We start from the raw sequence: 57,671 nt of genomic DNA, 5'->3' as shown, positions 1-57,671 counted from the left end.
TATTCCAAAGTGTTTGCCGTTTTCGACTAAAAAACCACGTTTCATTTGTATCGATTGTCTTTTGCAAGGCATCCTGATTCATGTAGGCAAGTGTTAATACATCTCCAGTGTTTGCATCTTGTACAATAGCTGGAATTAATCCGTTTTCATCAAATGTAAGTTGATCAAGTTCCATTGTCATTATTAGTTCCTCCTGACAGTTATTTCATTTTCGTTTAAGTAGTTTTTTAAGCTAGGGATTTCAATTTCACTATAATGGAATACAGATGCAGCTAATGCGGCATCAGCATTTCCATCTTGTAAAATAGTGGAGAAGTGTTCGTTTATCCCGGCACCACCGCTAGCGACAATAGGTATATTAACGGCATCTGCTATTGATTTGGTTAATTCTACATTATAACCACTTTTTTCTCCATCTGTATCAATTGCATTAACGACAATTTCTCCTGCGCCTAATGATTCTCCACGCTTTGCCCATTCAATGGCATCAATTCCTGTATTCTTTCTCCCGCCATTAATATAAACGTCCCAAGTGCCGTTCTCTGATTTTTTTGCATCAATTGATAAGACAATACATTGGCTACCAAATTTTCTTGCAGAATCCTGAATCAATTGTGGATTTTTAACGGCAGCACTGTTAATCGATACCTTATCAGCGCCTGCACGTAATACGCGATGAATATCCTCAACTGTTCGAATACCACCACCTACTGTAAATGGAATTGCAATTTCTGCAGCAACATTTTCTACAATATCTAGAAAAATATCACGACCTTCATTAGAGGCTGTTATGTCATAAAAGACCAACTCATCAGCACCAGCTTTATTATACTTCTTAGCAAGTTCAACTGGATCTGCGACATCTTGTATGTTTTGAAATTTTTTCCCCTTTACAACACGCCCTTGATCCACATCTAAACAAGGAATAATTCGTTTAGCCAACATTTGTATCACCATCCAATAACGCCTCAAGCGATAATGTACCATCATAAAGAGCTTTTCCAATAATAGCACCATAAAGGTTTAACGATTGTAGTTTCTTCACATCGTCTTCGGTTGTTACACCACCAGAAGCTATTACTTGAATGGTTGTTGCTTCATTAATCGTTTGCAATTCTGTAAAATTAGGTCCTTTTAACATGCCATCTTTAAAGATATCTGTATAAACAATTGTTTTGACACCTATTTCTTCTAGCTCTTTGATTAGGTCTGTTGCCTTAACCGAACTAGTATGGAGCCATCCATCTGTAGCGACATAGCCATTACGTGCATCAATCGAGACTGCGACCTGATCACCAAATTGGCTGACGGCTTCTTGTAAAAAGGTTTTATCTCGTATTGCAGCTGTTCCAATAATGACACGGCTTACCCCAGCAGCAAGATAATCTTTAATAATGTTTAAGGAACGAATCCCACCACCAACTTGAATAGGAATAGAGGTATTTTGTGCGATAGCTTTGATGGTTGGTTGATTGACAGACTCACCAGTTTTAGCACCATCTAAATCAACGATATGAAGGTACTCAGCTCCTTTATTTGCCCATTGTTGTGCGATTTCTTCAGGGTTGTCCCCATATACTTTTTCTTGGTTATAATCACCTTGAACTAGTCGAACACATTTGCCATTTCGGATATCAATCGCTGGAAATAAAATCATGAAATCATCTCCCCGAAGTTTTTTAAAAGCTGTAAACCTGTCTCTCCGCTTTTTTCTGGGTGGAATTGCATACCTATAATGTTATCTTTTTTGACAATCGCAGGAACAAGTCCACCATATTGTGTACTGCCAAGTAATGTATCCTCTTCAAATGTTGCTACTTGATAGGAATGAACAAAATACACGTAAGATTCATCATCTATGTTTGTGAAAAGTTGATCTTGCTTTAGTTTGGATAATGTATTCCATCCCATATGTGGTACTTTTACAGAATCGTTAATACGCTTTACTTCCCCTTTTAATAATCCTAGACCATTCCAATTTCCATTTTCATAACTTTTCTCATAAAATAACTGCATCCCTAGGCAAATACCGAGAATAGGTTTCCCAGCAGCTGCTGCTTGTTGTAATGTATCCGCTAAATCTAATTCTGTGATGGCGTCCATGGCATCTTTAAAGGCACCAACACCAGGAACGATGATAGCTCTACTACTTTGAATGGTTTCTTTATCTGTCGTTAAGCAAGAATCAAGATTGAGCTTTGTTAAAGCAAATTGTAAGCTTTTGATATTTCCAGCACCATAGTCTATTATTGCGATCATTGCTTCTTCTCCTTTTGATGATAGATTTATTTGACACTTTTCGTATAATTTGTTGCTATTAAAAGTATCAGTTATAATTACCGCTACGAAAATACACTTCGCTTTCCGCGGACTCCCCACGAGCCTCCTCGTGAAACCCACACTGTGGGGTCTCTTAGGCTCGTTTTTCCGCAGGAGTCTCTGTGTATTTCCTCCGCTGATTTGTGCTATTCCAATTCACATTATTTATGCTGCTAATAGGAAAGTTGATTGGGCTTTTGAACACAGTTGTTTTCCATAGGAAAAGGGAGAATTTTAGCAGTATTACATCGTAAAAAGAAAACTGGTCTATATTCTCGAAAAGTACCTATTCTGTCTCCACTGGTGAAGGTTTTCTAATTAATAATTAGGTAATTATAACTCCTTACAATTCGTGGATTTCTGTCTCACACTAACAGAAAACTATTCGAAGCTGTGGAAAATGTGAGACTCCTACGGGAAAAGGAACAGTCTGAAGACCCCGCAGCGAGTGCTTTTTGCTCGCGTCGAGGCTGAAGCGTTCCCCGTGGCAAAGAAGACACTGTGAAAACGAACAGAGAGAGTTTGAACAGATGTCGCACTTGTACCCATGGTAAAAGCGAGTGTTTTCCACAGCGTTGGTTTAGCACTCACCTTATAAAGAATGGGAGGAAGCCATTCTAAACATTTACAACGCATAATTTATCTGCTGTTCATTAAGCAAGCATACTTATAAAAGCAACAATTGAGAACAAGCTTTTAATTTAAAGTGTTCCTTTTGTAGATGGGACACCATCAATACGTGGGTTTTTTCGGCTTGCTTCATCTAACACACGGCCGAACCCTTTAAAAATTGCTTCAATGATATGATGGGTATTAGATCCATATTGTAGGTTTATGTGCAAGGTGACATTTGCATTTTTAGCAAATGCAAGGAAAAATTCTTCTACCAATTCAGTATCAAAATCTCCAACCTTATCCTTTAGTCCATCGACATGATAAACGAGATAACTTCTTCCACTAATGTCTAATGAAAGGGTAGCTAACGCTTCATCCATTGGCGTTGTGATAGTAGCGTATCGTGTAATTCCTTTTTTCTCACCAAGTGCATCTCTAAATGCTTGTCCTAAAGTTATTCCAATATCTTCAACTGTATGGTGTTGATCCACTTCCAAATCGCCATTACACGTAAGGCTTAAATCAAATAATCCGTGTTTCGTCATAAGGGTTAACATATGATCCAAAAAACCGACACCTGTTTGGATGGATAGTTGACCTGTGCCATCAATTGCAAAGTCTAGTGCAATATCTGTTTCATTCGTTTTTCTACTAATAGATGATTTACGCATTTTTATCATCTTCCTTCCGCACTTGAATGGAATTGGCGTGTGCCGTTAATCCTTCTGTGTTTGCTAATGTCTGAATTGCCTCTGCAGCATCCAATAATGCAGCCTTAGAATATTGAATAATACTAGACTTTTTCATGAAATCATAAACACCTAATGGTGATGAAAATTGTGCGGTTCCACTAGTTGGTAGAGTATGGTTTGGACCAGCAAAATAGTCACCTAATGGTTCTGGTGAATAGTTTCCTAGAAAAATAGCACCTGCATGTCTAACATAGCTAATATGTTCAAATGGGTTTTCGATCATTAACTGTAAATGTTCAGGTGCAACCTCATTTACGATATCAAATGCTTCTAATAGGTTGTTCACCACAATAATAACACCATGATTCTGAACAGACTTTTCAATGATTGCCTTTCTTTCAAGAGTAATAGTTTGTTCGGCTATTTCCTTTTGAATGGATTCTGCCAGTTCCTCACTTGTTGTAATACATATTGGTTTTGCAAGTTCATCATGTTCTGCTTGTGAGAGTAAGTCAGCAGCAACATAAGCAGGTGGTGCACTACCATCAGCTACAACACATATCTCACTTGGACCTGCTATCATATCAATGTCGATATCCCCATAAACCCACTTTTTAGCACGAGCGACAAAGATATTTCCAGGGCCAGTTATTTTAGCAACTGGGCTAATGGTTTCTGTTCCATAGGTAAGTGCTGCGATGGCTTGAGCACCTCCTAGTTTGTATACGACATCAACACCAGCTTCAGCTGCAGCAACTAATACATGTGGATTAATTGTTCCATCTGGCTGAGGAGGTGTTGTCATTGCAACTTGTTCAACACCTGCAATCTTAGCTGGTAAAACATTCATTAAAACAGTGGAGGGATAAGCTGCTTTTCCACCTGGTACATAAATCCCAACATGGTCCAGCGGTGTTATTTTTTGGCCAAGTGTAATACCAGCTGCCTCAGAGGTGAACCATGACTTTTCTTTTTGTGCTTTGTGATAATTGGTAATGTTCTCTTTTGCTTTTGTTAATGCTTGTAGGAAATCAGTGCTAACTTTTTTCTTTGCATCGTAAAATTCTTCATCGGTAACCTTTAGTGCATTTAATTTCACTTGATCAAATTTCTCCGTGAGTTGGAATAATGCTTGATCTCCTTCTTCTCTCACTTGTGAGATGATCTGAAGGACAGCTTGATCAACATCCTTCTGTTCTAGAGAAGCAGCAGTTAATTTGCGTTTTTCTTGTGTAAATTGTTTCCCTGTGATTATTTTCATTTTTCATCACTCCAAGGCAGACTTTAATGTATTCATCACTTGATGAATTTGGTCAGATTTCGTCGTGAAACTTGCCTTATTAACGATTAATCTTGTACTGATGTCTTCTATTTCCTCTAAAATGGTTAGTCCGTTTTCTTTCAATGTATTGCCTGTTTCAACAATGTCTACAATCACATCGGATAAGCCAATCAGTGGCGCTAGCTCAACAGATCCATTTAGTTTAATGGTATCCACCGATTGGCCCTTTTTTTGAAAGTAATTTCTAGCGATGGTTGGAAACTTGGATGCAATAGTTAGTTTCTTAGCAAGGTCGATTGTTTCTCCTTTTTTGCCAGCTACGACCATCTGGCATTTCCCTTGCTTTAAATCAAGCATTTCATATACATCCGCTTCTGCCTCGAGAATATTATCTTTTCCGACAATCCCAATATCTGCAGCACCTTTTTCCACGTAAGTTGGGACATCTAATGCCTTTACAAAGATTAGCTTAATAGACTCATCATCACTATAAAAGACTAGTTTTCTAGACTTATCATGAAATGCACTAAACGTGATACCAGATTGCTCCAGTAATTCAATTGTACTGTTAGCTGTACGTCCTTTTGCTAGTGCTAATGTAATGGAAGTCACTTACACTTCCTCCTCTTCATTTTGGATAAGTTTTATTAGTTCATCAGGATTAGAAAAGGTATATGTTTTATTACTTACCATGTAAATATTTTCCTCTTTGTTAAAATAAATGCCTGATGTGTTCTGTTGCGAGTCCTCTGACTCTATACAACTAGTTATAATAGTAAACCCGTTATTACGTAATTGGTTAGCCGCTTTGAGTGCATCTTGTTGTTTTGTTTGATCATAATAGATCATTGTTTCTGAGTTCTCAGTGGATGACTTGCATAGGCCTTGTTGTTTCAATGTATCAACGAGTGTATCAATATGAAAAGCAAACCCAATAGCTGGAATGTCTGTTCCAAATTCTGCTGCTAATTGATTATATCTACCACCCATTAATACAGGCTTTCCGACGTCTTCTATAAAACCTTGGAATACAATCCCTGTGTAATAATCCATATGGTTAATTAAACCAAGGTCAAACACACAATAATCTTCAACACCATATGCCTGTAAAACACGATAGACATCGATTAAATTTTGTAATTCTTGCTGCATTTTTTTATTTTGCACAATTTCCTTCGCTTTTTCGATAACAAATTGTGGTTTACCATATAAAAATGGGATTGCTAATATTGCTTTTTTCAAATTGTTGTCTAACGAAAGCTTATCTAAAAATGGTTCTAATTCAGCAATGTTTTTCGTTTTAATAAGCGTTTGTACCTTACCAAGATCATGAACTGAGAGATGTTGTGCAATCAATTCTTTGAAAAAACCAGCATGGCCAATTTCAAGTTTAAAATTGGAAAAGCCAAAATCATCTAATGTATGGGAGGCTAATTTGAGAATTTCTGCATCAATTTCTGGTGTCCCTTTACCAAAATATTCAACCCCGGCTTGGGTATTTTCCTTATCTGCCGCATGTTCTGTAGATTGACGGAATACATCTAACACATAAAAGAAACGCCTTTCCGTATTCGAATTATGGTTATGTAACGCATTCATACGTGTGATTGGAATGGTAACATCTGGTCTTAGTACTAGCACCTTTCCAGTAGGATCCATTACTTTTATCATTTCATCAGGATGAACTGTCCCCATCATGGATGAGTACAGGTCATAATATTCAAATGTAGAAGTCCGTACTTGTTTATAGCCATAAGTAGAAAATCGTTCTTTTACGGTTGTAATCATGTAATCTCTAATTTGAAAATCTTCTACGTTCGTGTCCTTGGCATTGTTAAAAATATATGATTGCAATGTCAAATCCCCTTCCGATAACGAACATCTCACTTTATTGCTTTATTGCTTTATTTAATTAAAGTTATATAGTATTCTAGTAATTAATCGGAAAAAAGTCAATAGATAAGGAGTGTTTTTCATGTTTGACTATCATATACACAGTGATTTTTCTGCGGATTGTAATACCCCTATGGAGGAGACGGTAAAATCTGCAGTGGAAAAAGGGGTAACAGAAATCTGCTTTACAGAACATATTGATTATGATTATCCGGACTCTTCTATTGTATTTGAGTTTAATCTAGAAGATTATGACCAAAAATTAAATGAGATTAAACAAAATTACCAACATCAAATTACTCTAAAAAAAGGAATCGAAATTGGTGTCCAACCACATTTGTTAAAACGATATAATGATCTGTTACAAAATGAAAGCTTTGACTTTATCATTTGCTCCATGCATACAACAGATAGAAAAGATCTTCACTCTGGTTCTTTCTTCAATAATAAAACGGTGGATGAAGCTTTCTTGATGTATTATGAAGAGCTATTGTCTTGTATTAAACAATTTAAAAACTATAATGTGTTAGGGCATGTCGACCTTGTAAAACGATATGCTACAGAGAAGCCATCCAATGATTTTCATGACGTGTTGACACAAATCTTTAAACAGGTTATTGCAGATGGAAAAGGAATTGAATTAAATACATCTGGCTTTCGTTATGGATTAGAGAATGGAATGCCAAGTGTTGACATTTTAAAACTATATAAAGAATGTGGTGGGGAGATTCTAACGCTTGGATCTGATTCACATGTTTCTTCAACAGTTGCATATCAATTTAATGAGTCAATCGAGTTGTTAGAATCTATCGGGTTTAAGTACATTACAACATTTGAGCAACAAAAGCCTCAATTTCATCCAATTGATAAAGTGCGAAAACAAAATGTCAAATAATGTTCAAATTAGTTTACAAATAGAAGCAAAGAACAAGTGGTATAATAGAAGAGATCGACCTAAAAAATCGTAGGTGTTACATGATGAATTATGTTAAAAAGCTATTGTTAATTATTGCAGGGACGATCTCATTGGTGTTAGGAATCATCGGAATTATTTTGCCATTAATTCCAACCACACCACTACTTTTATTAGCAGCAGCCTGTTATGTACGAAGCTCAGAACATTTATATACATGGTTAATTACGAATAAATACTTTGGTTCTTATATCCAGAATTATCGCTTAGGGAAGGGGATTCCACTTAAAGCGAAAGTTACAGGAGTATCTGTATTATGGATAACAATGGGATATACCATTTTGTTTGTTGTACCTCTTATGATGGTAAAAGTTTTATTATTTGGTATTGCATCTTATTTTTCTTGGTTCATTCTAAAACAAAAAACATTGCAAAAGGCAGAGGAATAGAATAAATAACATAGTATGGCAGATCATGCCCACTTTCTAGTGACAAGAACATCACCTATCCCTTACAATATAGTAAGGGCAAATTGAATCAGTAAAGGAATGATTTAGGTGGTAAATCATCGGATGTACGACATATTGACGAAAATCACATCAAAGAACAATGTGATGGTGGATGAACCGTTAAAAAATCATACGTATACACGTTTAGGAGGAAATGCTGACTATCTCGTCACGCCTGAAACGTATGAAGAAGTACAACAAATTGTTAAACTAGCAAATCAAGAAAATATAAAATTCACATTACTAGGGAATGGCTCCAATTTAATTGTGAAAGACGGTGGAATTCGTGGGATTGTCATGAATTTGAAACGGCTTAACCGTATTCAAACAGATGGTACAATAATTGTTGCACAAAGTGGTGCTAGAATTATTGATGTTTCAAGAGAAGCATTACGTCAAACCCTAACAGGATTAGAGTTTGCCTGTGGTATCCCAGGTTCTGTTGGAGGGGCACTATTTATGAATGCAGGTGCCTATGGTGGTGAAATTAAAGATGTATTAACAAGTACAATTGTAGTTGATCGGGCAGGTGATCTTCTTCATCTTTCTGCTGATGAATTGGATTTAACGTACCGAAGTAGTAATATACCAGAGAAAGGTTATATCGTGTTAGAAGCGACCTTTTCACTTAAAGAAGGTAATCACCATGAGATTAAAGCAGTAATGGATGACTTAACTTATAAACGGGAATCGAAACAACCATTGGAATATCCATCTTGTGGGAGTGTATTCAAACGACCGCCAGGATATTTTGCTGGGAAATTAATACAAGATAGTGATCTGCAAGGAAAGCAAATCGGTGGAGCACAAGTATCATTAAAGCATGCTGGGTTTATTATTAATAAGGAAAACGCTACAGCAAAGGATTATATTAATCTAATTCAATTTGTTCAAAAAACCGTAAAAGAAAAATTTGATGTAAGTTTAGAACGAGAAGTAAAAGTTATTGGTGATGATAAGGAATCATAATAGCAGGATCTTTTCGTATACTTTGTTGTTTTCCACAGCGTGGGATTAGCACTTACTTTATAAAGAATTTATTGCACATAATATATCAACTATCACTAAGTTTCAAACTAGAAAATTAACCAATTTTTTTGGAAAACAGCCTAATAGAAAAAGCATTGAGGTATCCTCAATGCTTTTTTGAATTGCAATATTAGCTTCTGAAACGGTGCAAGAAGGTTTGCAGTCGCTCATTTGTTGGATTTTCGATTACCTGACTTGGTGGTCCCTCTTCTGCAATAACCCCTTCATCTAGGAATAATACACGATCAGCAATATCGATTGCGAATTCCATTTCGTGTGTAACTAATACCATTGCCATTTCACCTTCTTTGGCAATATCACGAATAACCTCCAATACCTCTCCAACGAGTTCGGGATCAAGTGCTGAGGTTACTTCATCAAATAACATTACTTTCGGTCGCATAACAAGTGCACGAGCCATTGCAACACGTTGCTTTTGACCACCAGAAAGCTGACTAGGATAGTTATCAAGCTTATCCCCTAATCCAACTTTTTCAAGCATCTCAATTGACCGTTTTTTAGCAGATTCCTTATCTTCTTTTTGCACATGAATTGGTGCGGTCATGCAATTTTCTAAAATAGTCATATGTGGGAATAGATTAAAGTGTTGAAAAACCATTCCAATATCCCCACGAACTTCACGTAAATGTTTTTCATTTGCAGGAACTAGTTTACCATCTTGTTCCATATGCCATAGATATTGGCCATCAACAATAATATGTCCAGATGTAGGTTGTTCTAATGTCATTAACATACGAATAATAGTTGTTTTCCCTGAACCACTAGGTCCGATCACCGCAACTTTTTCACCTGGCATAATATCTAAGTTAATACCTTTAAGTACTTGTACATCACCAAATGACTTATGAACATCTTCATACTTCACAATTGGTTCTTGTTTACTTTTTGATTGATCTGTCTTATCTTCATTTTGCAAAGTTTGTTCTGACATTACATCACAGCTCCTTTACCTTCCTCTTTTAATGGTTTACTACCAGTTGGCGCCTTTTTGTCAAAACGTCGGTTCATTTTCTTCTCTAACTTACTAACAAGTATTGCTGATGGATAACTTAAAACTAAGAATAATATGGCAACAATGGTTAATGGTTCTAAATAACGCCAATGTTGTGCACCATAATCATTAGCCATCTGCAATATACCTACTACACCAATAGTAGATGCTAATGGAACTTCCTTAAACATGATAATCAAATAGTTTCCTAGCATTGGAATGGTAGGAGGTATTGCTTGTGGTAAAATTATTTTAGTCCATTTTTTGGTCGTTGAGAAATTTAAAGCCTTTGAAGCTTCCCATTGCCCTTTTTCAACTCCTTCAATACCAGAACGATAGACTTCCCCAATATACGTACTGAAATGGACTCCTAGCCCTAATACAGCACTTGTAAATGGATCCAGTGCTACACCAACTACAGGAACCATTGGTAAAGCATAAAAAATAAAGAATAATTGTACAAGTGGTGGGGTAGAGCGAATAAATTCCATCACCCAGGTTACAATCCAATTGATTGGTTTATATGGAATACGACGTAAGAATGTCCATACAAAACCGAAAACTAACGCAAATATATAACAAGCAAATGTTAATCCTATTGTAATTCCCAATCCTTGTATAACGATAGGGAAGGCGTCAAAGAATATATCCCAATTCCAGTTATTCATTAACTAGCCACCCCTTTCTTGGAAATGTCCTCCATTTTACGAGTTAAGAATATTAGTGGTAACGCTATGATAAAGTAGAAGACAAGTACTAAGAAATAAACAGTCGGTGCTGCTGATAAATCAGAGCTTCTTAAGATGTTTCCATGATATAAAATATCCGTCATACCAATGAGGGAAACAAGGGAAGTTGCTTTAAGCATTTGGATGAGATAATTTCCAAATTCTGGTAGCATCATTCGTACAGCTTGTGGAAAAATAACGAATCTCATCCGTTGAAAACGAGACATGTTCAATGCTGTGGCAGCTTCGGTTTGCCCCTTTGCAACCGATAGAATAGATCCACGTACAATCTCAGACATATATGCACCATAGTTTAATGCAATTGCTAATACCCCTGCCAGCAGATTACTTCCTAGATCAAATCCAAATAACATTGGAATAGCATAGTATAACCAGAATAACTGTACAATTAAAGATGTTCCACGGAAAACCTCTACATAGAAGCCAGTAAATTTGCGGAGGATTAGATTATTGGAAAGACGGCAAAGTCCAGCAATAAAAGCAAATAAATATCCGAAAATAGCGGATAATACGAGAACAACAATGGTAATTTCAATTCCCTTTAACAGGACGGGAAATACTTCACCTATTGTACTAAAAATTATGATCACTCCTTTATAAAATGATTGATCAAGCATAAGAAAAAGGGTCAGACCCCCTGGGTGAGGGAGCCGGACCCTTGGAGTCATTACAAGTTTGATTGTTTAACAATTTAATATCTTTTTAGCTTATGAAATTTCTCCGCTACAGATTTTTTCTGTTGTAACATCATCTGGAACAGAGTTCATTTGAGCACTGAAACCGTTTGCTTCTAATAATTCATCAACAGTTCCATCTGCTTTTAGTTCAGCAAGAACTTCATTATATGCTTCACGCAAGCTGTCGTTGTCTTGATGGAAAGCAGCTGCACCATAACTTGGAATACCTTCAATATCTTCAGGTTGTTCAAATTCTTCAACGAACTCTAATTGATCAGTGTCCGCTGATTCTAATGCCATTTTAATCGTCATTTCAGTACCAGTAGTTGCATCAGCACGACCTGATTCAACAGCTGAGAAAGTTGCTGGAATATCTGGAGCACTTTGGATTTGATCTTCAGATACACCTTCTTGTTTCAAGAACTCATTTTCTGTAGCACCAGACATAACAGAAACAGTTACATCAGGGTTGTCTGCAATATCTTTATAGCTAGTTAAACCTAGTGGGTTTCCTTTTTGTACGATTAATCCTTCCCCATACATCATTTCTGGTTCACCAAAGTCTGCGTTCTCACAACGATCGGGGTTAATTGCCATACCAGCTGTAATAACATCAAATTGTTGTGCGTTAAGACCTGGAATTAATTGGCCAAATTCAGCTAGTTGAGAATCCATGTTATCAACACCTAATTCAGCGAATACAGCAGCAGCAATATCAACTGCAGCACCTTTTAATTCTCCATCTTCTTCATATGCATAAGGTTTTTCATTTGCAAACCCAATAGTTACAGTTCCTTCTTCTTGTAGTTCGGCAAGTCGACCTTCACTTTCACTACTACTTTCTCCACTTTCTTCACTTTCTCCGTTGTCTTCGTTATCTCCACTATCCCCACTGCTTGTATCATCAGAACCACATGCAGCTAATAGAATTAGAGATAAGAATAAAACTGACATAAATAGTAACTTCTTCATGCTTAAAAAAGACCTCCCTTTGAATTTAGAAAGAATATTATGTAGAAGTACCCCTGCTTCATACATAAAATGCACTTCTCTCTATGACTCTTTTACTAGGTACAAATCACCCCACTAATTCAAAAAATTTTTCATATATACGGTAGGTGTTTTGACCAAGCAGTCATACTATTATGTTATAGTTAAATAGTTTTGTTCTCAAATGGGATAAATTTAGATAATTTGGAATTAAACTTCGTTTGAAGGTCTCTGCACAAATAAGCTAGGGTATACAGAAACTTTCTTAGATATAGTTACGTATTCTTTGATATACCCGATTTTTAGAAAAATTAGGGAGATCATGATGATTGTGGAACTTTATATAGACAAAAGTTAAGAAACCGATGTAAGATAGCAACATAAAAACAGCCTTTAATGTGGAGTTTATACAAGTATTTTTCTAGAGTGAGAGCTAGGAAACCAATTTTAGATCTATAATACAAGGTACTTTTGTAGAATTGGTAAAAAGTAGTACAGATTCAAGGACAAGGGTCTATATAAATAATTCAAAATAGGTATATTAAAAACAAATGATTAGCAAAACGTTTAATAGTATGGATAAACCAAAGGGATCATTTGAAGACTAAATGGAAGGGAGTCGTGTATTGGATGATAGGATATATTATATTAGCAGTTGTTATTATGTTAGCAGTATTATTATTATCCTTAATGACTATTTCAAAAGGATATGCGTATAAACATACAGTAGATCCTTTACCAGAAGATCAAGAGCAAGATGGGTTAGACGAACATTTAGATCGAAAGGGGTAATACATCATGAAATTTTCTACGATAGGTACTAGTTGGATAACAGAAGCATTTTTAGCCGCCGCATCCAACCTATCTGATGTTCAGTTATATTCCGTATATTCCCGTTCAGAAGAGACAGCTAAACAGTTTGCACAAAAAAATGGAGCAGATGAATGGTATACAAATATTGATGATATGTTGGAAGGCGAATCTGATTTCATTTATATTGCATCACCCAATAGCATGCATTACAAACATATCATTAAATGTATGGAAAAGAAGAAACATGTATTTTGTGAAAAGCCTCTTGTTTATAATGAGAAGCAATGGAGGCTGATAAAAGAAAAAGCTTCTGAGCACGGTGTTTTTGTATTTGAAGGGTATCGTCATTTATTTTCTCCGAATTACATGCACCTGAAGAATACACTCCCAAAAATCGGAGAAATTCGCAGTGTGTTATTCCAATTCGTTCAATACTCGTCACGATATGATGCTTTTAAAGAAGGAAAAGAGCCAAATGTGTTTTCTAAACAATTCGCTGGAGGCGCACTGATGGACTTAGGTGTGTATCCACTTAGTATGGCGATCGACTTATTTGGTGAACCAATGGATGTAGATTATTTTCCTGTCTTATTAGAAAATGGTATCGATGGAAGCGGAACACTTGTTTTAATATATCAAGGTTTTACAGTCACAATAATGTGCTCTAAAATTGCTCAGGCAACGATACCATCTGAAGTTCAAGCAGAAGAGGGGACGTTAACCGTTGATCATATAGCGCCAATTCAACATTTAGAGTGGTTTGATCGTAAAACAAAAGAAACGCATGAAATAGCTGAAAAACAACATCAAGAAGATATGGTATATGAATTGGAAGCATTTATCCGAATGATAAAAGAACAAGATCACTCTAGTCATGAACAATGGCTGGAAAGAAGTCGTCAAGTTGTAAAATGGGCTGAAATTGCCAGAAGAAAGCAAGGGATTATATTTCCAGAAGAAGATTAAGGTAAGAATAAAAAGATCGCATCTCCATTGGACGAGATGCGATCTTTTGGTCTCTTTATATAATGTTAAACTTCTCCATTACATAGCATTTCAGCGGTAATATTAGGTTCTACTGTATGCATGTCTGTGCTAAATCCATTTTTCTCTAATAACTTTGCGACTGTACCGTCTTCCTTTAATTCAGCTAGTTTTTCATTATAAGCATCACGTAAAGCTGTATCATCTAAATGGAATGCAGGTGCACCATATGTCGGCACGCCTTCAACATCAGGCTGCTCAAAATCAGTAACAAACTCCAATTCATCCGTATCGGCATTTTCTAAAGCTAATTTAATGGTAATATCAGTTCCTGTTGTTGCATCCGCTCTGCCAGATTCAACAAATGAGAACATCTCAGGGATGGCTGCTGCATTGGTAATTTGACCTTCAGGAACCCCCTCTGATTTTAAGAAGCCATTTTCCATTGCACCAGACATAGCAACGACAGTAGCATCTGGATTATCTGCAATATCTTCAAAGCTATTTAACCCTAATGGATTTCCTTTTGGAACAATTAAACCATACCCATATTTTAATTCAGGTTCAGCAAAGGCTGCATTTTCACAGCGATCAGGATTAATTCCCATACCTGCTGTAATGACATCAAATTTCTTAGCGTTAAGACCTGGAATCAATTGACTATAATCGGCAAGATGAGATTCCATATTTTCGATGCCTAGCTCTTTAAATACAGCAGCAGCAATATCAACGGCGGCACCTTTCAGTTCACCATCTTCCTCATATGCATAAGGCTTTTCATTCGAAAAACCAATGGTAACCGTACCTTCTGCCTGTAAGGATGATAATTTACTTTCTTGTTTACTCTCACTACTAGTTTCATCTGTGCCACAACCTGTTAGTATTGCAAACGAAATGCATATTAACGTTGTCAGGATAAATTTTTTCACGTTGTAAAAGACCCTCCGTTTATTATAGTGTATGAATGAAAGCTAACGATAAGGTATTATGTATGACCCTTACGTTAACACATAGTTATTAGCTTAGTGGAATTTAAAATTTATCTCAAACTCAGTATTTTTCAATAAATTACTATATCGTTTTAATATATTCCATGAGAGTCTAATTAATTCAATATCTTAAAACATGCTATCCCTTAATCTAAAATGCTGAAAATTAAATGTGAAAACGGTTAGTTGGTTTAGATTAATGTGGTGGTTAGGCTAAGGAAGCTCGGAAAGGGAACAAGGCAGCTTGTCGATGCAAAAATCAGTTATGAGGGTTGCCAAAAGTGGATCGAGAGTGCATGTCGATGCAAATTACAGAAGTGATGATCGTCAAAAGTTACTCGAGAATGCTTAATCGAAGCACAAACCAGCAGTAAATTTACCAATAGTGAATCGAGAATACGTCAGTACCTAAACTAGCATTTATTTGATTGATTTTAATTTATATTTTGGACAATGAGTTCACTTTTTGATGTATATTTAACGGAATGAGGATCCGCGACCATGCTTCAAATGGGGTTTTTCAGGAAATAACGGAAAGAGGATTCATCAATTGAAACTAGGTGGTCCCTGGTTCCGTTATTGCATAAAGATATCACACTTTTAAGGTCGAGAGGAATCCTCATTCCGCTAATAGTCAATACTTCAAGTATAAATCTTCATGAGTACGGCATCAATAAATAAAAAACACACGCTATTAAAATAACGTGTGTACGTAGATTTATTCACTAACCTAGCTCACTACACTTTATTAATGTAACTTTTTGGTATCTAGTGGTTTTAATTTAGCTTCTATCTCTTCTCGTCGATCCTCAAAAAATGGTGGTAATGCTAGTGATTCCCCTAAATATTCTATATCTTCATCTGTTGCAAATCCAGGTCCATCTGTTGCTAGCTCGAATAAAATCCCATTTGGTTCACGAAAATATAGTGATTTAAAATAGAAACGATCGACTAACCCGGAATTTGGCACCCTAATTTCCTGTAGGCGATCTCGCCATTCAGCTAATTCTTCTTCATTTTCTACACGGAATGCTACATGATGAACACTTCCCCGTCCTGGCCGTTCTCTTGGTAAATCATTTCGGACTTCAAGGTGAACTTCAGCACCTGTACCTCCTTCTCCTGTTGAAAAAATTTGAATGGGTGGTTGATTTTCCACTGGTGATGAATATGTTCCTACCTGTTTAAATGTCATAAGCTTTGTCAGGATGGCAATGGTTGGCTCTGGGTCTTTTACTGTTAACTTAGAAGGTCCAAGTCCGATTATTCCTTTCTCAACAGGTACACTACTCCGATCCCAAGGTATACCACCGACTACACCTTCATTTGTTTCATCTGATACTAAAGCTAATCGTTGTCTTTCAGGGTCACGAAAATGGATTACTTTCCGCCCAGCTTCTTCTGAAATCCCTTGATGTTCCACTTCATATTCGGTGAGTCTATTTACCCAATAATTCAGAGCATCATCATTTGGTACACGTAAGGATGTATTCGATATACTGCTGATTCCTTCGTAGGTGTTTCCTGCTTGTGGAATTTCAAAAAAGGTCAAATCGGTTCCAGGATTTCCGACTTCATCAGCATAAAATAGATGATAAACCGATGTATCATCTTGGTTTACTGTTTTTTTAACAAGACGCATTCCTAAGACTTCCGTATAGAAATGGTAATTTGCTTCTGCATTGGCTGTAATTGCAGAAACATGATGAATTCCTTTTAGTTCCATTAATAAACGCCACCTTTAAAATTTATCACGAATTCGAGATAACTTTATTATAGATGAGAAATCAAGCATATGTCTACTGTTCTGTTTCATTGTAGTCCAAGTCTTCACGAGGCCTTAAGCCATTTTGTAATTGACGAATACTAAGTCCGAAGTCCATCTGTAGGTGGGGGTAATCCTTAAATTGTTTCCAATCTCCACCCCATTCAAAGCCTAATTCTTTTGCAACACCAGCTACTTCTTCCCAATCTGATTTTCCATTATCGTTTCCGTCATAATTGGTATCCCATGTAATATTTCCATTGGTATCTATAATGGCAAAATCAATTGCTAGTCCATAATTATGATAGGACTCGCCACCTTTTGCATATGTAACAATATTGCCGTCTTTTGACCTTCCTTGTTCATACAACTGGTTTTGTTCCTCGATCGATCGGATTGTTTCAGTGATGACCATATCGATGTCTAAGGTAGAAACTTTCTCTAGTAATATTTCTTTTTTTATTTCTACAATAGGGTGGAGTTCTGTTGGAATAGGTGCATCTTGCCCTAGATCAATATAGCGACGATCTATTTGATTGTAAACGTATAATAGCGTCATGAAAAATAAAATAATCACAATCCATAGTAAAAGACCTTTCCGAATTGTTTTCATTACAATACTCCTTAAAAGATCGATATAATGTGGTTAGTATAACAACTTGTAATGGGGGAATAAAGAATAAGGGGTATAATAGGTACTAGGAAAAGAAATAGTTCACATAAAATCATATATAATAGGAAGGAATGGAGGAAATTATGGGTGAAATTATTATTTGGATTATCATTATTGCATTATTTATAGCTAGCTTTATAGGAATATTATTTCCGATTATCCCATCTGTTCTCGTTTTATGGATTGGTTTTTTTCTCTATCATTTTGTGATTGATGCTGACGAATTAGCTGTCTATTTTTGGATTGCGATGACTGTCTTTACCCTGATTTTAATTGTCGCTGATATTATAGCGAACAGTTACTTTGTCAAAAAATTTGGAGGTAGTAAATGGGGAGAAAGAGGTGCTGCAATCGCAGTTATTGTTGGATCGTTCGTGACTCCTCCGTTTGGTATCATTATCGTCCCCTTTATTGCGGTTGTTATAATCGAATTGTTGCAGCAACGAACAGTAAAAGAAGCAGTAAGAGCATCTATTGGTTCGCTAATTGGGTTTCTTAGTGGAACAGCAGCCAAAATTGTTATCCAGCTTATTATGATTATTTGGTTCTTCTTTGTTGTTATATTTTAATTTAGAAAGGTGATGTATCATGAAAAAGCCAGCTCGTGTATTAACTATCGCTGGCTCAGCGGCTGGAGGTAGTGCAGGAATACAAGCAGATTTAAAAACCTTTCAAGAGCTAGATGTATATGGAATGAGTGTGATTACTGCGATTGTAGCCAAGCATCCAGTTACAAGAAAAAATATCCACCTACAAACAGTAGAAGCAATAGAGGCACAATTTGCTACAGCACGAAAACAAGTTGGAGTCGATGCAGTAAAGACTGGCATGTTATTTTCAAAGGATATTATACAACGAACGGCACATTTAATTAGGGAGACATCGCTTCAACATGTTATTGTTGATCCTGTTATGGTTGGAAAAATGGGATCCATCCTTTTAGATGACGATGCGATAGAGGTTTTGAAACAGGAATTGATTCCACAGGCAACCATTATTACACCAAATTTACATGAAGCTTCCATATTATTGGATAACCGACCATTAACTACAATAGAAGATTTAAAACAAGCAACTATTGATCTATATAGCCTTGGGTCACAGTATGTTTTAATAAAAGGTGGAAGAAACCTAAATGGTCCCGCAGTTGATGTATTATTTAATGGAAAAACGGTAACCCTGTTGGAAGCACCTAAGATCGATACTAGAAATACAAGTGGTGCAGGTTGTACATATTCAGCTGCAATTGCTGCATATGTAGCAAAAGGAAAAACATTAATACAGGCTGTAGAATTAGCAAAAGATTTTGTGACGACTGCTATTTCATATGGTTTTTCTTATACAGATATCGTAGGTCCAACCTATCATGCAGCAAGACGGAAATTTGGTAGTGAGCATGCTATTAAGATAGATAATGAGGAATAGGAATAACATAGTAAGTTTGTTATACTAAACGTAGACGCACTACAACTAGGAGGTATATAATGGAACATGAACACGAACATGATCATCGTCATGAGACTGTAACAACAAGAGAAAAGGAAGACCTTTTAGGATTAATTCAGATGCGTTTTGGCGGGGTCCCTGAAGATATAAAAGGGAAAATTATGGCACTTGAGGATTTAGATGTATTAGATCGTCTATTTCTAATTGCCGTAAATGCTGCAAATTGGGATGTATTTGTTTCTGAATTAAATGAAGGAAAAGATTCCTTTAAAATCGTTGGAGATGGATTTGATCCTTTGGCAGAGGTAGATAAGAAAAAAGAATAGATTCATTAGTTGAAATGGGGGAGTAAAAGTGGGGAAACATGCGTTAATTAATGTTGATTATACCAATGATTTTGTAGCAACGGATGGGAAGCTAACTTGTGGGGAGCCTGGACAGGCAATTGAGGACAATGTTGTTTCGATTACAAAAGAGTTTTTGGATAATGACGATTATGTTGTATTTGCCATTGATGCGCATCAAGCAGAAGACCCTTATCACCCAGAATCTACACTATTTCCACCTCACAATATAATCGGAACTCCAGGTCGTGATTTATATGGGAAATTATCTGGCCTATACGAAGAGCACAAACAAAAGAAAAATGTATATTATATTGATAAAACAAGATATAGTGCTTTTGCAGGAACAGATCTCGAAATAAAACTTCGTGAACGAGGGATAGAAGAAGTTCATCTCGTTGGCGTTTGCACGGATATTTGTGTATTACATACAGCAGTAGATGCTTACAACAAAGGCTTTAAAGTAGTTGTCTATAAAGATGCCGTAGCAAGTTTTAATGAAGCAGGACATGATTGGGCACTAAGTCACTTTACGAATACGTTGGGCGGAACTGTAAAATAAGTGACGAGTAAGAATAATGAACTATCCTACTTCTTGACTTTGATGCAATAGATAGCTATATTAAACATTACAATATATAGGAAAAGCGTTGATAAGGATCAGTATAACCAGGTGTCTTTTCAGAGAGGAAATGGTTGGTGCAAATTTCTAAAGACACAGGTTAGAACCTACCTTTTGAGTTCGCCATCATAACGAGCATATGCTCTGGAAGATGTGCGCGGTATAAAGCCGTTATCTAATGAAGTGTGTAAGTTATTCTGATGAATGCTTGCAAACAAGGGTGGTACCACCAATCCTCGGTCCCTTTACGGATGGAGGATTTTTTGTATGTTTGGAAAGTATAAAATTTTAGCCAAAAAGTGGTTTCAACGTTGTCAACATTTTAATGTACCAAGTATTAGAAAAACGAACAAATTCGCTAAGAACGAGCAAATACGAGTTTTACTAATGTTTTTAATTAAATTTATATAAGGAAGGTGTTTAGTGTGGGGAAGAAAAATAAGCAGTTTGTGGAGAAAGTAACAGCAATGGAAGACGATTTTGCGCAATGGTATACAGATGTCGTCAAGCAGGCTAATTTGGTTGACTATGGATCTGTCCGTGGAACCATGATTATTAAACCTTATGGATACGCGATTTGGGAAAACATTCGAGATGAACTAGACCGACAAATTAAAGCAACTGGCCATTCTAACGTATCGTTTCCTTTATTTATTCCAGAAGGGTTACTACAGAAAGAAAAAGATCATGTGGAAGGATTCGCACCAGAAGTAGCATGGGTTACACATGGTGGAGAAGAAGAACTAGCAGAACGTTTAGCTGTCCGTCCAACTTCTGAAGTGCTTTTCTGTGAATACTATGCAAAAAATGTTCATTCTTATCGTGATCTGCCAATGTTATATAATCAATGGAGTAATGTGGTGCGCTGGGAAAAAACAACACGTCCATTTTTACGTTCATTAGAATTCCATTGGCAAGAAGGTCATACAGCACATGCTACAAGTGATGATGCAGCGGAAGAAACGAATCAAATGTTAGAGGTATATGCAGATGTTGTAGAAAACTATCTTGCAATTCCAGTTGTTCGTGGCAGAAAAACAGAAAAAGAAAAATTCGCAGGTGCTAATTATACATTAACAATTGAAACATTAATGCATGATGGGAAAGCCTTGCAAGCTGGTACGTCTCACCACTTTGGCTCTGGATTTGCTGAAGCGTTTGATATTACGTATTTAGACGAAAACGGTGATAGTCAATATGTGCATCAAACGTCTTGGGGAATTACAACACGACTAATTGGAGCATTAATTATGGTACATGGAGATAATCGAGGATTAGTGATCCCACCTCGCATTGCACCAACACAGGCCATTGTTGTTCCAATCGCCCAGCATAAAGAAGGCGTATTAGATAAAGCATATGATTTACACGATCGCCTTAAAGATCTTGTCCGTGTGGATATTGATCCTAGTGATAAAACACCAGGCTGGAAATTTAATGAGACAGAAATGAAAGGTGTTCCAGTTCGAATTGAAATGGGACCAAAAGATATTGAAAAAGATCAAGTGGTATTGGTTCGCCGTGATACAGGAGAAAAAGAGTTTGTAGCACTTGCAGAACTTGAACAACGTCTACCAGTTCTTCTAGAAGAAATTCAACAAAACTTATATCAGAAAGCATTGGACCATCTTAACGAAAAAACATCAGTTGTAGTAAATATGGATGAGTTTAGCCAGACGCTTGAGCAAGAGGGTGGTTTCCTAAAAGCGATGTGGTGTGGAGATGAGGCTTGTGAAGAAAAAATTAAAGAAGAAACACAAGCAACATCACGTTGTATTCCATTTGAACAGGAAAAAGTAGCAGATACATGTGTATGCTGTGGAAAAGAAGCAAAAGAGTTAGTATATTGGGCAAAAGCATATTAAGTCAAAACCGAGTGCTAGGCGTTAGCACTCGGTTTTTTATGTTTAAATATTTTTAAGGTTGTATTCTGAAAGGTTGTTGCTTTATTAAGTGTATAAATTATAATGCACAGTTGATATAAATTGCGACGTAAATTGCGTCGTTGATTTCCGCTTCGGACAGTCACTTATGCCCCTGGTGAAAGCGAAGTGTATTTCCGGAACGGATAAACACTCTATACATAGCCTTAACTCACGTCGCAATCTATAGAAAATGCGACGTTAAAAAACAAGAAAAAATGCGAAAAGAGCCTTTTATAAAGAAAATAGTAAAAAACCTATTGCATTAGTATACATAACTGTGGTATAAATATACATACAGATTAATAAATATACATTACGCGAGGAGATAATATGAAAAAACAATTACAAACAGAAATAAATAAAATAAAAAATACATTATGGAATATGAGTGATCATTTATATGAAAATCCTGAAATTGGGGATCAGGAGTTTAAATCGATGCAACTATTAGTTGATTACTTAAAAGAGCATCAATTTGAAGTAGAAACAGGGCTTGTTAATCGTCCGACTGCATTTAAAGCAACTTTTAAAAGTAAAAAGGCAGGTCCTACGATTGCCTATTTAGCAGAATATGATGCATTACCTGGTGTTGGTCATGGATGTGGCCATAACCTTATCGGAACAATGAGTGTTGGTGCAGCGATTACGCTTAGTAAACTAGTAGGGGAAACTGGTGGAAATGTGGTTGTACTTGGAACACCAGCAGAAGAAACAAATGGCGCGAAGGTACCAATGAGTGAGGAAAGTATTTTTGATGATATTGATGTAGCGATGATTCTTCATCCGAGTGATCAATCTTATAAAAGTGGTGAATCTTTAGCAATGGATGCGATTCAGTATAGTTATACAGGTAAATCCTCACATGCAGCTGCATCACCAGAAAAAGGAATCAATGCACTCGATAGTGTAATTCAATTATTCAATGGGATCAATGCATTACGTGAGCATGTTCCATCTGACGTTCGTATCCATGGCATTATCTCAGAAGGTGGCCAAGCAGCGAATGTAGTGCCTGATAAAGCAACCGCACAATTTTATATTCGTGCAAGTGATCGTCAAACATTAAACGAGGTAGTTGAAAAGGTAAAGTATATTGCAGAAGGTGCAGCACTTATGACAGGTGCCAAGTTAGCTATTTCCAACTATGAATTAAGCTATGACAACATGATTACAAACGAGAAACTATCTGATGTATTTACATCTAATTTGCAATCAGTAGATAAACAAAAGATCTATGACGCTAAACAGGGAACAGGATCAATTGATATGGGGAATGTTAGCCAAGTGGTTCCAGCAATCCATCCTTATATCGGGTTAAATCAACCAGGCTTAATTGCTCATACAACAGAATTTGCTGATAAAACAATTACAGAAGATGGGCACCAAACACTAGTTAATGGTGCATTAGCTTTAGCCAAAACTGGTCTTGATATTTTAGTAGATACTGATCTATTTAATTCGATCCAAAAGGAATTTAAGCAATCATGATTTATCTTTATTCATAAAAATGTATAAAAATTCAAATGTGTTATTAAATATAAGGAGCGAGGGAAAATGAAAAAAGGGATTTTATTTATAAGTATTATTTTATTAGTAGGCATACTAGCTGCATGTGGAGATAGTGAAGCAGAAAGTTCTGATGAAGGAGATGCAAATGGAGATAAAGTGTTAAAAATGGCAACATCAGCTGATTTTCCACCTTTTGAGTCTCGTGATCCTGAAGGGAACTTTGAAGGCTTTGATATTGAATTAGCAACGATTATTGCAGAAGAACTAGGCTATGACTTAGAAATCGAGGACATGAGTTTTGATGGATTAATTGGTGCATTGCAAGCTGATCGTGTTGATATGGTTATGGCTGGGATGAGTACAACAGATAAACGCCGCAAAAATGTGGACTTCTCAAATGAGTATAATCATTCAGGAGAAACATTTATATTTAACCCTGATGCAACGATTGAGAGTCTAGAGGATTTAGAGGGGAAAACAGTTGGGGTACAATTAGGTACGATTCAAGAAGAAGGTGCAGACAAATTAAGTGAGGAATATGGATTTGAAGTGAAGAAAGTAGATGATGCTGGAATCCTAGTTCAAGAATTAAATTCAAACCGTATTGATGTAGGTTATATGGATAAAACCGTAGCGAAAGGGTATATGGATGAACAAGGATTTGCTGGTTTTGACGATCCAACCACTGCTTCACCAGGTATGGGGATTGCATTTCCAAAGGGAAGTGATTTAGTGGAGCAAGTCAATGATGTGTTAGCACAACTTGAGGAAAGCGGAGAACTAGATGAATTAAAAGATAAATGGTTATCAGACTATCAATAAGCAGCAACAAAGAAGGCGAGGTGTTAAGGCATGAATTTGGACTTTAGCCAAATCGTGCCTTATATTCCTTTTATATTAGAAGGGATATGGGCAACATTAAAGTTTGTTAGTGTTTCAATTGTGGTTGGATTTGTATTAGGTACATTACTAGCATTATGTAAGATAACAAAAATACCGGGCTTAAAAGCATTAGCAGATGCGTATACATCTATATTCCGTGGGACTCCATTAATCTTACAACTAATGTTAATTTACTTCGCAATTCCGCAATTGACAGGTTATGATATTTCCCCATTTTTATCCGCGATTATGGCATTTGGGTTAAACTCTGCAGCCTATGTATCGGAAATAATTCGTGCGGGTATATTAGCGGTAGATCGCGGCCAAACGGAAGCTGCTGAAGCTTTAGGTATTCCTTATAAGCCTATGATGATAAATATTATATTACCTCAGGCATTGAAAAATATTTTACCAGCATTAATGAATGAATTTATAACATTAACAAAAGAATCAGCACTTGTTTCCACTATAGGGTACTTAGACTTAATGCGTCGTGCACAAATCGTAGGAGCAGATTTGTATCGGAATTTCGAACCGTTATTATTTGCAGGTTTAATTTATTGGATAATGGTCTTTATTTTAACGAAGCTAGGAAGTTTAGTAGAACGGAGGATGCGATACAGTGATTAAGGTAAAGGAGTTATCAAAACAATTTGGTGAGAACCTTGTACTCAATAATATTTCAACAACAATAAACCAAGGTGAGGTAGTCGCTGTCATTGGTCCGTCTGGTTCAGGTAAATCTACCTTTTTACGGTGTTTAAATTTATTAGAGGAGCCAACTGCAGGTGACATTTTTATTCATGATCAAGAAATAACACTTCCTAAAACCAATAAGTTGGAAGTAAGAAAGAATATAGGAATGGTTTTCCAACATTTTCATCTATTTCCACATATGACTGTTTTGGACAATATTACGTATGCGCCACAGAAAGTAAAGCAAATACCTAAATCAGAAGCAGTAGAAATTGGAAAGGATTTGTTATCAAAAGTAGGGTTAACCGAGAAGGAAGATGCGTATCCAAATCAATTGTCAGGTGGTCAAAAACAACGGGTTGCAATTGCACGTGCATTAGCAATGGATCCTGGTATTATGTTGTTTGATGAACCCACTTCAGCACTAGACCCTGAGATGGTTAAAGAAGTATTAGATGTCATGAAAGATTTAGCACAAACGGGAATGACAATGGTTGTAGTTACACATGAAATGAATTTTGCAAAAGAAGTAGCAGATCGAATTATGTTTTTAGATGAAGGAAAATTAATGGAAGAAGGCGACCCAGCTACTTTCTTCCAACAGCCAAAAACAACACGTGCACAAGACTTCCTAGGGAAAATACTATAGGGAAATTAAAGTACCTGCTTAACTTGTAGAGAAACATAGTTTTCTGCAAGGCTACTTTTTGCTTTCTTTGTTGTTTTCTTAATGTCTCAGTTTCTATAAACTATTCATTAAGACTCATGCTTGAAAAACAATATTCTTTTAGTAAACAGCTATTTTAATAAAGAGTATTACGTAAGGTGATACTTTCTATGGCTTTAATGGCTATAGGGATAGGGCCCTTTTACAAAGAGGTCCTGATAAAAAAGATCTTGTTCCTTCATCCTTCTGTGATTATCCGACTAGACTAATCCATGTTTTTCCATTTATATTATCATGTACAGCTTCCTGGAGAGGTGTTAGTGGGTAATCTTCATAAGGATTTCGTTATGTCTAGGAAACTGTTCAAAATCCGTATTGGCAACATCATTTACTAATGCAGGGCAGGGTTGTCCGTCTCTTGTTTCACATTCTACATTTGTTGTTCGAAAAATTTTTCTTTTTCATCCCGACCTTCATTTATCATGTCTTCTACTTATTTAGAGTAATAAGAAATTCCCATAGACCTAAGGTTGTTTTACTATTAGCGGAGTGAGTATTCATCTTACCTCAAAAGTAGCACTTTTCTTATCAATAGCGGAACGAGTGATCCACCCTACTTTTATGGATGAATCGTCATTCCGTTATTTGCTGAAAAACCCCTGTTTGGATTATGGTCGCGGATCGTTCCGTTATATATATGTCAACATTGATAGCAAATTAATTCCCGTCGAAAGTGAACTACTTGTCCTAAGTGGAAAATCAACTGCGCTAAGTTACGTCGCAATTCACATCAACTATTCATTAGATTCATATTGGAAAAAACAACAATTTTTTAGAAAACAGCTTTAGCAATTATTTTTCCAGATGTAAAAGTCCATTTTCGCACAGGACGAACCTGTAGTTTGCAAAAGGACTTAACAAAAAACCAGCATGGAGATGTTTACTCCGATGCTGGTTTTATCACGTCTTAACTGGCAGTAAAACCCCCACTTCAAGACTTAGCGTTTCAAGGAAGTGTAAGTGGGGGATAACTGCCAGTAAAGACCTGATTTGTTCAACTAACATTCAGTAGGGGATGAAGGCCGACTAAAAACGCCACGTCAATCGCCAACGTCGGCACTAGCACGTCCTGTCTCATCGCAAAACCCCTACTGAATGAGTTTCCCTTTATCGTATTATGCGTTTTGTTTTTGTTCTTCTTCCTCAATGATAGCTAGGCGACGATCTATTTCTTCTTGTGATAAGTTGTGTTCTTGTACATAGAGATTACGTGGACTTACACGACATTCATGTGAACAACCACGTAAATATTTATGTTCATTTTCCTCTGAGCAAAGAATTTGTTTATTACATTCTGGGTTTGCACAGTTAATATAGCGTTCACATGGTTTACCGTCAAAATAATCTTCACCGACTACTACATGTTCTTTTTGATTAACAGGAACAGAAATGCGTTCATCAAAGACATAGCATTTACCATCCCATAGCTCACCTTGAACTTCTGGATCTTTTCCATATGTGACAATTCCACCATGTAATTGTGCAACATCTTCAAATCCTTCTTTGACTAGCCATCCAGAGAATTTTTCACAGCGAATTCCACCAGTACAATAGGTTAAAATACGTTTGCCTTCAATAAGGTGCTTATTTTCTTTTACCCATTGTGGGAGCTCTCGAAATGTTTCAATATCTGGACGAATAGCACCACGGAAATGACCTAAGTCATATTCATAATCATTACGAGCATCAAGGACTACCGTATTTTCATCTTGCATGGCTTCGTAAAATTCCTTTGGTTCTAAATATTGTCCAGTTGTTTCATTTGGATCAATGTCATCCTCTAAGCGAAGCGTTACTAGCTCATTACGAGGACGAACATGCATTTTCTTAAAGGCGTGTCCATCATGTGGATCTACTTTAAACTCCATATCATGGAAACGTAGGTCATTATTCATTGTTTCCATATACTTTTTTGTGTTTTCCATTGTCCCAGAAACGGTACCGTTAATACCTTCTTTTGCCACTAATATGCGACCTTTAAGGTCTAAATCTTTACAGAACTGAAGATGCTCTGCTGCAAATGTTTCTGGATCTTCAATTTCGGCATACTTATAATACAGTAATACTTGATAATCGTTACTGTTTTCCATGTTATTACCACCTATCATTCATATTTGCAAGATATAAATGTTTGGTAGTCATATTTGTTTATACTCTTGCAAGAGATAATTGTATCAATTAATAATTTATTTTTCAACTGTGTTTATAGTGATAATGTATAAAAAATAAGCTGATCCAACGTATGGACCAGCTTATTATAGTGTCAAAAACCTATTTTTTACATAGAATACTACTGAGGCAATTAGATATTTGGTTTGTCAAATGATTGGGTAAGGCCATTAAAGAATATCTAATTGCCCAACTAATGCTACTAAGATCTGCAGTAGTACTTGAATAGAGATTGCTACATCGGTATCGGTTGTTGTTACATTTACGCTTTCACTACCTTCAACAACAATTAATTGTCCGTTTTCTTGCCCAACCTGTGCATAGCTTAATAATTCATTTGTTACTTTTTCAGCGCGTGCATCATCTGCGATGGAAAGATTAATGACAATAGCAATAGCTACCTGCAATGCCCCTTGTAAAGATGCCGCAACCTGAGTATCAGTTGTATCTACCGTAACATCAGTAGAATCTGAAATAAAAATTGCTTCACGAGAATTTTGTTCCATATTGGAGATTTGAGTCGCAAATTGATTTACTCGTTTAGAATAATTACCGTTATTAGCCATTAGAAAGTCCCTCCTTAAAGTTTTTTAGTTATAACGGCTTAATCTTTCTTCCTTTTTCCTTGTATCTGTTGTAGTTGATTCATTAAAGATTCTGGTGATGGCTCAACGACAACATTCCCATCTTTGTTCCGTGTATCTTCTAAAAACGTTTCTGTTTGTTGTTGTAAGTTGTTCACTGTTTCTCGAAGCTGATTTTTTTCTACATTACTAAGTTCACGTAATCTGTTGTTTTCTCTGGAAATGTTGTATTTGTTTAGCAAGTTAGAAACATGCATGTTAATTAAACTTTTCGATATTTCATTTAAGTTATTATTCATATTGTCACTAGCCAAAGTCACCTCTCCTTTCTTTCTGTTTACAATTACTATATAGATAAACATGCTATTTTGAGAGGGCTAATATAGCTAGTCAAAGAAGAATGATGAAATTATCCTACTATAATAGCGGAGTTGGATTGGTATTGTTATTGAAAGATTAGCGTAATGAGGAATCGCCTATTTTTATAAGATAAGAAACAACCATGGATCGCCGTAAGAAAAAGTATAAAAATTTGCTCCTATTTCTTCGTATTTGCAGGAACAGCCATGTCTAGCTCCAGCGCCCAGAGACTAGCGAGACTTCCCTCACCTTCGTACGATAAGTCAACATCGGCTTCCTTCGGTCGCCGTGTTTCCTTTATCTCCTACGGCTCAGTCCAGTCTGTACGTCTTTATACGGGTACTTGCGCTTTTGTTCTTGATGTATCATCATTCCGTTATTTCATGCAAATCCTGGTTTGAATCCCCTTCTGTTATTTTATGGAAACATTTATAGCAAATTAATTTCCGTCGAAAGTGAATTATTTTTCAGAAGCAAAATTCAAAGCCTATAATTTAAGATGCAACATCTATCTACTATGTAGTGAAAGGTTAATACTTTAAAAATAAAAAAAATAACTATATGACTTGCTTTTTAGCTCAATAAGGTTTAAAGTTAGTAATAGCAAAAGGAAATTGAAGTTTGAATAATACTTTACGATCTCTTTATCAAAGCGGTGTAAAAGTATTTATGATTCAATTATACTTTGCACTATATTTGTTAAGGAGGTCATTCTAAATGATCAATGGTACAGTAAAATGGTTCAACGCTGAAAAAGGTTTTGGTTTCATCCAACGTGAAGATGGAGATGACGTATTTGTACACTTCTCAGCTATCCAAGCTGATGGTTTCAAAACACTTGAAGAAGGTCAAAATGTTGAATTTGAAATCGTTGAAGGTAATCGCGGACCACAAGCATCTAACGTAGTTCGCCTATAATTATATATAGAAGAAAAGACTTATTTCTTTCGAGAGATAAGTCTTTTTTTATTTTTATTCTTGCTTTATGATAAGGGTATACTTTTTTTACACGTTAGGAAAATTTAAACCAGAAATGGACTCGACGTAGCTAAAATTTTTACGTCCCAAGTATAACACCTTTGCTAAAAGACGAGCGTATGTGAGTTTTGAACAAAAGCTAGAAGCGCCTAGATCACCCCCGATTAGAAAACTTAGCTTGTCGCCAAGTGGCGAAAGCCTTAGTTGCACTTATGCAGTAAGAAAATTTTTCTTATCTGTCAAGTATAAGCCAAGCCTCGTCGTGGCACTTTTTGCGCGTAATGTGGATTGACTTATGACCTCGAGGGGGTAGGCACTGGCCGATGAAAACTCATGCTTCCTTATGTCTTTCGGGCACTAGGACGTCAATCGCTCTCACTGGCTAAAATCGTCACGTCCTGTGACAACGCCAGCACTAGGACGTCAATCGCTCGAAGCTGGACGTGGCCTTTCCTATCCAAAGCAGTAATGACACCAACTTTTTATACTTTCTTACCTTTCAAAAAAGGTGCAAAGGAGAGCTTCTATGGGATCTTTTAACTGGCACAAAAAGGCAGAATATCAATGGGATAAACGTGCTTCTTTTTGGAATGAACGTAGTAAAGATATGTGGGAGAACGGGAGTAGAAAAGACATAATTCCATTCATCAAGAGGCATATTCCAAAAAAAGATTTTATTCTGGATATAGGATGTGGAGACGGCTTCGGTTCCTATCAATTATATAAAGCAGGATACCGTGTGACAGGTGTTGATCTATCAAGTGAAATGATTGGCCGTGCTAAGCGATATGTACAACAAGGTAATGATATGAGCTTTATACAAGGCGATATTACAAAGTTACCTTTTTCAGATAATCAGTTTGATGGGATTATGGCTATCAATGTACTGGAATGGACTGCAAATCCGTTAGAAGCTATTTTAGAATTAAAGCGTGTTATGAAAAGAAAAGCATTTTTATGTGTTGGGATATTAGGTCCCACAGCTGGTCCAAGACAAAATAGCTATGACCGCCTTTATGGAGATGAGGCAATATGTAATACGATGATGCCATGGGAGTTTGAACAGCTTGCTAGTGAAAATGGCTTTACGATAAAAGACGGATTTGGTGTTTATAAAAAAGGGGTAAATAAAAACGAGGTAAAAAATTTATCCATCCCATTACAGCAGGCATTAACGTTCATGTGGGTGTTTATGTTACGAAAGGAAAGTGAGTAAAATTGGAATCAAAAGGTATGGAACAAAAAATTATTGAGAGCTACCAACATGACGAAAAAATGATGATTTTAATTTATGCACAATGGTGTATCAATCACGATTTGGATCCTAAGGAATTGTATCAACAAGCATACCCGCATCAGGTGAAAAATCCTGAGTTAAAAGCAGCATTGGAATTAACCGTTCCCAAGAAGGAGTCCGAGCCTATAGCTGATCAAACCGTGCTAAACGTATTACACCTTTTTGGGAACGATGATCTAGCATTTGTGGTACAGCATGAAATGAACAGCCAATCTAACTCGAAAAAAGCTTGATTAGTGCTTGGGTACCACTATCAGCTTCCCCTTTTGCTGCAAGTTCTTGATATAGCTTAAGTGATAGGGCTAATCCAGGTGTTTCTAAACCCATTTCTTGAGCAGATTCTAATGCAATTTTCATGTCTTTAATAAAATGTTTGACATAAAATCCTGGATCAAAGTCGTTTTGAATCATTCGAGGTGCTAGGTTGGATAAAGACCAACTGCCGGCAGCCCCAGTTGAAATACTATCTAATACACGAGACGGATCTAATCCTGCTTTTTTAGCGTATATAATTGCTTCACATACACCGATCATATTAGAGGCGATGGTTATTTGATTGCTTAATTTCGTATGTTGGCCAGCACCAGCTGGTCCTTGTAGTATGATATTTTCACCAAGGATTTCGAAAATAGGAGACAGCTTCGTAAATACTTGGTTTTCACCACCTACCATAATTGCTAAAGTCCCATTCTTAGCGCCAACATCACCACCTGAAACAGGTGCATCAAGAGTATACATATTCTTAGAAGTTGCTTGATGATCAATTTCTTTTGCTAAGGAAGGCTTTGATGTTGTCATATCAATGAGATAGGACCCTTCCTTTGCATGGTTTAAAATACCATCGTCACCAAGATAGACTTCTTCCACATCAGAGGGATAACCGACCATGGTTATAATAATCGTTGAACTGTTAGAAAGTTCTGCGATAGATGGTTCCCATACTGCGCCAGATTCCAGTAATGGCAAGGCTTTTTCCTTTGTACGTGTATAAACATTTAAAGAATAGCCAGCTTCTAATAAATTTTTTGCCATGCTTTTTCCCATTACACCAGTACCAATAAAACCAATTGTTACATCCTTATTTTCCATTTAAGTTCCCCCTTTTAGGTAATATTCTTTATTTCGATATGGGGGTAGGGAAATCCTTTGTAGAGTAGACGAAAAATAGTTGAAAAATTTAAAATAGTGGAGGGGTTATAGATGAACTGGTATCGTAAATCATTTCAAGAATTAACCAATAAAGAGTTATATCAACTAATGAAGGCTCGTGTTGATGTATTTGTTGTTGAACAAGAATGTCCTTATCCGGAATTAGACAATTATGATCAAGAAGCGTTACATTTTTTTGCGAAAATGGATGATGAGATAGTCGCAATTGTCCGATTGTTACCTGCAGATTTAAAATTTAAAGAAGCATCTATTGGTCGAGTCATGGTAGTTGAGAAATATCGAGGCAATGGATATGCGACACAAATAATGGAAAAAGCCATCAAATTTATAACAGAAGAATGGGAAGAAACGGCTATTAAGATTCAAGCACAGGAATACTTGAAGAATTTTTATGGTTCATTAGGGTTTGAGCAAATTTCTGAGTCCTATTTAGAAGATGATATTCCGCATATTGACATGATTTGGGAACGAAAATAAAGTATCATTCAAACAAACTTACACATAGTATGGTTAGCAATCCTTTTTATACTTATACACCTATTGGAGGCTGATCATATTGATCACTAAGGAGCAACTATCACAGTGTAAGAATGCTTTATTAGAACGACAAAATGAATTAATTGAAAATGTAAAAGATCATTTTGGAATGAATGAAGAATTAATAAAGGAATCAATGAGTGAGTTATCTAATTATGATAATCACCCTGGAGATCATGGAACCGAATTATATGAGAGAGAGAAAGATGTTGCCCTAAACGAACATGCCGAAGAAGAGTTGAAGGAAATTAATGAAGCACTTCATGCAATCGAAGAAGGGACATATGGTATATGCAGTAAATGTGGTGCTGATATTCCTTATGAACGTTTGGCAGCAATACCAACTACAGACCGTTGTGTGGAGCATGCAAGTGATAATACGTTTGAACACCGCCGTACCATGGAAGAAGAAGTATTCAGTCCGAATATTAACCCAGATGAAATAACAGAAGAAGAACAAACCGCATATGACGCAGAAGATGCATGGCAAGAAGTGAGCAATTATGGGACATCTGAATCGCCATCTGATTTTTATGGTGATCGTGACCATTACAATGAAATGTATCCAAATTATGATGAGAATATTGGAAGTGTGGAAGAACCAGAAGGCTTTTTAGCTGCTGACCGACATGGGAATTTTAAAGGTGTTACCCCAAATCATAGGGATTATGAAGATCGTGAACCAGATGAAACTTAAAAGAGGCGCTTTCCGTATATAGTTGTATAAGGAGGCGTTTTAGATGAATAAAAGTGATGGCTGTATAAAGTGTGGAAGTACAGATGCGGATACTAAAGAAGTAGCAATGACAGGAACAGGGTTATCAAAAATGTTAGATATGCAAAATAATCAATTCATTGTCGTTTATTGTAAAAACTGTGGTTACTCTGAGTTCTATAACAAGAAAAGTTCAAGAGGTAGTAATATTCTTGATTTGTTTTTTGGAGGATAGAAAGAACAAAAGCACAAGCGCCTTGATCACCCCCGATTAGAAAATTGGCTTGTCGCCAAGTGGCGAAAGCCTTAGTTGCACTTATGCAGTAAGTAGTTTCTTATCTGCCAAGCATAAGCCAAGCCTCGAGGTGGCGCTTTTTGCGCGTAATGTGGATTGACTTATGACCTCGAGGGGTAGGCGCTGGCTGATGAGAACGCCACGTCCTTATGTCTATCGGCACTAGGTCGTCAATCGCTCGAAGCTGGACGTGACTGTTCCTGTATATGAACAAAATAAAGTCAACATTTCTTATCTTATAAAAAAGCTTGCCACTAGGCAAGCCTTTTTTTAGAAAAAGTTACTAAATAGATCACCAAAGCCACTTTCTAAAAATGGTGTAAATAAAGATTTTATGACATACCAGAACACAACAATATTAATGATTGACCCAATAATTACTAAATATAGCTTGTCAATAGATTCGGATGACTCATGGTTAATTACAAGTGTAGGGACAATCATTAAGATACCTACTAAACTCACTAAGATTGCTACGACGCCAATAGAGCTAAGATTAACAAGTGTTAGTATAAACCCAATAACAAGTAAAAGTGTAAATGGAATTAAGTATGCACCATATTTTGCGATGGTATCTTGAATGGAATAATTGCTTTTTGCCACTTTAAGACAGGCATAAGATAATCCAATAATAATTGCAAATAAAATAATAAACTTAAGAAAAGGCCATAAAAAACCATCTGTAAATGGTACACTTTGTGTTTCCTCGCCAGATCCTAATAGTCCGCCTAATGTACTTAATTCACCCATTGCTTCCATGAAGTTCTTTAGTAATATGTAATAGCCAATTCCAAGTAATAATGCAAAAATAACAACAGATATAATACCAGATACAACATCATTACCATTAGCTTTTACAGCAGCACTTGGTTTTTTGACGAGTGTCATAAAAAAATGGCCAAAGTTGCTACCTGCTGCTTTGACTTGTTCGACAATATCACTTGTTTGTTGTTCTGTTTGAGGTGCTTGAGTTGCTGTATCAACTGTAGCAGCATCTTGTGTTGTAGTTTCATTTGATAATGAAGCACCACAATTTGTGCAGAACTTCCCTTCCTCCGTTTGTTGATTACAATTAGGACATTGCATCATTACCACATTCCTTTCCTTTAAAAAACATCGTGTAGAGATATAAAATATATTATAACACAAATTGATTCGACAATTTCCCAGGAAATCCTTGTTTTTTCGAAAAAATTTTTCATTGGTAGTTTATTAGTTTTTACTCCTCCTATGCTATGCACTAGGAAAAAGAGTAATGCGTTTTCTTACTATTTGGCTCTTTTCTCATTCTTAGTTATTTTCTACGTCGCATCTTCTATATTATGCCCTTGGTGAAAGCGTAGTGTATTTTCGTAGCGGTAATGAACAGATATAAAACTTATTGCGCATAATACATCAACTATGCATTAAGATTAATGCTTGAAAAAGCAACAATCTTTTTATAAAACAGCCTTCAGATCAAAAAAATCACCCCAAGGATTTTTAAATTAAAGGTTCACAGTTAGATCGTTTAATGGTTAGTGACGATTAAGAAAGTTAGCAAAGTTACTTGAAAGCAAAAAAAGCTTGTAGAAAAAACTATCGTTTATCTACAAGCTAAAGTTTAAATGTTAATTTTCCCTTTCGACTAAATCAAGTGTTACCGTTTCTTTTGTGCCATTACGGTATATTTCAATCTCTACACTATCTCCAACAGTTGTTTCAGAGTATAGATATTTTCGTAAGTCTAGCAATGAAGCTATAGGTTCTCCATTAATCTTAGTAATCACATCAAATTGTTGAAGACCTGCTGCATCTGCAGGTGAATTCATTTCCACATCAGCTACTATCATTCCACCTTCCACATCTTCAGGTAGTTGAATCTGATTTCGGTATTGCATGGGTACTTGACTTAATTCCGCAGTACTAATGCCAATATATGGTCTGATAATTTCCCCTTCTGTTTCGAGTTGTTCGATAATCGGTAATGCTGCATCAATTGGAATTGCAAATCCTATTCCTTCTACTTCTTGTCTTGCAATTTTCATGGAGTTTATCCCAATTACTTCTCCTTCTGTGTTAACTAATGCACCACCACTATTACCAGGATTAATAGCTGCATCAGTCTGTAATACTTCTGTTACCCAATCTGGTTGTCTGTCACCATTTGTATCAACACTAATGGAACGCTCTAAACCACTAATAATCCCCTTTGTAACAGAACCAGAAAACTCCATACCTAATGGATTCCCAATTGCGATAACAGTGTCACCAACCTCGACATCTCCAGATACACCAAGATCTGCAACTACATCAATACTGCTGCCATCTACCTGTAACACAGCTAAGTCATTTAGCTCATCGGCACCTAGTAAAGTTGCTTCAAGGTGCTCTTCATTGCTTAATACAACTTCAATTTCTTCAGCACCTTCAACTACATGGTTATTGGTGACAATATAAGCTTTTCCATCTTCTTTTTTGTAAATAATACCTGATCCTGTTCCTGATTCTTGACTTGGTGTCCAAATGTTTTGTTGCTGCATGTTTAGAATTCCTACGACAGCTTCTGATGTTTCATTTATATTAGAGGCTGTATCAGCATCTTCTGAAACTATGTCATTTGAAATGACTGGTGTATTTTCTGGTTCATTATTTTCTGCTGAAGCAATTTGATTAGTTGAATTATCTTCATTTATTGATATCGGAATTAAATTATTTGTAAATAGGAATGTGACAATAATAGCGGAGATAACACCTCCTAGCAAACCGCTTAGGATGTATTTGGTTTGGCGTTTTTTAGGTTTCTGGTTCACCTTAGTTGATGCTACCAATCCTTTTGATTCATCATCTAGATGTTCTTGTTTTTCATTATCACTAAAACGATCCATTACTTATCACCCCTTTATTTTTCTTTACAATATTAGTATAAACAATAATTTTGGTAGGTATTTGGAAAAAATATGGAAAAAGTGTGTAATTTGCATTTTATTGTTCAGAACGCTGTAATGTGTAAAAATAGAGATAAAACAGTAACGGAGTGGGGGATTTTGATGCATTATCATATTGGTGTTGTAGAAGATGACCAAAACATTCAAAACATAGTTTCAGCCTATTTGAAAAAAGAAGGATATAAAGTGAGCGTTTTAAGCTCTGCAGAAGAGGCGTGGGAATTATGGGAAAGGCAGCCACCTGATATGTGGATATTAGATATCATGTTACCTGGTATGGATGGGTATGAGTTCTGTAAAAAAATACGAAAAGAAAGTGATGTGCCAATTATTATTATTTCTGCAAAAGATGAAGAAATCGATAAAATATTAGGATTGGAGCTGGGTGGAGACGATTATTTAACAAAACCTTTCAGTCCAAGAGAATTGGTAGCACGAATCAAACGTTTGTTTAAACGGACGCAAAACATCATCAATCAAAATACCACATCCGATAAACTAAAGTTTGGTGATCTATTAATTTATAAAAATGAGCGAAGAGTATTTTGGAAAGGGATAGAACATGAAGTGACAACAAAAGAGTTTGATATGCTGCAGTTATTTACACAAGAGCCAAATCATGCCTTTTCACGAGATGATTTATTACGGAAGGTATGGGGAGAGGATTATGTAGGTAGTGATCGCGCTGTAGATGATTTAGTGAAACGCCTACGAAAAAAGTTCGAAAATATTCCTATTGAAACGGTTTGGGGATATGGCTATCGAATACGTAATGAAGAGGAATCAGGATGAAACTACATTACCAATTAAATATAGCATTTACAACGTTACTTGTAGTCATAATGTCGGTAACTGGTTATGTGATTTACTCCTTGATTTTGGATTTATTAATTCAAGATGAACAAAGACAATTAGAGCAAAAGGGAGAAATCCTTGTTAGTGTTTTAAATGAGGGGTATAGCGATCAACAAGATTTTAGAAACTTTTTACAGGAACAAGATTTACAATTATTTTTGTATGATAGTGGGCGAGAACGTGTATTATATTCTACTTTACCAAGTCATATGGTGACTGGTTTTATCCTAAATAATGATTTTACAGATGACACAAAGGCATTATGGGAGTACCAAGATGATAAGTTTGTAACTTCTCGTATTCTTTTTTATCCAGAAAGTGTCGGTTATGAACTTATTTTACTTACACCATTGAATGACTTGGAAGCGGTGCGACATAATTTTATTGCTCGCTTATTCATTGTCTTTTTAATTGGTGCTGGTGTTGCAATCCTTCTCAGTTACTTACTTACCAATAAATTAGTAACCCCGTTGACAAAATTAAAACGACAACTTAAAAAAATAGAGAAACGCCAATTTGATCAGGTGGAATCCGTTAAGGCCTCTGGTGAAATAAAAGAATTAGAACAAAGTGTGTTTGACATGGCCACTGAGCTAGAACGTTATATGAAGTCACAACAAACATTCTTTCAAAATGCCAGTCATGAGTTAAAAACGCCGTTAATGACGATACAAGGTTATGCAGAAGGAATTCGTGATCGTGTATTTGACGAAAAAGATGAGCAAAAAGGGTTAGAAATGTTGGTAACGGAGGTTAACAGGCTGAAAAAAATTATAAATGAAATGATATTACTAACTAAATTAGACAGTGAACAGGCTGTTTATAAGCCAGATCAAGTTGAGGTTTCTTTATTATTGGAACAAATCGCTGATCGGACCTTGCCATTAAAAGGAGATAAAGAAGTTACCGTTGATACAAATGTGGAAAAAGACGCTACCTTATATGTTGATCAAGAGAAAATGTTACAAGCATTATTAAATATTACCGTAAATGCGATTCGCCACGCAAATTCGAAAGTTCATGTCAGCGTTCGGCTAAATGATAAAGCAAGCATTATAATGGTTGAAGATGATGGTCCAGGAATCCAAAATGAATTATTACCACATATTTTTCATCGTTTTGTGAAAGGTAAAAATGGAGAAACTGGTCTAGGATTAGCAATTGCACGAGCAATCGTTGAACAGTCTGGCGGCCAGATAACAGTTCACAAATCACGCTATGGTGGTGCAATGTTTAAGATGATTTTTCCTAACAAATAAGCATCATCAAGCACTTCCTTATATGAAGAATGTTTCGGATGTGGTATACTAGTATAGTTTGATTCATTTCGTTATGAAAGAGGAGCGTACGTTTTATGCAATTAAGAGAAGATATTCGTAATATCGCTATCATCGCCCATGTAGACCACGGAAAAACAACGTTAGTTGACCAGTTGTTAAAATACTCTGGAACATTCCGTGAAAATGAGCAAGTCGATGAAAGAGCGATGGATTCAAATGATCTAGAACGAGAACGAGGCATTACCATATTAGCAAAGAACACAGCAATCAATTACAAGGATACAACAATCAATATTTTGGATACACCAGGACATGCTGACTTTGGTGGTGAGGTGGAACGTATCATGAAAATGGTTGATGGTGTTATCCTAGTAGTAGATGCTTATGAAGGTACAATGCCACAAACACGCTTTGTATTGAAAAAAGCGTTAGAGCAGAAATTAACACCAATCGTTGTTTTAAATAAAATTGATCGTCCAAATGCACGACCAGATGAAGTAATTGATGACGTATTGGACTTGTTTATTGAGCTTGGAGCAGATGATGAACAGCTAGAGTTTCCAGTAGCATATGCATCTGCTTTAAATGGTACATCAGGTGAGGAGCCAGATAACCAGCAGGAAACAATGGAACCCATTTTTAACATGATAATGGAACACATTCCTGCACCAGTCAATTCAGAAGAAGAACCATTACAATTTCAAATTACCTTACTTGATTACAATGACTATGTAGGTCGTATTGGTGTGGGTCGTGTCGTTCGTGGGAAAATAAGCGTTGGACAGCAAGTAGTTGTCATGAAAAAGGATGGTTCAACAAAATCGTTTCGTATTAGCAAGCTATTCGGTTTTATAGGGTTGAAGCGGATCGAGATTCAAGAGGCAACAGCAGGTGATATCGTCGCAATTGCGGGTATGGATGATATCAATATTGGCGAAACGATTTGTCCGCATGATCATCCTGAAGCACTTCCATGGTTACGTATAGATGAGCCAACACTACAAATGACATTCCTTGTGAATAATAGTCCATTTGCTGGACGTGAAGGGAAATATATTACCTCAAGGAAAATTGAAGAGCGTTTAATGAAGCAATTGGAGACAGATGTAAGTTTACGTGTAGATCCAACCGATTCACCAGATGCATGGATTGTATCTGGACGAGGTGAATTACACTTATCTATTTTAATAGAAAATATGCGCCGGGAAGGCTATGAGTTACAATTATCAAAACCACAAGTTATTATTAAAGAAATTGATGGTGTGAAATGTGAACCAGTAGAGCGTGTTCAAGTAGATGTCCCTGAAGAATACACTGGTGCTGTAATGGAATCACTTGGTGAACGTAAAGGTGAAATGTTGGATATGGTAAACCAAGGGAATGGACAAGTTCGCATTGAGTTTAAAGTTCCTTCACGAGGACTAATTGGGTATGCTACCGAATTTATGTCACAGACGCGTGGCTATGGTATCATTAATCATACATTTGATTCCTATGAGCCATTGGTAAAAGGACAGGTTGGAGGAAGAAGACAAGGGGTTCTCGTTAGTTTAGAAAACGGGAAAGCATCCACATATGGTATTATGCAATTAGAAGATCGTGGTGTCATATTTGTCGATCCAGGTACTGAAATTTACGCGGGAATGATTGTTGGGGAACATAATCGGGAAAATGACTTAACTGTTAATATCACGAAAGAAAAACATTTAACCAATGTCCGTTCAGCAACAAAGGACCAAACGTCTACGATTAAAAAGACACGAAATATGTCACTTGAAGAAGCACTTGAATATTTAAACGATGATGAGTATTGTGAAGTAACACCAGAAACAATACGATTACGTAAGAAGATTTTAAATAAAAGCGAACGTGAAAAAGCTGCTAAAAAAGCAAAGTTAAATTAAAAAGGTGGTCAGAGCATGTGGTGCTTTGACCACTTTTATCTTTTATAGAAAAAGAGACAGACAACCCTGCCCTGCATTAGTAAATGACGTTGTCAATACGGGATTTGAACAGTATTCAGGACAACGAAAGCCTTATGAAGATTATCCACTAACACCTCTCCAAAAAGCTGTACCCTATAAAGATGGAAAACATGGATTAATCTAGTCGGATAATCACAGAAGGATGAAGGGACAGGATCTTTTTCATCTACATCTTTTTGTAAAAGGACCCTGTCCCTATAGCCATTAAAACCATAAAAAGTATCACCTTATGTTATACCCTTTATTAAAATAGCTGTTTTCTAAAGCAACGTTGTTTTTCAAGTATGAATCTTAATGAGTAGTTTTTATATATATTGTGACATAACTTATCGGTCGTATAGAAAAGTTTTATAAGTCATACGTGCATATGACTAAAAATTAGTCGAATTACGTAAAAAATATGATATCATAACGTATGGAGACTACCAATTATTATTAAAAGATCATCCACAAGTAATTTGCCTATACTCAAAATTGGAATGGAAGGCATTACTTGTTGTAAATAATTTTTATACGGAAAAAGTTTTACTTGTGTGTAACGGGAGATAAAGAAATCCAAATTTCAATTATCCAGATATAATCGATTTGTTCGAATCATTAACTTTAAGAGCGTACGAATCGGTGGTGCATCATATCAAGAAGTAGAAAGATAACCCGCTTTATCTGACCATCAGGATAAAGAAGGTTTTTTAGGAACTAGGGACGTATGCCATGTTTTCTAAGGAGGATGAAGATGATTCGTTTTTTTAGACGGGTTCGGTTTTTGGTGAAACTTCCGAAGTCCATACCGTTCCTGAAGGACTTTTTTCTTTCGCAAGAGGTAAGAGGGAGTGAGAAACTTTTATACAGTTTATTGATTATTGGTTATAGTGTCTTTCCTTTTGATATTATACCTGACTTTCTCGTCGCTTTTGGTATCTTAGATGATATAACGATCGCAGTTTTTTTGTTGCAACTAATGGTAAAGAACGCTCCCGACTCACTAAAAGAAAAACATCAGTTACATACGATTGATTAGGAACAAAAGCTAGAAGCGCCTTGATCACCCCGGTTAGAAAACTTGGCTTGTCGCCAAGTGGCGAAAGCCTTAGTTGCACTTATACAGTAAGAAGGTTTTCTTATCTGCCAAGCATAAGCCATGCCTCGACGTGGCGCTTTATGCGCGTAATGAGGGTTGACTTATGACCTCGAGGGGGGAGGCGCTGGCCGACGAAAACTCGTGCGACCTTATGTCTATCGGTAATAGGACGAATCGCTCTCACTGGCTAAAATCGTCACGTCCTGTGACAACGCCAGTACTAGGACGTCAATCGCTCGAAGCTGGACGTGGCCTTTCCTATAAAAGGCAGTAATGAGGCCAACTTTTTTATACTTTCCTTGTAAAAAAACGATAGCCAGCAGGAGTGGCTATCGTTTTTCCTCCTTATTCTTGTCATTTGGAATATACTTTGTAAAATAGGCTGCAAAAATAAGTGAGATAAATGCTAATCCCCATGAAACAATCCCATTCCAAGGAAAATCAATTTGTAGCCCAATAATTAAGATGAGCCCACTTAACATTAAAAAGAATGTAGTTAAATATCGTTTCACTCGAAAACACCTCAGTTAGTTGTCAAAAGCACCAAATGCAAACATCAATTTCTAAACTATATATTATGCTTATCATATTATTTATACCATAAAAAAATGTATATGATAAAGCAAAATATAGGAAATAAGAATTACTTATTGCCCAGCAACATCTCTTTTGGTGAAAAATAACCAAGATAATGCGAGGAAAATAATGTAATAGACAACTAAAACGCTAATTGAAAATTGGAGTGTCATATCATCGATCCAAGGTGAATTGCCATCAGCATATTGACTCAAGTCAGTATTTGCAAATAAGATATATTTTGCCCAAGCTCGGTCAGCAAAAAAGGTAACAATTGAATTTCCAGCCATCATGAGGAAGATAGCTAGCCCAATTGCAATAGTACTGTTCCGGAATATCGTGGATATCATAAAGGCGAATGTAGCCATCATGACTAGATTGATCAATTTATATCCATAACCACTCATAATTTCAGATAGAACAGAAACTTGAGCAAAATCACCGTTTTGATTGATGACAATATGTGGACTCATACCTGCAACACCAAAGAAGAGTGCACCTACTATCCATGAGAATATAAGTACAAAGCATAATGTATAGAAAGCGAATAATAAAACAGTCACGTATTTTGACAATAGTATTTTTGCCCGTGTGATTGGTCGTATGAGTAATAGTTTAATCGTACCCCATTTAAATTCATGTGCCACAATACCTGCTGCTATAATGATTGTTAGTAAGCTAACGATTGATAAGAGCATCTCATTTTCCATCACAAATTGCCATGCATCATATGGTGTTGGCTGAATATCATTTTCTAAGTAATAGTTATTTTTCTCAATAAGATGTGAATTTGGTCCAGCGTAAATTTCAGCATCTCCATTAGCCATGTTCTCTTGAAATTCCTCATTCTCTTTTATTAGCTGTTCATTTTCTTCTTGGAGTGTTTCACGCCAATTGTCATCATATTCGACATCATTCGTAAATGTATTGGACAATAAACCCAACCCGACAATAATTATTGCTAATAGCCCATACATAATCCATGTTGACTTTCGGATATATAATTTCATATGTTCATTGATAAGTAAATGAAAGAATCTACTCAATTGCATTCTCTCCAATCAGATCAAAAAATTTATCCTCTAATGTTGTTTTTGACACACCGACTTGATAGATAGCAATTTCATGTTGAACAAATGTTTGTATAATAACTGGAATTACTTCTTTCGTACTTTGAAAATGAAGGGTCCCATCTTTTTCAGTAGCATTTAGTTCATGTTTTTCCTTTAACAAGTCTATAGCTTGTTCAATCGGAGAGACTTCCATTTCCACTTGTTGCAAGTCTACTTGTTCCATCGTGTCTTGGACAGATTGTGTTGTAATTAATTCTCCGTTTTTTATAATACCGATCCGATCACACATTTGTTCAATTTCCGCTAATAGGTGACTGGATATAATAACGGCAACATTTTCTTCAGTTGCTAGCCTTCGGATGTAATGCCGTATTTCTCGAATCCCCGCTGGGTCTAACCCATTGGTTGGTTCGTCTAGAATTAATACAGATGGTTTATGTAACAAAGCTTGCGCAATACCTAATCGCTGTCGCATCCCTAAGGAATAGCGTCCAACTTTTTCCGTTATCACCTTTTCTAATCCAACTAATCTGACAACTTCTTCAATCCGTTCTTTTGTTATACTAGGAATCATTGCGGAAAAATGTTGCAGATTTCGCCAACCACTCATAAAGGGATACATCTCAGGGTTTTCAACGATTGCCCCTACTTCGCGTATTGCTTCTTTGTAGTTTGTCTTAATACTTTTCCCTAAAATTCGCACATCACCATCTGTCAGTTTCATCAAGCCAACCATCATTCGAATGGTAGTAGTTTTACCAGCGCCATTTGGACCAATAAAACCAAAGACTTCACCTTTTTGTATGGTAAAGGATAAGTCTTTAATAATTTCCTTTTTGCCAATTTGTTTTCGTACGTTTATTAATTCCATGGCTTGTTCTGTCATGTCTGAACCTCCTTTTTACTTCACTTATCGATACGTTTAACATAACATAAATGTTTCAAAAAAGTGGATAATCTAAAATATTCTTTCATAATGATGAGGATAAACGTATACTTGAATTAAATTAACTAGTGGTGGGGTGTGGAGGTTGAAGGAAGTCGTTATTGTTGATAGTTGTCGAACTGCAATAGGAAAAAAGAATGGTGCTTTTTCACAGTATCGTTCCGATGAGTTGGCCGCACTTATTTTAAATGCAATTACCAAGCGCGCAAATGTGGATCCAGCAATTGTGGAGGATGTTATTTTAGGTTGCGTGACGCAGGCGAAGGAGCAGGGAGGAAATATAGCTCGTACAGCAGCTTTAATTGCAGGGTTCCCCAAACAAGTTCCAGGTGTAACCATTGACAGACAATGTGGATCCAGCCAACAAGCGGTACATTTTGGCGCACAAGCGATTGCATCAGGTGATATGGATATTGTGATTGCTGGCGGTGTCGAAAATATGACACGTGTACCGATGTTTTCTAATATGGAAAACGTTACACATAGTGAAAAGCTTATAGCCAAGTATGAGATTGTGCATCAAGGAATTTCAGCAGAAAAAATTGCTGAAAAATGGGGACTTTCGAGAGTGGCGTTAGATCATTATGCATTAAGGAGTCATAAATTAGCAATAGCGGCTATGAAAAAAGGGTCTTTTGACCAAGAAATAGTTCCAGTAGAAGTGAAAAAAGATGATGGGTCTAAAGAAAAGATAAGCAAAGATGAGGGACCACGCCATGATACAAACCTTGAAGCATTAGCCAAGCTAACACCTGTCTTTCAAGAGAATGGTAATATTACAGCAGGAAATGCGAGTCAAATGAGTGATGGTGCCAGTGCACTATTATTAATGTCACGCGATAAGGCAAATGAACTAGGATTGAAACCAAAAGCTAGAATTATAGCAAGAACGGTGATTGGGTCAGATCCGACAATGATGTTAACAGGTCCAATTGAAGCAACTAGAAAGGTACTAAAGAAAGCGGGATTAACAATTGAAAAAATCGATCGGTATGAAGTAAATGAAGCATTTGCGTCTGTTCCATTGGCATGGTTAAACGATCTAAGGGGAGATTTAAGTAAGTTGAATGTCAATGGAGGAGCCATTGCAAATGGACATCCATTAGGTGCAACCGGTACGAAACTATTTACAACCTTACTCCACGAGTTAGAACGAATCAATGGACGGTATGGTTTAGTGGCAATTTGTGAAGGAATGGGAATGGCCAATGCGACAATCATTGAACGGATAAACGATTAAAATAGTTTTCTTCTTCTCATGCAAGTGATACGATAGGCCAAAAGTAGCGAAGAAGGTTGTTTGTTATGAAACGAACTAGTTTATTACTTGGTGTCGTATGTATCTTTCTTGTAACTGCATGTACGAACCAAGATGATACATTGGAGTACGACAAAGAAATGAAAAGACATTCGTTAATTAGTTCAGCATATGAAGAAAAAGATGTACCAACAAAAAAGCAAATAACATTGGCAGCAGTTGGAGATATGTTAATACACGACAGAGTTTATCGTGATGCCCAAACAGAGGATGGATACGATTTTAAACCAATGCTTAAAGAAGTGAAACCGTATCTGGATCATCCAACGGTAACATTTGCTAATCAAGAAACAATGATTGGTGGCGATGGATTACCTGTTGCATCCTATCCTTCTTTCAACAGCCCAGTTGAAGTGGGTGATGCGTTAAAACATATGGGTGTTGATGTTGTATCGATAGCAAACAACCATACATTAGACCATGGTGAGGTGGCTATTCAACATGCCACTCGTCACTGGAATGAAATTGACATGATGTATGTGGGTGCTCATAAGGATAAAAAAGATCGTAATGAATTGAGGATATACAATACTGAAGAAGGCATATCGGTTGCTTTTTTAGCTTACACGTATGGGACTAATGGAATTCCTGTTCCAGATGGAAAAGATTATTTAGTTAATCTAATCAATCGTAAACAAATGAAACAAGATATAGCAGAAGCAACTGAACGAGCAGATGTGGTTGTGTTAAGTTTACATTTCGGTAAGGAGTATAAGCGCATGCCTAGTAAAGAACAAAAATCACTAGCACAATTTGCGGCAGATCAAGGTGTTGATGTTATTTTAGGCCATCATCCTCATGTGTTACAACCTGTTGATTGGGTAGAAGGCGCTGAAGGAAATAAGACATTTGTCGCCTATTCGTTAGGAAACTTCTTATCAGGTCAATATGATCATTACCGACGAATTGGTGGTGTATTACAATTAACAATTGTGAAGGATGAACAAGATCAAGGTGTTGTAGAGGTAACGTCACCAAAGTTTTTACCTACATATGTCAAAGATGATCAAGAGAATGATTATCGGGTACTTCCGATGTTTTCATTATCTAATGATATACTTCCAGATGCAAAAGAGCATTATGAGAAAATAAAAAACCATATTGCTCAATGGACGCCGGAATTGGAATTCATCGAAGAGAAGTAGAAAAGATAGGTTTCCTTAAAAGTGCGTGTTCAAAAAGGAGGATAAAAAGGACCGAGTCGGCTAAGGTCTCAGGCGTCCTGTTACAGCGCCGACACTAGTACGTCCTGTACGTCGGAAGTTCGAGGCGGCGAAGCTCCCGGCAGCGGAGCGTATGCAATTAATGCGTGAGCACAAGGAATGCTCACTAGAATCTACATCGCACGCAGGAAAAGTGTAATTCTTTTCCAAGAAGTGGAAAAGCAAGCCAACGAAGAAATTAGATGTGTCATTTTTACCGGACTTTTTGAACATCCTCTAAAAGTGAATGATAATCGAGATAAAAAGTGTGGTATGATAACAGATAGCATTTTTTAGGATTACATAAAAGGGGATAAATAAACATGGAATGGAAAAATATTTATCGAGGTATGGTAATGGGAGCAAGTGATGTTATCCCAGGGGTTAGTGGTGGTACAATTGCTGTTTTACTTGGGATTTATGATCGATTGATTGCAGCCATTAATGGGTTACTAAGTAAAGATTGGAAGAAACAATTGGGCTTTTTAGTACCATTGGGAATTGGAATTGCAACCGCAGTTTTGGCATTAGCCAATCTAATCGAATGGTTATTTGAACATTATCCAGGCCCTACTCAGTTTTTCTTTTTGGGGTTAATTTTAGGGGTGTTGCCATATTTGTCTCATAAGGCGGATGCACGAAATACGTTTCAAATTAGGCATTTAATTATATTACTCATTGGGACCATCATCGTGGGTTCTATGGTGTTTTTAAATGCTGAAGAAAGTGCCGTGATTGCAGACCGTTCACTGGGAACCTATATACTTTTATTCTTTTCCGGTTTTATTGCCAGTAGTGCGATGGTGTTGCCAGGAATTAGTGGCTCATTTATGCTACTAGTAATTGGTGTTTACAAAACGGTGATTGTGGGAATTAGTAATCTACAATTGGACGTTTTAGCAGTAGTCGGGATTGGGATTGTATTAGGGATAATCGTAATGAGTAAAATAATTAACTTTTTCCTGACAAATTATTATACGGCAACATTCGCTCTTGTCATAGGATTAGTCATTGGGTCTGTATTTGTCGTATTTCCTGGTTGGCCAACAACGACAACACTCCTGATGTTAAGTGTAGTTGCATTTGCTGGTGGGTTATTTGTTGCCTATATATTAGGGAAAGTAGAGTACAAGGCATAAGCATTCTGTAAGACAATCCATGGTAAAACCTATACAATACAAATAGAAATAAATGAAGGAGGGAATGTTGGTGGAACATATAAATAACGAAGCAGAATTTAATGATATCATTGAAAGCGAAGACCCTGTTATTATAAAATTCTTTGCGGACTGGTGTCCAGATTGTAAACGAATGGACATGTTTATTGATGGGGTTATGGAGGAATTTAGTAATTATAAATGGTACGAAATTAATAGTGATGAAGTAAAAGGAGTTGCAGAACAATATGAAGTAATGGGCATTCCTAGTATTTTAATTTTCCAAAATGGTGAAAAAAAAGCGCATCAACATAGCGCATATACAAAAACGCCAGAATCGGTTAGTGAGTTTCTACATCAACAACTAGGCTAATCTGTAATGTGTGATCAGTCCGAAAAGGAAATTGATCAAACGTTTGATCAATAATGAAAAAGGTCTATTCCACTAACGGAATAGACCTTTTTTTAAAAGAATGTATAAAAAGTTGGCTTTATTTTGTTCATATACAGGAACAGCCACGTCCAGCTTCGAGCGATTGACGTCCTAGTGCCCATAGACATAAGGACGCACGAGTTTTCATCGGCCAGCGCCTACCCCCTCGAGGTCATAAGCCAATCCACATTACGCGCAAAAAGCGCCACGTCTAGGCTTGGCTTATGCTTGGCAGATAAGAAACAAAACGTTCTTACTGCATAAGTGTAACTAAGGCTTTCGCCATAAGAACTTGGCGAAAAGCCTAGTTTTCTAATCGGGGGTGATTAAGGCGCTTCTAGCTTTTGTTCCACGTTAGGAAAGTATAAAATTTTAGCTAAGAAGTGGACTCGACGTGGCTAAAATTTTAATGTCCCAAGTATAAGAAAAACTAACACATTCGCTAAGGACGAGCGAATGCGAGTTTTTCTAATTCATTTAACCTTTACCAGTCGTAATGCATTCAGTGTTACGAGTAATGTTGCCCCCATATCGGCAAAAATGGCTATCCATAGGGTTAACCAGCCTGGAATTACGAGTAATAGAGCAAGGACTTTAATACCAATGGCAAAGGTAATATTTTGCTTAATAATAGCTAGTGCTTTACGACTGAGTTTTACGGTAAATGGAAGTTTTTGTAAATCATCTCCCATTAGTGCAATATCTGCTGTTTCTAGGGCACTATCGGTACCTGCAGTTCCCATTGCGATACCAACGTTTGACGCAGCTAGTGCTGGTGTATCATTAATGCCATCACCAACCATTGCGATTGTTTCATGCTTTTGCTGATATTCTTTGATCAACTGTAGCTTTTGTTCAGGTAGCAATTTTGCATGCACATCACTTACTCCCATTTCGCTTCCAAGTGTATTGGCAGTTTGAGGATGATCACCAGTTAACATGACAGAGTGTTTAATTCCTAATTCATGCAATTGGGTTAAGACAGATTTACTCTCTGTTTTTGGCTCATCACGTAGTGCAACAAGTAGGTAAATTTCTTTATCCGTACCACATAACATAACTGTTTTTCCTTGTGCATAATACGCATTAAGCTGTTTTTCTATAGATGTTGAAATCGTATTAAATAGACTAGGTGATCCGACATACACACGCTGTCCGTCAATATCACCTTGTATTCCTTTTCCTTGTACCGTTAAAAACTGATCCACATGCACAGAAGAAGCATCTATCTGTTGTTCATTTATATAATTAGTAATCGCTTTTGCCAATGGATGTTGGGACTTTGATTCTAAGGCTTTTAGATATTGAAATGCCTGCTCTGGCTTATCAGTATATACCTTTACATCTGTTACTTCTGGCTTCCCTTTCGTTAAGGTCCCTGTTTTGTCAAAAGCGATAGATTGAATGAAACCGATTTGTTCTAGGTGTATTCCACCTTTAATTAACACTCCGTTTCTAGCAGCACGACCAATTGCCGTCACAATAGCTACAGGTGTTGATATTACTAAGGCACATGGACAACCAACCACTAGGACAGCTAGCCCTTGGTATATCCAAGTACTCCAAGCAGCCCCAAATAATGGTGGAATGATAGCAACTAGTAGTGCGATGACGATAATAATTGGTGTATAGTAGGCTGCAAAGCGATCGACAAATGCTTGGGAAGGAGCACGTTCTGCTTGGGCCTCTTCTACTAAATGAATAATTTTTGCAAGACTCGTATCGTCCGCTTTCTTCGTTACTTCCACTTCTAAATATCCATCTTGATTAATCGTACCAGCAAATATAGGGGCATTGATTTCTTTTTCTACTGGAATGGACTCACCAGTAATTGGTGATTCATCAATAGTTGATACACCACTGACGACATGACCATCCATTGCAATGCGTTCTCCAGGTTTAATCAGCATCGTATCCCCAATAACAATGTCGCGAACATCTATCGTTTGTTCTATCCCATCTCGCCTAATTGTCGCAGATTTAGGGGATAGGTTCATTAAGGAGCGGATAGAAGCACGTGCTTTATCCATGGAATAAGATTCAAGTGCCTCACTAATGGCAAATAAAATTACGACGACAGCAGCTTCTCTCCATTCGCCAATGATCGCTGCCCCAAGAACTGCAATTGTCATTAAGGTTTTCATATCAAACTGGAGGTGAACAAGATTAATTAGGCCCGTTTTAAAAAGGCTAAGTCCTCCAGTAAGTATAGCTAGTGCAAATAATAATGTACTAAGGTAATGACCATTTCCAAAGGTGTAGGTTGCACCAAATCCTAATAGAATGAATAAGGTAGCTAAAATAAGTTTGTCATTTCTAATCCAAAAAGGTTCTTTCTTTTCATTGGCTGTGTCGTTTGTTACTACTTTAATATTTTCAAATGACCCAGCTTTTTCAATCGCTTCAATAGTTGTATTTCCAGCTATGTTAATTTTTGAAGCTGCAAAGTTAACGTCTGCATCTTTCACACCATCTAGATTTTTTACGTTGTTTTCGAATGTTTTAGCACAATTCGCACACGACAATCCTTCGACACGGTATGTTTGTTGTTCGTTATGAGACGACATAGTCATCATGCTCCTTCATATGATAAAAAGCTTGTGAAATTAATTGTTTGATATGTTGGTTCACTAATTGATAGTACGCAAGCTTCCCTTCTTTTCGATAAGTTGCAATGCCTGCTTTGTATAGTTGGCGTAAATGGTGTGATGTCGTTGCGTTACTAGCCTCGATGATATTGGCTAAATCACAAACACAAAGTTCCTCTTCCAAGAGTAATGCGTATGCAATTTGTAAGCGATTTGGATCCGCTAATAGTTTATAAATTTTCCCAACCTCTAAAATGGGCTGTTGTTTTAGTTCCTGCTTTACACGGTCTACTTTATCCTGATGAATACATGTTACTTCACATATAGCATCTTTCACATGAGTCACCCCTAACATTCAAATCAGTATTTGATTGTATTATAATCAAATATTCGTTTGAATGTCAATGAAGACAAGAAAAAACAGGATGCGTCACACAGCCTGTTAAAAATTAGGTTAGGGTTATTCAAAGCAATCACGTTGTCTGTGATTGATATAGGATACTATCTCAAAAGGGCATTGAGATGTCTTCTCTATTACTAAATCAGCAATATCATTCATGAAAAAGGCAGAGAGACGCCTTCTCTGTTACCAAAACAGCAGTACCATTCACTAAAAAGGCATAGAGACGTCTTCTTTCTTAGCAAATCTACAAGATAAGGTGAAATTGTCGCCACGCCTTTTTTACACGTAGAAAAGTATAAAATTTTAGCTAAGAAGTGGACTCGACGTTGCTAAAATTTTAATGTCCCAAGTATAAGAAAAACTAACACATTCGCTAAAGGACGAGCGAATGCGAGTTTTTCTAAACACGTTGTATAGCTAACAATTATATTAATGTAAAATCTAATAATTTATCTTCCACGAAGCTAATTTTTGCATTTTGCAAGGGATATTTATTCTTAAACAGTCTCTTAGGTTTTAACTGGTAGATTTCTGTGAATCTTTTCTTATCTACACCACCAAAATCGACATCTGTTATGGCTTGAGGATTTGCTAGGCTTGTTGTTGATGGCTCTCCACTTAGGTTATCCCACTCAATTAGAAAAGGCAGCATTTCGTTTTTATAATCATATTCTGGAAAAAGCATGCGCCATTTGAGTGTTTTACCAGCTGTTGTTTTTCTTTCACCTGGAAAAGGACCTTGAAACGGTATATTGTTTTGCTGAAAATGAGCAATATAATCATCCATTTGTGTCGTTCTTAATGCAAGTTGATAAGGTCCTTGCATATTATTTTCATTAATATACACCAAATGTTGGATGAGCGGATTACTTGATTGTCTTGCTATTTCGGCATTGTCTATGCCCAACCATTCAATATAGCAGTTATTCGAAAAGTAAGCTAAAAAGTTATAGGTTCCCCATTGTTCATGTTCGCCACCCCTTATAGCTTTTATGGATAAACGCTCTCCGTAATGTGCACTAGCTTTTGCTGCATCACTTCCCGCAAAAACAATATGATCTAACGCTAACATAATTTCTCCCCCTACCTTAATTAGTTGAACTTCCATCGTTCTGTAATAGATATGTGTTTCTTTATTATCTACTCTTTAGGAGATATATTGCAAAATGTTTGTCTATATTTCATTAAATTCGTTTTAAATTTGATATACTTTAGAAAAGTCCGATTATAGGGGAAGGATGAGAGGATGTATTGATGGATAAACCGAAGATCTTAATTGTTGAAGATGAGCGAAAATTGAGTAGAGTTCTGGAGTTAGAGCTTTCATACGAGAATTACCAAACGCAAGTTGCAAGAGATGGTAAAGAAGCACTTTATTCCTTAGAAGAGGCGACTTGGGACTTAGTCTTACTTGATATTATGCTTCCAGAGTTAAGTGGAATGGAAGTTCTAAGGCGTTTTAGAAGGAAAAATCAAACCACACCAGTCATTTTGTTAACTGCTAGAAACCAGGTACATGATAAAGTAAGTGGATTGGATTTAGGTGCAGACGATTATATGACAAAACCTTTTGATATCGAGGAATTATTGGCCCGGATTCGTGCTCAATTACGAAAGTCTAACAGTGCTAATACCAATTCAAATACAAACGAAATTGGTATTGGAGACTTAAAGGTTGCCATTGACTCCCATGAAGTAACACGCGCTAATTACGCTATTGAACTTACCCCAAGAGAATTTGATCTACTTGTCTATTTATTACAAAATAAAAATATTGTACTGACAAGAGATCAAATCATGGATCAAGTTTGGGGCTATGATTATGTAGGAGATACAAATGTAGTTGATGTTTATATTCGGTATCTTCGGCAAAAGATTGAAAAAGGGCATGAAGAACAATATATCCAAACCGTTCGTGGCGTTGGATATACGATAAAGGATCATCATTAATGAAACTTCGTACAAAAATACAATTATTTTCTAGTCTGTTCATATTAATTTTAGTACTGTTGGTGAATACATCTATCTATTTTTTATTTCATAAAGTAGCTGCAGACAGAGAATTAGAGGAACTCATCGGTGAAACTAATACGATAGTAGAGGCAATAAGTTCTAACCGTGATAGTGTAACATCTGAGCTTTTACAGGCATACTTACCATCAGATGGGATGATACGTGTTATTAAGGAGGATGGCACTTTACAGCTGCCACTATTGAAGAAGCCAAATATTTCGGAGTCATTGCCAAGTGAATTTACAAATTCTGAAACACAAACTACTTTATCGCAGGATCAAGGGCCAGAAGTTGCAATGGTAGCAAAACCAATCGTTTGGCAAAATGGGGAAATTGTTACATTACAAGTATCCAATCAATTAGTTGCCCTAAACGAAAATATGGCAACACTTTTCTTCGTATTAGTTGTTGCTTCTATCATTATGCTAGTGCCGACAATTGTCGCTGGGTCGATGTTAAGCAAGGTATTAGTACGTCCTATCCAAGCGTTAACCCAGACAATGAAAGGAAATATGGAACATGGAAACTGGCAAAAAATTGAGGTTGACACTCGATCCAAGGATGAATTGTATGAAATGGAAGAAACCTTTAACCATATGATCGATTCGTTAAAAGAAAACTTTGAAAAACAAGAGGTATTTGTCTCAGATGCTTCACATGAATTAAAGACTCCAATTTCGATTATAAAAAGCTATGCACAGTTATTAAGAAGACGAGGCCAAGAGGATCCTAACGTAATAAACGAGTCAATTGAGGCAATTGAGACAGAAACGAATCGGATGCAACAGTTAGTTGAGCAAATGTTAATGCTAGCAAAACAAAAAGAAGTTGGCCAATTTGAAGATGTGGATTTTGTTAAATTAATAGAAGATACGATTTACACATTTGAAGGTGCATACACAAGAGACATTCAGTTTGATCAGGATATTCATTCATTAATAGTTCATGGAAATAAATCACAAATTCAACAGCTATTGTACATCCTTATGCATAATGCCATGAAATATAGTGACGATGATATTATTGTTCGGTTGGAACACCAGCATAATACTGTGACCGTGCGTATTACTGACTATGGTGTAGGGATACCAGAATCAGAGCAAGATAAAATATTTGATCGTTTTTATCGTGTAGATAAAGCAAGAAGCCGAGAAACAGGAGGAACTGGTCTTGGATTAGCGATTGCTAAAACAATAGCTGTAGCACATAAAGGTGATCTAAAAGTAAATAGTAAACTAGGAAAAGGATCTACGTTTTCCATTGTCCTGCCGATTGTAAAAAGAAATTAATGTACTTCTCATTAAATTCTAATCTTGATCCAACTGTTTTATCATTTTGAAAGGATATGATATACCTAACAATTAATTAAGGAGGAATGGAAATGAAGAAAAAAGTAAGTATGATTATTCTATCCATTATGGGAGTCACGTTGTTAGGTATTGGAATTTATCATTCTAGTGCTGCTAATGCAGATCCCAATTTATCAACTGATGAGATTCGGGACCTTGTAAGGGACCAATATCCTGGTGAAATTACGGAACTAGAAATGGAAAAACGGGGAGACCGTACCGTTTATGAGGTGGAAGTAGAAAGTGATGGAAAAGAATATGATATTGAATTAGATGGAAATTCGGCTGAAGTATTAAATCTAAAAGAGAAAGAGCTCGTGAAAAAAGAGAAGAAAAATGATGCAAAAAATACTTCAGATAATGTTAAGACAAATGACAAAAGTAATAAAGACAATGACGATTCTAATGAACAAGTAGCATCCAAAGAGAAGCAAACTATTATCGATCGAGCGAAAGCAGAAGAAATAGCATTAAATGAATTTTCAGGGAACATTGAAGAAATAGAACTTGATGAAGACGATGGCCGTTTGCGATATGAAATTGAATTGGAAGATGGTGATCGGGAAGCAGAGATTGATATCGATGCCTTTACTGGTGAGATTATTGTATTAGAGATTGATGAAGAGTAATTAAGTTTGAGAAGTGGAGGAGCTGCTAAATTATTGGTGGCTTCTTATAGGTGTTTTTCACTTATAGCCAATAAAATTGAATATGAAAAAGTTAATTTTTCGTCTTATATGTGATATATCTCATAGCAAAGAAAAGTGGAACACGATATGATGTAAATGGGATACGGGATGTCTCTGCTCTAATAAATAGTACAGATCTAGTCGGTAAGTCTGTACGAAAAATAGGGGTAACCCTATAGATGAAACGTTTATCACATCAAGTGATAAACGTTTTTCTTATAGTAAAAATAAAAAATTAATGGTTTAACATCATAGTTTTTATGGGTAGGGCATAATTGGGGATAAAAGATAAAAAAAGGGGCTGTACTCTATGAATAATAGAGATATTACGATCTATATAAGCAATAATAGCCAAGTATGTGAAAACTTAATAACCCAATTGGATCAATGGGGAGTAGTCTATAAATTAAAAAACATATCAGAACATCCATCCTATCGGGAAGAACTACAACAGGAAAATATTTTTGGGACACCTACCATGTTCATTGATGGAGAAGCCATTTTAGGATTTCAAAAAAATCGAATTAAACAAGTATTAGGTATCATCTGATTGCTAAGCTATAGGTTTTTGTCAAACACATAAATTGCTTACTTGCATAGGTTATTGGTAAGAAAAAGTATAAAGGTGTGTGATTCAAATGTTTGGTAGGCCTAATCCTTATCAAGCACCTTTTAGTGGCCCAAACCCTATGCAACCGCAGCAGCCACCTCAACAACCAATGAATCAACCAACCCCATTTCAAACACCTTATCAACAATTTGCCAAGCCACAGCAACCAATGAACTGGCCATCACAAATGAATCAGTTTCCATTTAACCCAAGTCCTAAAAGCAACCTTTTAGCGTATTTCCAAGATAGTAACGGACAGCTAGATGTGGATAAAATGCTGAATACAGTTGGGCAAGCAGCAAACACATTCCAACAAGTTTCACCGGTCTTTAAACAATTTGGATCTCTAATGAAGACATTTAAGTAACTAAATGAAGCTGATGCATATACTCCCATCAGCTTCATTCTTTTTCTGTTAGATTTTTTACATTATTAATGGCGAGGAAATATAATGCGCTATTTTATGCCGAGGAGAAAGTGGCGGTCTCAAGTGACACTCGCCAACCTTAATTTACTGCATATCTAAATTAACTTTTCGTTAGGCTGTTTTCTAAAAGATTGTTGCTTTCAGGTATAAACATCCTGCACATAAGATGGATTATACGCAATAGCTTAGCTATGAATACCGCTACGGAAATATACTTCGCTTTCACCAGGGGCATAAGTGCGACATCTGTTCAAACTATTCGTTTTCACAGTGTCTTCTTTACCGCAGGCGGCTGTTGAGCCTCCTCGTGCTACTCGTCTTTAGGGTCTCACCTATGCCTCTTCGACGAACAGGACGTTCTAGTGTCGGCGTTGGTCACAGGACGTGACCGACGTTAGCCGACGAACTGCAGGAGTCTTCGTATATTTCCTTCGCTAGTGATGTGTTTTTGTTATATATCATCATTAATGGGAATCCGTTGACGGAACTGTTGCCAGCTAAATACCAATAAAATTATATGTTTATCATCATATCTTCTTACTATTCTTACTTCTGTTGAGAGACTATTCCAAGCAGCGGAAAATGCGAGACTCCTACGGGAA

Annotated in this window: 60 protein-coding genes and 1 other annotated feature (1 of these 61 running past the window's edge); of the genes, 33 read left to right on the top strand and 27 right to left on the bottom strand. The window is 36.6% G+C overall.

Going from position 1 to position 57,671, the window contains the following annotated elements; genetic code table 11:
* The 8 genes from hisIE to hisZ form a co-directional block, all read right to left on the bottom strand.
* Positions 1-181: the 5' portion of a bifunctional phosphoribosyl-AMP cyclohydrolase/phosphoribosyl-ATP diphosphatase HisIE gene (hisIE, locus tag GHC26_RS13435; RefSeq protein WP_205599225.1), read on the bottom strand. It extends 461 nt beyond the left edge of the window; only the first 181 of its 642 coding nucleotides appear in the window; it begins with the start codon at positions 179-181; its stop codon lies beyond the left edge, outside the window.
* A gap of 2 nt (positions 182-183) precedes the next feature.
* Positions 184-945, bottom strand: coding sequence for an imidazole glycerol phosphate synthase subunit HisF (gene hisF, locus GHC26_RS13430; RefSeq protein ID WP_163971783.1), 762 nt, complete (start codon positions 943-945; stop codon positions 184-186).
* Positions 935-1,657, bottom strand: a complete 723-nt coding sequence (gene hisA, locus GHC26_RS13425; RefSeq protein ID WP_163971782.1) for a 1-(5-phosphoribosyl)-5-[(5-phosphoribosylamino)methylideneamino]imidazole-4-carboxamide isomerase — start codon at positions 1,655-1,657, stop codon at positions 935-937. Before hisA ends, hisF begins: the two co-directional genes overlap by 11 nt.
* A complete protein-coding gene (gene hisH, locus GHC26_RS13420) occupies positions 1,654-2,259 on the bottom strand; it encodes an imidazole glycerol phosphate synthase subunit HisH (protein WP_163971781.1) in 606 nt (201 codons plus the stop codon). The genes hisA and hisH overlap by 4 nt, the downstream gene beginning before the upstream one ends.
* Before the next feature lie 761 nt (positions 2,260-3,020).
* Complete coding sequence (hisB, locus tag GHC26_RS13415; protein WP_163971780.1) at positions 3,021-3,605, bottom strand: imidazoleglycerol-phosphate dehydratase HisB; 585 nt, start codon at positions 3,603-3,605, stop codon at positions 3,021-3,023.
* Complete coding sequence (gene hisD, locus GHC26_RS13410) at positions 3,598-4,887, bottom strand: histidinol dehydrogenase (protein ID WP_163971779.1); 1,290 nt, start codon at positions 4,885-4,887, stop codon at positions 3,598-3,600. The genes hisB and hisD overlap by 8 nt, the downstream gene beginning before the upstream one ends.
* 6 nt (positions 4,888-4,893) lie before the next feature.
* Positions 4,894-5,520 carry an ATP phosphoribosyltransferase gene (hisG, locus tag GHC26_RS13405; protein WP_163971778.1) on the bottom strand — a complete coding sequence of 209 codons (627 nt, stop codon included), beginning with the start codon at positions 5,518-5,520 and terminating at the stop codon, positions 4,894-4,896.
* Positions 5,521-6,762: an ATP phosphoribosyltransferase regulatory subunit gene (hisZ, locus tag GHC26_RS13400; RefSeq protein WP_163971777.1), complete on the bottom strand. Its 1,242-nt coding sequence runs from the start codon at positions 6,760-6,762 to the stop codon at positions 5,521-5,523. It lies immediately after the preceding gene.
* A 121-nt stretch (positions 6,763-6,883) separates the two neighbouring features.
* Here hisZ and GHC26_RS13395 point away from each other — a divergent pair, with 121 nt between their 5' ends.
* The 3 genes from GHC26_RS13395 to murB all read left to right on the top strand — a co-directional run bounded on the left by GHC26_RS13395 (position 6,884) and on the right by murB (position 9,192).
* On the top strand, positions 6,884-7,696 hold the full coding sequence (locus tag GHC26_RS13395) for a histidinol-phosphatase HisJ family protein (RefSeq protein ID WP_163971776.1): 813 nt from the start codon (positions 6,884-6,886) through the stop codon (positions 7,694-7,696).
* 83 nt (positions 7,697-7,779) lie between these two features.
* Positions 7,780-8,163, top strand: a complete 384-nt coding sequence (locus tag GHC26_RS13390; protein WP_163971775.1) for a YbaN family protein — start codon at positions 7,780-7,782, stop codon at positions 8,161-8,163.
* Between the two features lie 123 nt (positions 8,164-8,286).
* Positions 8,287-9,192, top strand: a complete 906-nt coding sequence (murB, locus tag GHC26_RS13385; RefSeq protein WP_163971774.1) for a UDP-N-acetylmuramate dehydrogenase — start codon at positions 8,287-8,289, stop codon at positions 9,190-9,192.
* A gap of 190 nt (positions 9,193-9,382) precedes the next feature.
* Here murB and ehuA read toward each other — a convergent pair whose 3' ends face one another.
* From ehuA to ehuB (GHC26_RS13365), 4 genes are all read right to left on the bottom strand, one after another.
* Positions 9,383-10,204 carry an ectoine/hydroxyectoine ABC transporter ATP-binding protein EhuA gene (ehuA, locus tag GHC26_RS13380; RefSeq protein WP_163971773.1) on the bottom strand — a complete coding sequence of 274 codons (822 nt, stop codon included), beginning with the start codon at positions 10,202-10,204 and terminating at the stop codon, positions 9,383-9,385.
* The gene (gene ehuD / locus GHC26_RS13375) at positions 10,204-10,932 is read right to left on the bottom strand and encodes an ectoine/hydroxyectoine ABC transporter permease subunit EhuD (protein ID WP_163971772.1); all 729 of its coding nucleotides are present in this window, start codon (positions 10,930-10,932) and stop codon (positions 10,204-10,206) included. Before ehuD ends, ehuA begins: the two co-directional genes overlap by 1 nt.
* Positions 10,932-11,630 (bottom strand): ectoine/hydroxyectoine ABC transporter permease subunit EhuC, encoded by a 699-nt coding sequence (ehuC, locus tag GHC26_RS13370; RefSeq protein ID WP_163971771.1) that lies wholly within the window; start codon positions 11,628-11,630, stop codon positions 10,932-10,934. The genes ehuD and ehuC overlap by 1 nt, the downstream gene beginning before the upstream one ends.
* Before the next feature lie 90 nt (positions 11,631-11,720).
* Positions 11,721-12,662, bottom strand: a complete 942-nt coding sequence (gene ehuB / locus GHC26_RS13365; RefSeq protein ID WP_163971770.1) for an ectoine/hydroxyectoine ABC transporter substrate-binding protein EhuB — start codon at positions 12,660-12,662, stop codon at positions 11,721-11,723.
* Positions 12,663-13,310: 648 nt separating this feature from the next.
* Here ehuB (GHC26_RS13365) and ytzI point away from each other — a divergent pair.
* Both ytzI and GHC26_RS13355 read left to right on the top strand, forming a co-directional pair.
* Positions 13,311-13,472 (top strand): YtzI protein, encoded by a 162-nt coding sequence (gene ytzI, locus GHC26_RS13360; protein ID WP_163971794.1) that lies wholly within the window; start codon positions 13,311-13,313, stop codon positions 13,470-13,472.
* Between the two features lie 6 nt (positions 13,473-13,478).
* On the top strand, positions 13,479-14,459 hold the full coding sequence (locus GHC26_RS13355; protein ID WP_163971769.1) for a Gfo/Idh/MocA family protein: 981 nt from the start codon (positions 13,479-13,481) through the stop codon (positions 14,457-14,459).
* Positions 14,460-14,524: 65 nt separating this feature from the next.
* Here GHC26_RS13355 and ehuB (GHC26_RS13350) read toward each other — a convergent pair whose 3' ends face one another.
* The 3 genes from ehuB (GHC26_RS13350) to GHC26_RS13340 all read right to left on the bottom strand — a co-directional run bounded on the left by ehuB (GHC26_RS13350) (position 14,525) and on the right by GHC26_RS13340 (position 17,844).
* Positions 14,525-15,406, bottom strand: coding sequence for an ectoine/hydroxyectoine ABC transporter substrate-binding protein EhuB (gene ehuB / locus GHC26_RS13350; protein WP_163971768.1), 882 nt, complete (start codon positions 15,404-15,406; stop codon positions 14,525-14,527).
* Between the two features lie 808 nt (positions 15,407-16,214).
* The gene (locus tag GHC26_RS13345; protein WP_163971767.1) at positions 16,215-17,192 is read right to left on the bottom strand and encodes a ring-cleaving dioxygenase; all 978 of its coding nucleotides are present in this window, start codon (positions 17,190-17,192) and stop codon (positions 16,215-16,217) included.
* A gap of 73 nt (positions 17,193-17,265) precedes the next feature.
* Positions 17,266-17,844, bottom strand: coding sequence for a M15 family metallopeptidase (locus tag GHC26_RS13340; RefSeq protein WP_163971766.1), 579 nt, complete (start codon positions 17,842-17,844; stop codon positions 17,266-17,268).
* Between the two features lie 143 nt (positions 17,845-17,987).
* Between GHC26_RS13340 and GHC26_RS13335 the strand changes: the two genes are divergently transcribed.
* From GHC26_RS13335 to GHC26_RS13295, 9 genes are all read left to right on the top strand, one after another.
* Entirely contained in the window at positions 17,988-18,473 is a 486-nt protein-coding gene (locus GHC26_RS13335) for a DUF456 domain-containing protein (protein WP_163971765.1), read from the top strand.
* A 19-nt stretch (positions 18,474-18,492) separates the two neighbouring features.
* Positions 18,493-19,329 (top strand): bifunctional hydroxymethylpyrimidine kinase/phosphomethylpyrimidine kinase, encoded by an 837-nt coding sequence (gene thiD, locus GHC26_RS13330; protein ID WP_163971764.1) that lies wholly within the window; start codon positions 18,493-18,495, stop codon positions 19,327-19,329.
* Between the two features lie 59 nt (positions 19,330-19,388).
* Positions 19,389-19,676, top strand: a complete 288-nt coding sequence (locus GHC26_RS13325; protein WP_163971763.1) for a hypothetical protein — start codon at positions 19,389-19,391, stop codon at positions 19,674-19,676.
* A gap of 28 nt (positions 19,677-19,704) precedes the next feature.
* Positions 19,705-20,256: a cysteine hydrolase family protein gene (locus GHC26_RS13320; RefSeq protein WP_163971762.1), complete on the top strand. Its 552-nt coding sequence runs from the start codon at positions 19,705-19,707 to the stop codon at positions 20,254-20,256.
* Between the two features lie 79 nt (positions 20,257-20,335).
* Positions 20,336-20,564, top strand: a binding site (T-box leader).
* A 177-nt stretch (positions 20,565-20,741) separates the two neighbouring features.
* Positions 20,742-22,181, top strand: coding sequence for a proline--tRNA ligase (gene proS, locus GHC26_RS13315; protein ID WP_163971761.1), 1,440 nt, complete (start codon positions 20,742-20,744; stop codon positions 22,179-22,181).
* Positions 22,182-22,571: 390 nt separating this feature from the next.
* Positions 22,572-23,729 (top strand): M20 family metallopeptidase, encoded by a 1,158-nt coding sequence (locus tag GHC26_RS13310; protein ID WP_163971760.1) that lies wholly within the window; start codon positions 22,572-22,574, stop codon positions 23,727-23,729.
* Between the two features lie 66 nt (positions 23,730-23,795).
* Positions 23,796-24,572, top strand: a complete 777-nt coding sequence (locus tag GHC26_RS13305; protein ID WP_163971759.1) for a transporter substrate-binding domain-containing protein — start codon at positions 23,796-23,798, stop codon at positions 24,570-24,572.
* A 30-nt stretch (positions 24,573-24,602) separates the two neighbouring features.
* The gene (locus tag GHC26_RS13300) at positions 24,603-25,262 is read left to right on the top strand and encodes an amino acid ABC transporter permease (protein ID WP_163971758.1); all 660 of its coding nucleotides are present in this window, start codon (positions 24,603-24,605) and stop codon (positions 25,260-25,262) included.
* The gene (locus GHC26_RS13295; protein ID WP_163971757.1) at positions 25,255-25,977 is read left to right on the top strand and encodes an amino acid ABC transporter ATP-binding protein; all 723 of its coding nucleotides are present in this window, start codon (positions 25,255-25,257) and stop codon (positions 25,975-25,977) included. Before GHC26_RS13300 ends, GHC26_RS13295 begins: the two co-directional genes overlap by 8 nt.
* Before the next feature lie 1,193 nt (positions 25,978-27,170).
* On the opposite strand, the gene trhO is transcribed toward GHC26_RS13295, so the two are convergent.
* From trhO to GHC26_RS13280, 3 genes are all read right to left on the bottom strand, one after another.
* Positions 27,171-28,145: an oxygen-dependent tRNA uridine(34) hydroxylase TrhO gene (trhO, locus tag GHC26_RS13290; protein ID WP_163971756.1), complete on the bottom strand. Its 975-nt coding sequence runs from the start codon at positions 28,143-28,145 to the stop codon at positions 27,171-27,173.
* Between the two features lie 249 nt (positions 28,146-28,394).
* The gene (locus tag GHC26_RS13285; protein WP_163971755.1) at positions 28,395-28,790 is read right to left on the bottom strand and encodes a spore coat protein; all 396 of its coding nucleotides are present in this window, start codon (positions 28,788-28,790) and stop codon (positions 28,395-28,397) included.
* A gap of 38 nt (positions 28,791-28,828) precedes the next feature.
* On the bottom strand, positions 28,829-29,122 hold the full coding sequence (locus GHC26_RS13280) for a hypothetical protein (protein WP_163971754.1): 294 nt from the start codon (positions 29,120-29,122) through the stop codon (positions 28,829-28,831).
* Between the two features lie 763 nt (positions 29,123-29,885).
* Here GHC26_RS13280 and GHC26_RS13275 point away from each other — a divergent pair.
* The 3 genes from GHC26_RS13275 (at position 29,886) to GHC26_RS13265 (ending at position 31,676) form a co-directional block, all read left to right on the top strand.
* Positions 29,886-30,086, top strand: coding sequence for a cold-shock protein (locus GHC26_RS13275; protein ID WP_163971753.1), 201 nt, complete (start codon positions 29,886-29,888; stop codon positions 30,084-30,086).
* Positions 30,087-30,672: 586 nt separating this feature from the next.
* A complete protein-coding gene (locus GHC26_RS13270) occupies positions 30,673-31,362 on the top strand; it encodes a class I SAM-dependent methyltransferase (RefSeq protein WP_163971752.1) in 690 nt (229 codons plus the stop codon).
* 2 nt (positions 31,363-31,364) lie between these two features.
* Positions 31,365-31,676, top strand: coding sequence for a hypothetical protein (locus GHC26_RS13265; RefSeq protein ID WP_163971751.1), 312 nt, complete (start codon positions 31,365-31,367; stop codon positions 31,674-31,676).
* Here GHC26_RS13265 and GHC26_RS13260 read toward each other — a convergent pair.
* Positions 31,657-32,532 (bottom strand): NAD(P)-dependent oxidoreductase, encoded by an 876-nt coding sequence (locus GHC26_RS13260; protein WP_163971750.1) that lies wholly within the window; start codon positions 32,530-32,532, stop codon positions 31,657-31,659. The genes GHC26_RS13265 and GHC26_RS13260 overlap by 20 nt on opposite strands.
* 111 nt (positions 32,533-32,643) lie before the next feature.
* Between GHC26_RS13260 and GHC26_RS13255 the strand changes: the two genes are divergently transcribed.
* The 3 genes from GHC26_RS13255 to GHC26_RS13245 all read left to right on the top strand — a co-directional run bounded on the left by GHC26_RS13255 (position 32,644) and on the right by GHC26_RS13245 (position 34,100).
* Positions 32,644-33,090 (top strand): GNAT family N-acetyltransferase, encoded by a 447-nt coding sequence (locus tag GHC26_RS13255; protein WP_163971749.1) that lies wholly within the window; start codon positions 32,644-32,646, stop codon positions 33,088-33,090.
* 79 nt (positions 33,091-33,169) lie between these two features.
* Positions 33,170-33,847, top strand: coding sequence for a TraR/DksA C4-type zinc finger protein (locus GHC26_RS13250; protein ID WP_163971748.1), 678 nt, complete (start codon positions 33,170-33,172; stop codon positions 33,845-33,847).
* A 43-nt stretch (positions 33,848-33,890) separates the two neighbouring features.
* Positions 33,891-34,100, top strand: a complete 210-nt coding sequence (locus tag GHC26_RS13245; protein ID WP_163971747.1) for a zinc ribbon domain-containing protein — start codon at positions 33,891-33,893, stop codon at positions 34,098-34,100.
* A 330-nt stretch (positions 34,101-34,430) separates the two neighbouring features.
* On the opposite strand, the gene GHC26_RS13240 is transcribed toward GHC26_RS13245, so the two are convergent.
* Both GHC26_RS13240 and GHC26_RS13235 read right to left on the bottom strand, forming a co-directional pair.
* Entirely contained in the window at positions 34,431-35,309 is an 879-nt protein-coding gene (locus GHC26_RS13240; RefSeq protein ID WP_226376940.1) for a zinc ribbon domain-containing protein, read from the bottom strand.
* Positions 35,310-35,770: 461 nt separating this feature from the next.
* A complete protein-coding gene (locus GHC26_RS13235) occupies positions 35,771-37,027 on the bottom strand; it encodes a S1C family serine protease (RefSeq protein WP_163971745.1) in 1,257 nt (418 codons plus the stop codon).
* Between the two features lie 162 nt (positions 37,028-37,189).
* Here GHC26_RS13235 and GHC26_RS13230 point away from each other — a divergent pair, with 162 nt between their 5' ends.
* From GHC26_RS13230 to GHC26_RS13215, 4 genes are all read left to right on the top strand, one after another.
* Positions 37,190-37,879 (top strand): response regulator transcription factor, encoded by a 690-nt coding sequence (locus GHC26_RS13230; RefSeq protein ID WP_163971744.1) that lies wholly within the window; start codon positions 37,190-37,192, stop codon positions 37,877-37,879.
* A complete protein-coding gene (locus tag GHC26_RS13225; RefSeq protein WP_163971743.1) occupies positions 37,876-39,201 on the top strand; it encodes a sensor histidine kinase in 1,326 nt (441 codons plus the stop codon). The genes GHC26_RS13230 and GHC26_RS13225 overlap by 4 nt, the downstream gene beginning before the upstream one ends.
* 95 nt (positions 39,202-39,296) lie before the next feature.
* The gene (typA, locus tag GHC26_RS13220) at positions 39,297-41,126 is read left to right on the top strand and encodes a translational GTPase TypA (RefSeq protein ID WP_163971742.1); all 1,830 of its coding nucleotides are present in this window, start codon (positions 39,297-39,299) and stop codon (positions 41,124-41,126) included.
* Positions 41,127-41,940: 814 nt separating this feature from the next.
* Positions 41,941-42,225: a YkvA family protein gene (locus tag GHC26_RS13215; protein WP_163971741.1), complete on the top strand. Its 285-nt coding sequence runs from the start codon at positions 41,941-41,943 to the stop codon at positions 42,223-42,225.
* Between the two features lie 389 nt (positions 42,226-42,614).
* Here the strand turns inward: GHC26_RS13215 and GHC26_RS13210 are convergent, their stop codons facing one another.
* The 3 genes from GHC26_RS13210 to GHC26_RS13200 form a co-directional block, all read right to left on the bottom strand.
* Complete coding sequence (locus tag GHC26_RS13210; RefSeq protein WP_163971740.1) at positions 42,615-42,797, bottom strand: hypothetical protein; 183 nt, start codon at positions 42,795-42,797, stop codon at positions 42,615-42,617.
* Between the two features lie 135 nt (positions 42,798-42,932).
* Positions 42,933-43,907 carry an ABC transporter permease gene (locus GHC26_RS13205; RefSeq protein WP_163971739.1) on the bottom strand — a complete coding sequence of 325 codons (975 nt, stop codon included), beginning with the start codon at positions 43,905-43,907 and terminating at the stop codon, positions 42,933-42,935.
* A complete protein-coding gene (locus GHC26_RS13200; RefSeq protein ID WP_163971738.1) occupies positions 43,900-44,820 on the bottom strand; it encodes an ABC transporter ATP-binding protein in 921 nt (306 codons plus the stop codon). The genes GHC26_RS13205 and GHC26_RS13200 overlap by 8 nt, the downstream gene beginning before the upstream one ends.
* A gap of 145 nt (positions 44,821-44,965) precedes the next feature.
* On the opposite strand from GHC26_RS13200, the gene GHC26_RS13195 reads away from it, so the two are divergent.
* The 4 genes from GHC26_RS13195 to GHC26_RS13180 all read left to right on the top strand — a co-directional run bounded on the left by GHC26_RS13195 (position 44,966) and on the right by GHC26_RS13180 (position 48,930).
* On the top strand, positions 44,966-46,120 hold the full coding sequence (locus tag GHC26_RS13195) for a thiolase family protein (protein WP_163971737.1): 1,155 nt from the start codon (positions 44,966-44,968) through the stop codon (positions 46,118-46,120).
* Between the two features lie 65 nt (positions 46,121-46,185).
* Positions 46,186-47,343 (top strand): CapA family protein, encoded by a 1,158-nt coding sequence (locus tag GHC26_RS13190; RefSeq protein ID WP_163971736.1) that lies wholly within the window; start codon positions 46,186-46,188, stop codon positions 47,341-47,343.
* A gap of 380 nt (positions 47,344-47,723) precedes the next feature.
* Entirely contained in the window at positions 47,724-48,539 is an 816-nt protein-coding gene (locus GHC26_RS13185) for a DUF368 domain-containing protein (protein WP_163971735.1), read from the top strand.
* A gap of 70 nt (positions 48,540-48,609) precedes the next feature.
* The gene (locus GHC26_RS13180; RefSeq protein ID WP_163971734.1) at positions 48,610-48,930 is read left to right on the top strand and encodes a thioredoxin family protein; all 321 of its coding nucleotides are present in this window, start codon (positions 48,610-48,612) and stop codon (positions 48,928-48,930) included.
* 533 nt (positions 48,931-49,463) lie between these two features.
* Here the strand turns inward: GHC26_RS13180 and GHC26_RS13175 are convergent.
* The 3 genes from GHC26_RS13175 to GHC26_RS13165 form a co-directional block, all read right to left on the bottom strand.
* Positions 49,464-51,566: a heavy metal translocating P-type ATPase gene (locus GHC26_RS13175; RefSeq protein ID WP_163971733.1), complete on the bottom strand. Its 2,103-nt coding sequence runs from the start codon at positions 51,564-51,566 to the stop codon at positions 49,464-49,466.
* Entirely contained in the window at positions 51,544-51,915 is a 372-nt protein-coding gene (locus GHC26_RS13170) for an ArsR/SmtB family transcription factor (RefSeq protein ID WP_226376939.1), read from the bottom strand. Before GHC26_RS13170 ends, GHC26_RS13175 begins: the two co-directional genes overlap by 23 nt.
* A gap of 490 nt (positions 51,916-52,405) precedes the next feature.
* Complete coding sequence (locus GHC26_RS13165) at positions 52,406-53,053, bottom strand: VOC family protein (RefSeq protein WP_163971731.1); 648 nt, start codon at positions 53,051-53,053, stop codon at positions 52,406-52,408.
* A gap of 182 nt (positions 53,054-53,235) precedes the next feature.
* On the opposite strand from GHC26_RS13165, the gene GHC26_RS13160 reads away from it, so the two are divergent.
* The 5 genes from GHC26_RS13160 to GHC26_RS13140 all read left to right on the top strand — a co-directional run bounded on the left by GHC26_RS13160 (position 53,236) and on the right by GHC26_RS13140 (position 57,009).
* Positions 53,236-53,931 carry a response regulator transcription factor gene (locus tag GHC26_RS13160; protein WP_163971730.1) on the top strand — a complete coding sequence of 232 codons (696 nt, stop codon included), beginning with the start codon at positions 53,236-53,238 and terminating at the stop codon, positions 53,929-53,931.
* The gene (locus tag GHC26_RS13155) at positions 53,931-55,283 is read left to right on the top strand and encodes a sensor histidine kinase (RefSeq protein ID WP_163971729.1); all 1,353 of its coding nucleotides are present in this window, start codon (positions 53,931-53,933) and stop codon (positions 55,281-55,283) included. Before GHC26_RS13160 ends, GHC26_RS13155 begins: the two co-directional genes overlap by 1 nt.
* Before the next feature lie 92 nt (positions 55,284-55,375).
* Complete coding sequence (locus tag GHC26_RS13150) at positions 55,376-55,972, top strand: PepSY domain-containing protein (RefSeq protein ID WP_163971728.1); 597 nt, start codon at positions 55,376-55,378, stop codon at positions 55,970-55,972.
* A 370-nt stretch (positions 55,973-56,342) separates the two neighbouring features.
* A complete protein-coding gene (locus GHC26_RS13145; RefSeq protein ID WP_163971727.1) occupies positions 56,343-56,582 on the top strand; it encodes a glutaredoxin family protein in 240 nt (79 codons plus the stop codon).
* Between the two features lie 88 nt (positions 56,583-56,670).
* Positions 56,671-57,009, top strand: coding sequence for a YppG family protein (locus tag GHC26_RS13140; RefSeq protein WP_163971726.1), 339 nt, complete (start codon positions 56,671-56,673; stop codon positions 57,007-57,009).
* The last annotated feature ends 662 nt before the right edge of the window (positions 57,010-57,671 follow it).

The sequence above is a fragment of the Oceanobacillus halotolerans genome (assembly GCF_010993955.1).
GTDB classification, from domain to species: domain Bacteria; phylum Bacillota; class Bacilli; order Bacillales; family Amphibacillaceae; genus Oceanibacillus_A; species Oceanibacillus_A halotolerans.
This window is presented reverse-complemented; position numbering and strand designations above follow the sequence as displayed.

What these genes read in the sequence shown, in the direction of transcription:
- GHC26_RS13175 (WP_163971733.1), bottom strand. Translation starts at nt 51,566, where the DNA reads ATGATGACTATGTCGTCTCATAACGAACAACAAACATACCGTGTCGAA.
- GHC26_RS13225 (WP_163971743.1), top strand. Translation starts at nt 37,876, where the DNA reads ATGAAACTACATTACCAATTAAATATAGCATTTACAACGTTACTTGTA.
- trhO (WP_163971756.1), bottom strand. Translation starts at nt 28,145, where the DNA reads ATGGAAAACAGTAACGATTATCAAGTATTACTGTATTATAAGTATGCC.
- GHC26_RS13275 (WP_163971753.1), top strand. Translation starts at nt 29,886, where the DNA reads ATGATCAATGGTACAGTAAAATGGTTCAACGCTGAAAAAGGTTTTGGT.
- hisD (WP_163971779.1), bottom strand. Translation starts at nt 4,887, where the DNA reads ATGAAAATAATCACAGGGAAACAATTTACACAAGAAAAACGCAAATTA.
- ehuB (WP_163971770.1), bottom strand. Translation starts at nt 12,662, where the DNA reads ATGAAGAAGTTACTATTTATGTCAGTTTTATTCTTATCTCTAATTCTA.
- hisB (WP_163971780.1), bottom strand. Translation starts at nt 3,605, where the DNA reads ATGCGTAAATCATCTATTAGTAGAAAAACGAATGAAACAGATATTGCA.
- GHC26_RS13340 (WP_163971766.1), bottom strand. Translation starts at nt 17,844, where the DNA reads ATGAAAACAATTCGGAAAGGTCTTTTACTATGGATTGTGATTATTTTA.
- typA (WP_163971742.1), top strand. Translation starts at nt 39,297, where the DNA reads ATGCAATTAAGAGAAGATATTCGTAATATCGCTATCATCGCCCATGTA.
- GHC26_RS13355 (WP_163971769.1), top strand. Translation starts at nt 13,479, where the DNA reads ATGAAATTTTCTACGATAGGTACTAGTTGGATAACAGAAGCATTTTTA.
- hisH (WP_163971781.1), bottom strand. Translation starts at nt 2,259, where the DNA reads ATGATCGCAATAATAGACTATGGTGCTGGAAATATCAAAAGCTTACAA.
- GHC26_RS13305 (WP_163971759.1), top strand. Translation starts at nt 23,796, where the DNA reads ATGAAAAAAGGGATTTTATTTATAAGTATTATTTTATTAGTAGGCATA.
- GHC26_RS13200 (WP_163971738.1), bottom strand. Translation starts at nt 44,820, where the DNA reads ATGACAGAACAAGCCATGGAATTAATAAACGTACGAAAACAAATTGGC.
- ehuD (WP_163971772.1), bottom strand. Translation starts at nt 10,932, where the DNA reads ATGAATAACTGGAATTGGGATATATTCTTTGACGCCTTCCCTATCGTT.
- GHC26_RS13190 (WP_163971736.1), top strand. Translation starts at nt 46,186, where the DNA reads ATGAAACGAACTAGTTTATTACTTGGTGTCGTATGTATCTTTCTTGTA.
- thiD (WP_163971764.1), top strand. Translation starts at nt 18,493, where the DNA reads ATGAAAAAGCCAGCTCGTGTATTAACTATCGCTGGCTCAGCGGCTGGA.
- ytzI (WP_163971794.1), top strand. Translation starts at nt 13,311, where the DNA reads ATGATAGGATATATTATATTAGCAGTTGTTATTATGTTAGCAGTATTA.
- GHC26_RS13345 (WP_163971767.1), bottom strand. Translation starts at nt 17,192, where the DNA reads ATGGAACTAAAAGGAATTCATCATGTTTCTGCAATTACAGCCAATGCA.
- GHC26_RS13390 (WP_163971775.1), top strand. Translation starts at nt 7,780, where the DNA reads ATGAATTATGTTAAAAAGCTATTGTTAATTATTGCAGGGACGATCTCA.
- GHC26_RS13325 (WP_163971763.1), top strand. Translation starts at nt 19,389, where the DNA reads ATGGAACATGAACACGAACATGATCATCGTCATGAGACTGTAACAACA.
- GHC26_RS13310 (WP_163971760.1), top strand. Translation starts at nt 22,572, where the DNA reads ATGAAAAAACAATTACAAACAGAAATAAATAAAATAAAAAATACATTA.
- GHC26_RS13185 (WP_163971735.1), top strand. Translation starts at nt 47,724, where the DNA reads ATGGAATGGAAAAATATTTATCGAGGTATGGTAATGGGAGCAAGTGAT.
- GHC26_RS13230 (WP_163971744.1), top strand. Translation starts at nt 37,190, where the DNA reads ATGCATTATCATATTGGTGTTGTAGAAGATGACCAAAACATTCAAAAC.
- GHC26_RS13145 (WP_163971727.1), top strand. Translation starts at nt 56,343, where the DNA reads ATGAATAATAGAGATATTACGATCTATATAAGCAATAATAGCCAAGTA.
- GHC26_RS13155 (WP_163971729.1), top strand. Translation starts at nt 53,931, where the DNA reads ATGAAACTTCGTACAAAAATACAATTATTTTCTAGTCTGTTCATATTA.
- GHC26_RS13165 (WP_163971731.1), bottom strand. Translation starts at nt 53,053, where the DNA reads ATGTTAGCGTTAGATCATATTGTTTTTGCGGGAAGTGATGCAGCAAAA.
- GHC26_RS13215 (WP_163971741.1), top strand. Translation starts at nt 41,941, where the DNA reads ATGATTCGTTTTTTTAGACGGGTTCGGTTTTTGGTGAAACTTCCGAAG.
- GHC26_RS13255 (WP_163971749.1), top strand. Translation starts at nt 32,644, where the DNA reads ATGAACTGGTATCGTAAATCATTTCAAGAATTAACCAATAAAGAGTTA.
- GHC26_RS13245 (WP_163971747.1), top strand. Translation starts at nt 33,891, where the DNA reads ATGAATAAAAGTGATGGCTGTATAAAGTGTGGAAGTACAGATGCGGAT.
- hisA (WP_163971782.1), bottom strand. Translation starts at nt 1,657, where the DNA reads ATGATTTTATTTCCAGCGATTGATATCCGAAATGGCAAATGTGTTCGA.
- ehuA (WP_163971773.1), bottom strand. Translation starts at nt 10,204, where the DNA reads ATGTCAGAACAAACTTTGCAAAATGAAGATAAGACAGATCAATCAAAA.
- GHC26_RS13160 (WP_163971730.1), top strand. Translation starts at nt 53,236, where the DNA reads ATGGATAAACCGAAGATCTTAATTGTTGAAGATGAGCGAAAATTGAGT.
- murB (WP_163971774.1), top strand. Translation starts at nt 8,287, where the DNA reads ATGTACGACATATTGACGAAAATCACATCAAAGAACAATGTGATGGTG.
- GHC26_RS13235 (WP_163971745.1), bottom strand. Translation starts at nt 37,027, where the DNA reads ATGGATCGTTTTAGTGATAATGAAAAACAAGAACATCTAGATGATGAA.
- hisF (WP_163971783.1), bottom strand. Translation starts at nt 945, where the DNA reads ATGTTGGCTAAACGAATTATTCCTTGTTTAGATGTGGATCAAGGGCGT.
- GHC26_RS13285 (WP_163971755.1), bottom strand. Translation starts at nt 28,790, where the DNA reads ATGGCTAATAACGGTAATTATTCTAAACGAGTAAATCAATTTGCGACT.
- GHC26_RS13270 (WP_163971752.1), top strand. Translation starts at nt 30,673, where the DNA reads ATGGGATCTTTTAACTGGCACAAAAAGGCAGAATATCAATGGGATAAA.
- GHC26_RS13260 (WP_163971750.1), bottom strand. Translation starts at nt 32,532, where the DNA reads ATGGAAAATAAGGATGTAACAATTGGTTTTATTGGTACTGGTGTAATG.
- GHC26_RS13300 (WP_163971758.1), top strand. Translation starts at nt 24,603, where the DNA reads ATGAATTTGGACTTTAGCCAAATCGTGCCTTATATTCCTTTTATATTA.
- GHC26_RS13395 (WP_163971776.1), top strand. Translation starts at nt 6,884, where the DNA reads ATGTTTGACTATCATATACACAGTGATTTTTCTGCGGATTGTAATACC.
- GHC26_RS13140 (WP_163971726.1), top strand. Translation starts at nt 56,671, where the DNA reads ATGTTTGGTAGGCCTAATCCTTATCAAGCACCTTTTAGTGGCCCAAAC.
- GHC26_RS13150 (WP_163971728.1), top strand. Translation starts at nt 55,376, where the DNA reads ATGAAGAAAAAAGTAAGTATGATTATTCTATCCATTATGGGAGTCACG.
- GHC26_RS13335 (WP_163971765.1), top strand. Translation starts at nt 17,988, where the DNA reads ATGGGTGAAATTATTATTTGGATTATCATTATTGCATTATTTATAGCT.
- ehuC (WP_163971771.1), bottom strand. Translation starts at nt 11,630, where the DNA reads ATGCTTGATCAATCATTTTATAAAGGAGTGATCATAATTTTTAGTACA.